Source organism: Streptomyces sp. NPDC050674 (assembly GCF_040654575.1).
In the GTDB taxonomy this organism is placed as follows: Bacteria; Actinomycetota; Actinomycetes; order Streptomycetales; family Streptomycetaceae; genus Streptomyces.
In genome coordinates, this window is record NZ_JBFAIG010000015.1 from 1 (window position 1) to 55,265 (window position 55,265).

The window sequence follows — 55,265 nt, forward strand, 5'->3', positions numbered from 1 at the left end:
GTCGGTTGTCAACTCCCCCACGCTCGGCTGCGCTCGCGCGGGAGGGACCCCCATCGCGTTGACGCCCTCCTCCGCCTTGCAGCTGCACGCACCACACCCCGCTCGGCTCGGCCGAGAGGCGCAGTCACTCCCGGCCGACCTGATCCAACCGACAGGCCCTAGGCCGAAAGACCGAGTGGCGGCTCATGCTGTGGACCGCGGACCGGGCGGACGGGTCGCGGTTACGGTGACGCCATGTCCGACTCGACGCACTTCGACCTCGAGGCGTACCTCCGGCGGATCGGATGGGAGGGAGAGCGCCGGGCCGTCCCGGCGACCCTGCGCGGTGTGCACCTGGCGCACATGCGGGCCATCCCGTTCGAGAACCTGGACGCGCTGCGCCGCACAGCCCCGTCCCTCGCTCTCGCCGACCTCATGGCCAAGCTGGTGCACAGCAGACGCGGCGGCTACTGCTACGAGCACAACACCCTGTTCGCCCACACCCTGGAGACACTGGGCTTCCGGGTGACGCGGCTGGCCGCCCGGGTCGTCCTCGGCGCCGACAGCATCGCGAGCCGGCCGCGCACGCACATGGCGCTGCTGGTCGAGGTCCCCGGCGAACCCCGGCCGTATCTCGCGGATGTCGGCTTCGGGGCGGTCGGGGCGCTGCTTCAGCCGGTGCCGCTGGTGGCGGACACCGAGTTCGAGGGGGCCGGGCGGCGGCACCGGCTGGTGCACGCGCCACACCACGGCCCGCTGGAGATGTGGGTGCTGGAGGCCCACGACCAGGGCAAGGACGCCTGGATCGCGCAGTACGCCTTCACCCTTGAGCCCTTCGAGGCACCCGACTACGACGTCATCAACTGGCACGTGGGCACCAACCCCCGCTCGCCGTTCACCCGGCGCCTCTACGTCCAGCACGTCAGCGCCGACCGCCATCTGCTGCTCGACGGGCCGCTCCTGACCAAGACGCGAGCCGACGGAACCGTCACCGAGCGGGAGCTGACCGGTGAGGGGGAGGTACGGCGGCTGCTGGAGGAGGAGTTCGGGATCAGCGCACCCGACGGGATGACACTGCTGCCCGGCGACCCGCCCCGCTGACGACGGCCCTCACCACGCCCGAGGGCGGCACTCCACGGGGGAGTGCCGCCCTCGGCCTGTACGGGGCCCGGTCTCAGAGCCGCTCGGGCGTCCGGATGCCCAGCAGGGCCATGCCCCGCTGGAGGGTGCGGGCCGTGACGTCGCAGAGGAACAGGCGGTTCTCGATCTGCTGCGGCGTCTCGGCCTTCAGCACCGGGCACTTGTCGTAGAACGTCGTGTAGAGCGACGCCAGCTGGTACAGGTACGCCGCCAGCTTGTGCGGGGCGTGCTCCGCCGCCGCCTCCGCCACCGTCGCCGCGAACGAGTCCGCGTGCAGGCCCAGCGCGCGCTCCGCCTCGTGCAGCTCCAGCTCCGGGTGCGCGACGGGGCGCGAGGCGCCGGCCTTGCGCAGGATCGACTGGATACGGGCGTAGGCGTACTGGAGGTAGACGGAGGTGTCGCCGTTGAGCGAGACCATCTGGTCCAGGTCGAACTTGTAGTCGCGGTTGGCCGACGTCGACAGGTCCGCGTACTTCACCGCGCCGACGCCCACCTGGGCGCCCCGCTCGGCGATCTCCTCCTCGGACAGGTCCTGGGCCTTCTCGCGGACGACCGCCGAGGCACGGTCGATCGCCTCGTCGAGCAGGTCGACCAGGCGGACCGTCTCGCCCTCACGGGTCTTGAAGGGCTTGCCGTCCTTGCCGAGGACCGTGCCGAAGGCGAGCTGGACCGCCTCGACGTCGTCGTTCAGCCAGCCGGCGCGGCGGGCCGTCTCGAAGACCATCTTGAAGTGGAGCGACTGGCGGGCGTCCACCACGTACAGGAGCGTGTTCGCCTTGAGGTGGAAGACGCGGTCGCGGATCGCCGAGAGGTCGGTGGCCGCGTAGCCGTAACCGCCGTCCGACTTCTGCACGATCAGCGGGACCGGCTTGCCGTCCGGGCCCTTGATGTCGTCGAAGAAGACGCACAGCGCGCCCTCGGAGCGGACCGCGACGCCCGACTCCTCCAGCAGGCGGCAGGTCTCCGCGAGCATGTCGTTGTAACCGGACTCGCCGACGATGTCGGCGTCCCGGATCTCCATGTCCAGCTTCTCGAAGACGGAGAAGAAGTAGATCTTCGACTCGTCGACGAACTTCTGCCACATGGCGAGGGTGCGCGGGTCGCCCGCCTGGAGGTCCACCACCCGGCGCCGGGCGCGCGTCTTGAACTCCTCGTCGGAGTCGAACAGCGCCCGCGAGGCCTTGTAGAGACGGTCGAGGTTCGACATCGCCTCCTCGCCGGAGACCTCCTCGGCCTCGTGGTCCAGCTCGTGCGGGTGCTCCTCCAGGTACTGGATGAGCATGCCGAACTGGGTGCCCCAGTCGCCGATGTGGTGACGCCTGACCACGTTCTCGCCGGTGAACTCCAGCAGCTGCACCACCGAGTCGCCGATCACCGCGGAGCGCAGGTGGCCGACGTGCATCTCCTTCGCCACGTTCGGCTGGGCGTAGTCGATGACCGTGGTGCCCGGCCGCTCCGCGCGCGGCACGCCGAGGCGGCCGGTGTCGTCGGCGTAGCGCGCGGCGAGGTTCCCGGTGATGGCGCGGTCGGTGACGGTGATGTTCAGGAAGCCGGGGCCGGAGACCTCGACGTCCTTGATCAGCTCACCCGACTCGACCCGCGAGACGACCTGGGTGGCCAGCTCGCGCGGGTTGGCCTTCTCCTTCTTCGCGAGGGCCAGGATCCCGTTGGCCTGGAAGTCGGCCCGGTCGCTTCGTCGCAGCAGCGGGTCCGCGGAGCCGGCCTGCGGCACGGCCGCCGACAGGGCCGCCGCGAGGCGCTGGTGGACGGAGTCGCTGAGGGACGTGACCGAGGCCATAGGTAGGGGTGCCGTTCTCCTCGAGGGAATCGATAGACAGGGCCAGTATCCCATGCGAGGTAAAGCCGTTTTCCGGGCGCGGAGGGGTCTGGGACAATGATGCGGTCAGCCGTGCGACCGTACCGGCTGCCCGATGCAGAAAGAAGGACGTGCCGATCGTGGCTCAGAGCACCGAGACCACCGACTGGGTCTCCCGTTTCGCGGATGAGGTCATCGAGGAGTCGGAGCGCCGGGCCCCGGGCAAACCCGTCGTCGTCGCGTCCGGCCTGTCGCCGTCCGGCCCCATCCACCTGGGGAACCTGCGCGAGGTCATGACCCCGCACCTCGTCGCCGACGAGATCCGCCGCAGGGGCCACCAGGTGCGCCACCTGATCTCCTGGGACGACTACGACCGGTACCGCAAGGTGCCCGAGGGCATCCCCGGTGTCGACAAGGCGGAGTGGACCGAGCACATCGGCAAGCCGCTGACGTCGGTGCCCGCGCCCAAGGGCTCCTCGTACGCGAACTGGGCCGAGCACTTCAAGGCCGCGATGATCGAGTCGCTGGCCGAGCTGGGCGTGGAGTTCGACGGGATCAGCCAGACCGAGCAGTACACCTCCGGCGTGTACCGCGAGCAGATCCTGCACGCCATGCGGCACCGCGGCGACATCGACGCCGTCCTCGACCAGTACCGCACGAAGAAGGCCCCGGCCAAGAAGCAGCAGGGGCAGAAGCCGGTCGACGAGGCCGAGCTGGAGGCCGCCGAGGGCTCCGGCGCCGCCGCCGAGGACGACGGCAGCTCCGGCTCGGCCGGCTACTTCCCGTACAAGCCGTACTGCGGCAACTGCGAGAAGGACCTCACCACCGTCACCTCCTACGACGACGACTCCACCGAGCTGACCTACGCCTGCACGGAGTGCGGCTTCTCGGAGACGGTCCGGCTGAGCGAGTTCAACCGCGGCAAGCTGGTCTGGAAGGTCGACTGGCCGATGCGGTGGGCGTACGAGGGCGTCGTCTTCGAGCCCTCCGGCGTCGACCACTCCTCGCCCGGATCGTCGTTCCAGGTCGGCGGGCAGATCGTGGGGATCTTCGGCGGCAAGCAGCCGATCGGCCCCATGTACGCCTTCGTCGGCATCTCCGGCATGGCGAAGATGTCGTCCTCCAAGGGCGGTGTGCCCACCCCGGCCGACGCGCTGAAGATCATGGAGCCGCAGCTGCTGCGCTGGCTGTACGCCCGCCGCAGGCCCAACCAGTCCTTCAAGGTCGCCTTCGACCAGGAGATCCAGCGGCTCTACGACGAGTGGGACCGCCTGGACGCCAAGGTCGCCGACGGCAGTGCCCTGCCGGCCGACGTCGCCGCGCACGCGCGCGCGGTGGGTACGGCCGCCGGTGAGCTGCCGCGTACGCCCCGGCCGCTGCCGTACCGGACGCTGGCGTCCGTCGCGGACATCACCGCCGGGCACGAGGACCAGGCGCTGCGCATCCTCAGCGAGCTGGACCCGGAGCAGCCGCTTACCTCGCTGGAGGAGGCCCGCCCGCGCTTCGACAAGGCGGAGGCCTGGATCAACACGCACGTCCCGGCCGACCAGCGCACCATCGTGCGTGACGAGCCGGACGCCGAGCTGCTGAAGTCGCTCGACGAGCAGGGCCGCGAGTCGCTGCGGCTGCTGCTCGACGGGCTGGCCGGGCACTGGTCGCTCGACGGGCTGACGCACCTGGTCTACGGCGTGCCGAAGGTGCAGGCCGGCTTCTCCGCCGACGCCACGCCGAAGGAGCTGCCGCCGGAGATCAAGACCGCCCAGCGGTCGTTCTTCGCGCTGCTGTACCACCTGCTGGTGGGCCGGGACACCGGGCCGCGGCTGCCCACGCTGCTGCTGGCGGTGGGGCAGGAGCGGGTGCGGGCCCTGCTCGGGCAGTAGTCACCGCTGTGCGGAAGGGGCCCTGTGCGCGGGGCCCCTTCCTCATGCGATGTGGTCTTCCTCCAGCTCCGCCGAGTGGCGCTTCTGGAAGCGCTCCACGAGAGACTTCAGCTCACCGGGGCTCAGCGTCGTGCCGTACGTGGCCTGGATGTTGTCGCCCAGGGCGCGAGGGGTGGGGTAGCTGCCGTCGATCGACTGGCGGAACACCTGGTAGAACGCCTCCTCGTCCGGCTCCGAGGCCGGAGGCGTGCCGCCGCCCTCGCCGAGTTCGCGGGTGCGGTTGGGGCCCACCGGTATCGGGAAGCCGCCGGTGTCCTCCGGGGAGGGGGGCTCACGGTCGTACTCGGGCTGGTACTGCTCCGCCTCCTGCTGCTCCGCGATCCACTGCGCGTAATGCTCGGCCGGGTCGTAGTTCGGGTCGTAACCCCCCTGGTACGCGACCTCGCGCGGAGTGTTGAACCACGGGCTCTGGTCGGGCTCGGGCCCGGGTTCGGGTTCGTGGCCCGCGTACTCCGCTTCAGGGCTGCCGTCGAGTTCCAGGCGCTGCTCGCCGGAAGGTGCCGCGCGCCGCGGCTCGGGCGCCGCCCCCTCGGCACGACGGCCTGCCGCCACCTCCGCCCGCGGCGGGGGCGGGGGGATCAGCGCCGGCTCGATTCCCGCCGCCGCCAGCCCCGCCGGGGCCGTCTCCGCCAGCGGCACCCCGTAGCGCGCCAGCCGCAGCGGCATCAGGGACTCCACCGGCGCCTTCCTGCGCCACGCCCGGCCGAACCGGGACCGCAGCCGCGCCTGGTAGACCAGACGCTCCTGCTCCAGCTTGATCACCTGCTCGTAGGAGCGCAGCTCCCAGAGCTTCATCCGGCGCCAGAGGAGGAACGTCGGGACGGGGGAGAGGAGCCAGCGGGTGAGGCGGACGCCCTCCATGTGCTTGTCGGCCGTGATGTCGGCGATACGGCCGATCGCGTGCCGGGCCGCCTCGACCGAGACCACGAACAGCACCGGGATCACCGCGTGCATGCCCACACCGAGCGGATCCGGCCACGCGGCGGCGCCGTTGAAGGCGATCGTCGCCGCCGTCAGCAGCCAGGCCGTCTGACGCAGCAGGGGGAACGGGATCCGGATCCAGGTGAGGAGCAGGTCCAGGGCCAGCAGGACGCAGATGCCCGCGTCGATGCCGATCGGGAAGACGTAGGCGAAGTTCCCGAAGCCCTTCTTCAGGGCCAACTCGCGGACGGCCGCGTACGAACCGGCGAAGCCGATCCCGGCGATGATCACGGCACCGGCCACGACCACGCCGATGAGAACGCGGTGCATCCGAGTCAGCTGCAGTGGCGCGGCCACCCGTACTCCCCTCCCCTTGCGTGTTGTTGCGCGCAACAGGGTGGCACACATGTGCGGGGGACGGGTGGCCGGTTCCCGTCGGGGCTTGTCAGCTCTTCGCCACGGGCTTCTTCGACGGCGAGGCCGAGGCGCCCTTCGAAGGCTCGTCCGACGCCTGCTTGGAGGGCGACTTCGAAGGCGACTTGGAGGCCGACTTGGAAGGCGACTTCGACGGGGTTCCGTCCGCCGTGCCGCCGCCCTTGCCGTTCGCGGCCGACACCGCCTCCACCGCCTCCTTGGCGGCCTTCTTCGCGTCCTTCAGCAGGTCGTCACCGTTCGGCGTCTTGTCACCGGCCAGGCCCGCGCCGTTGTAGTCGAGCGTGACGACGACGTTCTCGACACGCGCCACGACCGTCTGCTGCTTGAAGGTGCCTTCCTTCTTCTTCAGGTCGTAGTGCACGGCCGTCGCCTGGTCGCCCGTGCCGGTCACCGGCTCCGTCTTGACGCTCTTCGCGTCCTGGACGGCCTGGGCCTCCTGGACCTGCTTCTCGAAGTACTCCTGTGCCTGCTTGTCGGCCGGGCCCCGGTTGACGTCCGACTCGAAGCGCAGCATCGACACGTTCATCCAGCGGAACTGCGAACCCTTGACGCCGTTGTTGTCGAGGCTGTTCCAGGAGCAGCTGACCCGCGTGGAGATGTCGTCCGACTTGCCCTCCTTGCCGGACTTGCTCTCCGGCACGAGGTCCTTCAGCGTCTTCTTCGACAACACCTTGCACGGCTCCGGAAGCTTGCCGTACGCCGCCGCCTGCACGGTCGGCGACGGGCTGGCGGACGCCGACGGCACGGTCTTGCCGGCCTTGTCCGTGCTGTCGCCGGAGCCGGAGTCCGAGGAGCAGCCGGCGGCGACCAGCATCACGGGGACGGCGGCCGCGCAGACAAGGGCGCGGTGGAGGCGCTTCGCTCGCTGGTCTCGCTCTACTCGTCGCTGCATGGTTCCTTCACTCATGACGCTCGTGGTTCCCTGCGGTCGGAACGGGTCCGAGTGGTCACGGTACGCGGTGAGGCCACGGTGTGTTCTTCCTTCGCGTGCTTCGCGGCTGCCCGTGAAGGGGCCGTGAAAGGGCCTCAGTCGCTCAGCGAGTCCGCCAGTCGGGAGGCCAGTTTCTGCGCCCTGTCCTGCATTTCCTTGCTGTCCGGGACGACACCGACGGTCGCCGGCTGCTCCGCGTACTCGATGGTCACGATGACGTTGGACGTGCGGAACGCCACAGTCACCGTGCGCTGCTCGGCCGTCGAACCCGAACTGCTCAGGGCGTCGTCGAGGAAGGCCTCGTCGCCGAGGTCCTCCAGCACCCGGGGCTGGAGCTCGGTCGGGGCGACGGAGGGGGACGCCGACGGCGAGGACGAACCGGAGGGGGAGGCCGAGCCGTTCGGGGACGCGGCCGAACCGCCCGACGGGGTGCCGGGGGTGGGCGCCGTCCCGGTGGCGGTCGGCTCGGGCAGGTGCGCCGAGGCCTCCTGCTCCGCGAAGAGCCGCTCGGCCTGGCTGTCGTCACTGACGGAGTTGTCGTAGGAGACGACCCGTTCGAAGTCGATCAGCAGATGGTCGGTGGCCTGCGGGGAGTCCACCTTCCAGCGGCAGCCGACCTTGCGGTCGGTGTCGAACGTGCTCGTGGGCTCGCCCTCGTAGGCCCTCTCGCGCTGCTCCTCGTCGCGGATCGTCCGGATGCCGGGGAGGAGTTCGTCGAGGGTGCTCTCGCCGACCGCGGAGCAGGGCTCGGGAAGCGTGCGGTAGCGGCCGGGTTCGGCGGCGGGGGACGCCGTGCCGGTGTCGCCCGGGTTGGCGTCGTCCGTCGAGCCGTCGTCGGCCGAGCCGCCGGTGCAGCCGGCCAGTACCGCCGCGAGGAGCACGGCGATACCGGGTGCGTACGCCTTCCGTTGCACGTGGTGGCCCCTCTCGACACGGATATTGGCTTGCCGCCCCAGGGCGGGCGATGAACACAATGTCTATCGCACGCGCTGCCGTGGACGCCGGTCCGATTTCCCTTTCGTCGACCTTGGCTCCGGTATTTGCTGTTGAAGGCTTCTGTTCGTTTACGGGGGATCGAGGACGTTATGTCATATGTAGAAGTGCCGGGTGCGAAGGTGCCGATCCGGATGTGGACCGACCCGGCCTCGGTCGAGGAGTCGGCGCTCCAGCAGCTCCGCAACGTCGCCACCCTGCCGTGGATCAAGGGTTTGGCCGTCATGCCCGACGTCCACTACGGCAAGGGCGCCACGGTCGGCTCGGTCATCGCGATGAAGGACGCGGTGTGCCCGGCGGCGGTGGGCGTCGACATCGGCTGCGGGATGTCGGCGGTGAAGACGTCCCTGACGGCGAACGACCTGCCCGGCGATCTGTCCCGGCTGCGGTCGAAGATCGAGCAGGCGATCCCGGTGGGGCGGGGGATGCATGACGACCCGGTCGACCCGGGGCGTTTCCACGGGCTGGCCACCGCCGGGTGGGACGACTTCTGGAAGCGGTTCGGCGGGGTGGCGGAGGCGGTCAAATTCCGCCAGGAACGTGCCACCAAGCAGATGGGAACGCTCGGCGGGGGCAACCATTTTGTCGAGGTCTGCACGGATACGACCGGCTCTGTCTGGCTGATGCTGCACTCCGGTTCCCGCAACATCGGCAAGGAACTGGCCGAGCACCACATCGGCGTGGCTCGCGGACTCCCGCACAACCAGGGCCTGGTCGACCGCGACCTCGCCGTCTTCGTCGCGGACACCCCGCAGATGGCGGCCTACCGCAACGACCTGTTCTGGGCGCAGGAGTACGCGAAGCACAACCGCTCGATCATGATGGCGCTCCTGAAGGACGTGATCCGCAAGGAGTTCAAGAAGGCGAAGCCCGTCTTCGAGCCGGAGATCAGCGCGCACCACAACTACGTGGCCGAGGAGCGCTACGACGGGATGGACCTGCTCGTGACCCGCAAGGGCGCGATCCGGGCCGGCTCCGGCGAGTACGGGATCATCCCCGGCTCCATGGGCACGGGTTCGTACATCGTGAAGGGCCTCGGCAACGCCAAGTCCTTCAACTCGGCCTCGCACGGCGCGGGCCGGCGCATGAGCCGCACCGCGGCCAAGCGCCGGTTCACCACGAAGGACCTGGAGCGGCAGACCCAGGGGGTGGAGTGCCGCAAGGACTCCGGTGTCGTCGACGAGATCCCCGGCGCCTACAAGCCGATCGAGCAGGTCATCGACCAGCAGCGCGACCTCGTGGAGGTCGTGGCGCAGATCAAGCAGGTCGTCTGCGTGAAGGGCTGACCCCGCGGCCCTACGCCTCCCGGTGCACCTTGGTGTTGGACGCCTGGGCGCGGGGGCGCAGGACCAGGAGGTCGACGTTGACGTGGGCGGGCCGGGTGACCGCCCACGTGATCGTCTCGGCGACGTCGTCGGCGGTGAGGGGCTCGGCGACGCCCTGGTAGACCTTCTCCGCCTTCTCCCTGTCGCCGCCGAAGCGGGTCAGGGCGAACTCGTCCGTCTTGACCATGCCGGGCGCGATCTCGATGACGCGGACCGGCTGTCCGACGATCTCCAGGCGCAGGGTCTCGGCCAGGACATGGGCGCCGTGCTTGGCGGCGACATAGCCCCCGCCGCCCTCGTAGGTGCCGTGGCCGGCGGTGGAGGAGACGACCACGACCGTGCCGTCGCCGCTCGCGATCAGCTTCGGCAGCAGGGCCTGGGTGAGGTTGAGGGTGCCCAGGACGTTCGTCTCGTACATCCGGCGCCAGTCGTCCGGGTCGCCGGTGGCGACCGGGTCGGCGCCCAGCGCGCCGCCCGCGTTGTTTACCAGCACGCCGATCGTCTTGAAGGCGGTGGCGAACTCGTCGACCGCGGCGCGGTCCGTGACGTCCAGGGGGTACGCCGTGGCCTGGTGCCCGGCCTTGGTGATCTCCTCGGCCAGGGCCTCGATGCGGTCCTTGCGGCGCGCGGTCAGGACGACGCGGTAACCCGCCGCGGCGAGCTGCCGGGCCGTGGCGGCGCCGATGCCGCTGCTCGCACCCGTGACGACGGCGATACGGGAGGCTGCGGGCGGGGCGGCGGGGGCCATGGGAGCTCCTCGGGCGTGGGTACGGGTGATCGGCGCGCAGGCGCTCCGGCCAGGATAGGCGGGCGCCGCGGTGGGAGAATGGGGCTGGGTGATCCCCTGTCTCCCGGAGGTGGATCATGGGCGAGGCACGTGAGGTCATGGACCGGCTCACGGACGCGGTCACCACACACCCGGATCTGAAGGTCGTGGGTGAGCTCTACGCCGAGGACGCGGTGGCCTTCACCCCCGACGAGGGGGAGCTGCGCGGGCGGGAGGCGATCGTCGCGTACTGGCGGACGATGACCGAGGCGGTTCCGGAGGCGACGTTCGAGGTGCTGCACTCCTACGAGGCCGGTGACACGGCCATCGACGAGGGGATCTTCAGCGGGCGGAACACCGGGCCGCTGGAGCTGCCCAACGGGGAGACGCTGCCGCCGACGCAGAAGCAGGTCCGGATCCGCGGGGTGGACATCGCCACGGTGAAGGACGGGCGGATCGTCGACTACCGGCTGTACTTCGACGAGATGGACTTCCTCGGGCAGCTGGGGCTGATGCCGGACGAGCCGTTCTGAGCCGGCCCGGGGGGCCGGGTCAGTGTCCTCGCGGGGCGTACATGATGACCGCCATGCCCGCGAGGCAGACCAGCGCGCCCGTGAGGTCCCAGCGGTCCGGACGGTAGCCGTCCGCGACGACGCCCCACAGGATCGAACCGGCGACGAAGATCCCGCCGTAGGCGGCCAGGACGCGGCCGAAGTGGGCGTCGGGCTGAAACGTCGCGACGAAGCCGTAGGCGCCGAGCGCGAGGACGCCGCCGGCCGCCCAGAGCCAGCCCTTGTGCTCGCGCACGCCCTGCCAGACGAGCCAGGCGCCGCCGATCTCCAAAAGGGCGGCGAGTACGAAGAGGGCTGCGGAGCGGAGGACGGACATGGCGGCCAGCTTCGCACGGCCTCGCCGCACCCCCGGGAACAGCCCCGCGGGGGCCGCTGTTCTCCGGGTATAGTTGAAGCGTAAACAACCTGGAGGGTGAGCGATCATGCAGTTCGGGATCTTCAGCGTCGGCGACGTCACGCCCGACCCCACCACCGGCCGGACCCCGACCGAGCGCGAGCGGATCAAGGCCATGGTCGCCATCGCGCTCAAGGCCGAGGAGGTGGGGCTCGACGTCTTCGCGACCGGCGAGCACCACAACCCGCCCTTCGTGCCCTCGTCGCCGACCACCATGCTCGGCTACGTCGCGGCCCGCACCGAGCGGCTGATCCTCTCCACGGCCACGACCCTGATCACCACCAACGACCCGGTGAAGATCGCCGAGGACTTCGCGATGCTCCAGCACCTGGCCGACGGCCGGGTGGACCTGATGCTGGGACGCGGGAACACCGGCCCGGTCTACCCCTGGTTCGGGCAGGACATCCGGCAGGGCATCAACCTCGCCGTCGAGAACTACGCCCTGCTGCACCGGCTGTGGCGCGAGGACGTCGTCGACTGGGAGGGCAAGTTCCGCACCCCTCTCCAGGGCTTCACCGCCACGCCCCGCCCGCTGGACGGCGTACCGCCCTTCGTGTGGCACGGCTCGATCCGCTCCCCGGAGATCGCCGAGCAGGCCGCCTTCTACGGCGACGGCTTCTTCCACAACAACATCTTCTGGCCGGCCGACCACACCAAGCGCATGGTCGAGCTGTACCGGACGCGCTACGCCCACTACGGGCACGGCACACCCGAGCAGGCGATCGTCGGCCTCGGCGGGCACGTGTTCATGCGGAAGAACGCGCAGGACGCGGTGCGCGAGTTCCGCCCCTACTTCGACGTCGCGCCGGTGTACGGGCACGGGCCGTCGCTGGAGGACTTCATGGACCAGACGCCGCTGACGGTCGGCTCGCCGCAGCAGGTCATCGAGAAGACGCTGGCCTTCCGCGAGTACGCCGGTGACTACCAGCGCCAGCTGTTCCTGATCGACCACGCCGGGCTGCCGCTGAAGACCGTGCTGGAGCAGATCGACCTGCTGGGCGAGGAGGTCGTGCCGGTGCTGCGCAAGGAGTTCGCCGTGGGCCGCCCGGCCGACGTACCGGACGCCCCGACGCACACGGCCCGGCTCGCCTCCGCCCGGGGGTGAGAGGACGGTAGGCCCCGGCTCCCGGTTGCCCGAGCCCGGTGAGAGGGCAGTAAGAAGGACGCTCCGACGCAGCGCACAGGGCACCCGGGACCCTGCGGCTTGGCACACTGGACGCGTGCCCCACACCGTGCTGCTCGCCGAAGACGACCGCGCCATCCGCCATGCCCTGGAGCGTGCCCTGACCCTGGAGGGCTACCAGGTCATGGCGGTCGCCGACGGAGTCGAGGCGCTGGCGCAGGCCCACCGCAACCGCCCGGACGTGCTCGTCCTGGACGTGATGATGCCCGGCATCGACGGCCTCCAGGTGTGCCGGGTGCTGCGCGCCGAGGGCGACCGGACGCCCGTGCTGATGCTGACCGCCCTGGTCGAGACCGCCGACCGGATCGCCGGCCTGGACGCGGGCGCCGACGACTACGTGGTGAAGCCCTTCGACGTGGAGGAGGTCTTCGCCCGGCTGCGCGCCCTGCTGCGCCGCACCGGCCCGGCCGGTGCCGGGAGCGCACCGGCGGCCGAGGCGCCCAAGCCGCCCCCGGAGCGGTTCATCGAGGCGGCCGGCATCCGCATGGACCCGCAGGCCCGCCGGGCCTGGCGCGGCGCCCGCGAGCTGGAGCTGACCCGCACCGAGTTCGAGCTGCTGGAACTCCTGGTGCGCAACGCGGGCATCGTCCTCGACCATTCCACCATCTACGACCGCATCTGGGGCTACGACTTCGGGCCCGGCTCGAAGAACCTCGCCGTCTACGTCGGCTATCTGCGCCGCAAGCTCGACGAGCCGGGCGCGCCGCAGCTGATCCAGACGGTGCGCGGCGTGGGTTACGTGCTGCGGGAGGACTGAGTGGGCCGCCTGCGCCGGCTGCTGACCGGCCGGCGGCCGAAGCTGGTCTCCCTGCGCACCACGTTCGCGGTGTCGTTCGCGGCGGTGACTGCGGCCGTGACGATCCTGGTCGGCATCCTGTCCTACAGCGCCGCCGCCCGGCTGGTGCGGGTGGACCAGCAGACGGTGTTCGACGAGGTCGTGCAGGACCTGCGCGACGAGGTGCGGCAGAACCACATGACGCCCGGTGACTTCTCGTCCGCCGCGCCCGGCCACGACCTGGTCCGCCCGGCCCGCACCGACGTGCAGGTGCTCGGCCCGGACGGGCACGTCCTCGACGCCGGCAGTCCGGGCCTGCCGGTCACCGGCACCGACGCGCGGATCGCCGCGGCGGCCGTCTCCGGGCGGGTGGCCGAGCACAAGGACGTCGACGTGGGCAACGACGTCTACCGCGTCGCGACCGTCTCCCTCGGCGGCGGCCGGGGCGCGGTCCAGGTCGCGCAGGAGTTCAGCGACGTCGAGGACCTGCTGCGGGCGCTCCAGCAGCGGACCCTGCTGCTGATGGCCGCCGTGGTGATCGGCGCCGGGCTGTTCGGCTGGTGGCTGGCCCGGCGGATCACACGCCGCCTGGTGGTGCTGACCGACGCCGCCGAGGACGTCGCCCGCACCCGCCGGCTGGGCATCCAGGTGCCGGTGGCCGGTCACGACGAGGTGGGCCGCCTCGGCCGGGCCTTCGACCGCATGCTGGGCCGGCTCGCGCAGTCCGAGGAGGACCAGCGCCGCCTGGTCCAGGACGCGGGCCACGAGCTGCGCACCCCCCTCACCTCGCTGCGCACCAACATCTCCCTGCTGCGCCGGATCGACGAACTGCCGCCCGGGGCGCGCGAGGAACTCGTCGCCGACCTCGGCCAGGAGGCCCGGGAGCTGACCGACCTGGTCAACGAACTGGTGGATCTCGCGGCCGGGCAGTCCGACACCGAGCCGCCGCGCCGGCTGGACGTCGCCGACATCGCCGAGGAGGTGGCGGGGCTGGCCCGGCGCCGCAGCGGCCGGGAGATCCTGCTGCGCGCGAGCGGCGACACCACGACCGACGGTCGGGCCGGGATGCTGACCCGGGCGCTGTCCAACCTCGTGGAGAACGCGGTGAAGTTCGACCAGGGCGGCCGGGCCCCCATCGAGATCGTGATCTCCGGCCCGGCCCGGCCCGGCAGGATCCGGGTCGAGGTCCTCGACCGCGGTCCGGGCATCGCCGACAGCGACCTCACCCGGGTCTTCGACCGCTTCTACCGCGCGGCCGACGCCCGCTCCCTGCCCGGGTCCGGCCTGGGCCTGTCCATCGTCCGCGAGGTGGCCCTCGCCCACGGGGGAGCGCCCTTCGCGTTCCGGCGGGAGGGCGGCGGAACGGCCATCGGGTTCACGGTGGGCGGCGGGCTCGACTGACCGCGGGGGGTCCGGGGTGGGTGCGGTCGGTCTGTGGTCAGGTCGTGTGTCGGGGTGGGCCGGTCAGTCCCCGAGGGAGTAGAACCGCATCGGGGAGTTGGGCCGGAACCCGATCCGCGGGTACACGGGCGCTCCTGCGGCGGTCGCGTGCAACGTCGCCCGGGTCAGCCCGGTGGCCCGGGCCCCCTCGTGGAGCGCCTTGCGGGTCACGGCCTCGCCGTAGCCCCGCCGCTCCCACGCCGGGTCGGTGGCGACCAGGGCGACGAAGAGCCGCCCGTCGGTCTCCATCGTGGCGGCGCAGGTCACGGGCACCCCGTCCCGCAGGCCCAGATAGGCGAACACCCGGCTCTTCCACAGGGCGGACCCCTCGAGCCCGTCCCGCCCGTCCTCCAGCGGGAATCCGTAGGCACGCGCGTTGATGTCCGCGTAGGCCCGCAGCAGTTCGTCGTCGGTCACGCGGACGAAGGTCAGCTCGGGATGGACGGGCTCGGGGATCGGCAGCAGGTCTCCCGCCATGCCGGTGCCGGGGAAGGCGTAGCGCAGACCCGCCCGTTCGGCGGCCTCACCGAGTCCGGCGCGTGCGTGGGGGTCGAGCAGGTCCTCGAAGACCCACACGAACCCGGGGTGGGTCTTGGACCGCATGATCTCGGCGGTCTCGTCCAGCCGCTGCTTCAGCAGCCCGGCGTCCGCGCCGACGTCGGTCAGGGTCAGGCAGTTCCAGAAGGCGAACCGGCAGTCGGCCCACCGCACGGCGATGCCCGGCAGGTCCCGGACATCGGCGCGCGGATCCCGGTCGAGCACCAGGGCCCGCCAGGCCGTGGCGAGCTGTTCCATCGATTCGATCGAGTCCGCGAGATCACGCACAAGGGCCCCCTCAGGTCACGGCCGGACGGCCGCCGTACTCGTCCTGGCCGTCCCGGGGGCCCCTGGCGCGACCCCAAGACTCGTACCGATCCTGCCCGTCGGAGGAGGGGCACTGCGCGTCACATTCCGGCCATCACACCTCAGGCGGCGGTCGACGGCTGGGGCGTTCCACCGGTGTGGCGCTGTTCGGAGTTGAGGCGCCGGGCTTCTTCGAGCTGGTCTTCGAGCCTGATGATCCGGCAGGCGGCCTCGATCGGCGTGCCCTGGTCGACGAGTTCACGCGCGCGGGCGGCGATGCGGAGCTGGTGGCGGGAGTAGCGGCGGTGGCCGCCCCGGGAGCGCAGGGGGGTGATCAGCCGGGCCTCGCCGATGGCGCGGAGGAAGCCGGGGGTGGTGCCGAGCAGTTCGGCGGCCCGGCCCGTGGTGTAGGCGGGGTAGTAGTCGTCGTCGAGACGGCCCAGTGACTCGTCTGCTGTCATCTCACCTCTCTGATGGAACACGTCGAGGGGCCCTGGCACCGTACGGCACCAGGGCCCCGAAGGAACTGCAACACCATCTGCCGGCCCTAATACCTCGCCGGCCTTCTGTTTCCGCCCTGCCGTCCGGTCCTGCGACGGGGGTGCGGGGATCGCGTATGCGTGACCGGAGACCACCTGCCTATCGATGTCCTGCGGTACCCGGACCCATGTCGTGCGTCCGGGCGATCCTGATGGCGCTCGAGTCCTCCGTTCTTCCCTCTGAATCGATCACTTGCCAAACGGGAACTGCGTACTGCGGATGGCGGCCCCTCATCCTGCGGGCCACCCGGTCCGGCCGTCAGTCTCGTCGCCGTCGTACAACCACCTGGCTTCGAAACTCCACCACCGGACCGTCATGCGGGCACTGCTGCCCGGCAGTTCGTGTCTGCCGGGCTTCACTGGATCTCGGCTACGAGAGAAACGATAAAGAGTGCGTCGGAGAATGTCTACTCCGGCGAGCATAGATTTTGCTCCGCTCGGAGGTGAGGGTGTCCCGGCGGCCGGTCTCAGCGCGCCGAGGACCGCCCGCAGCGCCCGGGGCTCCCGGTGCCCGCGGAGGCATGACCAGGGGCGCCCGTTCCGTCTCGGAAGTGCCACCGGCCGAGGCGTCCGGACGGGCCGGTGCATAGAATCCGGTCCCATGCGGAAGCCTGACGAGCTGATCGTTGACATCGCTGCCCTTGTGGAGTCCGGGCAGAGCAACCAGATGTCGTTGACCGTGGTCGCCGGTGGTGCTGTCATCACCGGTCGGCTGGCTCCAGAAGCCGTGTGGCGGCAGAGGGTGTCGGAGGTGCTGACCGGCTCCGCCCGGCTCGGCGAGTTCTCCACCGTCTTCGACACCCCCACGAAGAAGGACGGACCGCCCACGCATCTTCACTTCCATGTGGCCCGGATCCTCCAGGGCACGGTGGGGATCCCGGAGACGGGCGGGATGTACCGGGTCGCCATCGAGGATGTGAGCGCCTGGACCGTGGGGGACTTCAGCTACTCCGACCACTGACCCGCCGCCGCGCCGGCAACGGCACAGCGCGCGGTGACAGCCCTGCCCGGACATCCCGGCAGGGCTGTCACCCGTGTCCGGGCCCGTGCCGGGACCGTCGCGGGGCGGACGCAGGGGCGCCGGGCGTCACCGAAGGACGCCGGACAGGACGAAGGCGGGACACGAATCCCGCCCGCACGCGTGAGAATGCGGCCGGGGGCGCCGCTGCTGACTCCGGGTCGCGCCGTCCCGACCGCCTGAGCCACTCACCCGGGAACAGCCAGGCGCCCCAGCGCCAACCGTGCCACGCGCGGCCAGTCGGCCGTCCCGCCGCCGGCACGCGGTGCGTGGGGGCGATGGCGCGGCACGCGCACCCGGAGCGCCCCGGGCGCGCTGCGGCACACGACGGGTGAGGGAAGAACGACGTGCTCCCCGTCGATGCCGACGGGGAGGGTGTCCGTGCCGGCTTCGACGACGACTTCCCTGGCGCTCAGCCGGAGAAGTCCTCCGGAGCGCGGGCCGCGCACCAGCCGGGCCGCCTGAGCGGTGTTGCCGACCCGCACGCACACCACGCCGAGCAGGCCCGAGTCCAGCCGTTCCCTGCGCCCCGGATGGGCCGCGTCGACGGCACGTCCGTAGGGATTGTTGCTGACGAGGAGTGCCTGAAGTCCGTCGACGTACGTCGAGTCGGCCCGCGACCGCAGTCCGGGCGCGTCCTCGCCCGTGAGGAGGCCGGGGAGGGTGCGCAGGGTCGTGCGGGCCTTGGCGTCCCGGTAGGCGGGGTCGGTGACGACGGACGCGTACGTTCCGAACGAGGCGTTGTTGACGAAGACCCGGTCCGCGGCGTACCCGAGGTCGACGCGGAGTTCCACGCCGTCGGTCAGGGCTTCCAGGGCCGCCGCCGGATCGTCGCGGTCGAGGCCGAGGTCCAGGGCGAAGTGGTTGCGGGTCCCGGCGGGAATCACCACGAAGGGCACGTCGTGGCGTGCCGCGACTTCGGCCACCAGCGCCTGGGTGCCGTCGCCGCCCGCCACCGCCAGCAGATCGGCCCCCTCGGCGACGGCCTGCCGGGCCAGTTCGGCGACATCCTGGCCGCCTTCGAGCAGGACCACCCGGCAACCGGCCGCCCGGGCCTTGTCGACCAGGTGGAAACGGCCCACCTTGCCACCGCCGGAGCGCGGATTCATGAGGATCCAGGGGCTACGGGGTGCCTTGGCGTTCGCCTGCCCGGACTGCTCGGAGGTGGTGTGCCCGGGGCTCAGGGCCGTACGCGCCGCCGTGACGGCCACCACCCACAGAGCCAGGGACAGCAAGGCCGGCCCCAGCATGCCGAAGGTGGCGTAGAGGGCCAGGACAGCGACCGGCGCCACCACCGACAGGACCGCGCCGAGAGCACGGAGCGCTCCGGTGTGCGCCAGGGTCCACCACACCCCCACGGCGGCCAGTGCCAGTCCGGCGACCGCCCGCCAGCGCCCACAGCACGCTCCGCAGACCGGCGGCGACGAGCGCCACCAGGATGCCGGCCAGCAGGGCGAGCAGCGCGAGGCGGGCCCGCCCCGCGGGGCCCATGGATACGGCTGGGCTCATTCCTCCCGGTCCCCTCGTGTTCCGATCGCGTCCCATGAGGTCGGTGGCCGCTTCTCGTGTCCCGGGCCTCGTTCCATGTGATCCGGATGGTCAGCGACCAGAGGTACGGGAGGTGGATCCCGAGCGCTCCGCCGGACCGTGGCCGGTCAGGACCAGGTCCTTCGCCTTGCGGAACTCCTCGTCCGTGATGTCGCCGCGGGAGCGGATCTCGGACAGCCTGGCGAGTTCGTCGACGCTGCTCGTCGGGCCGCCGGCCGCGGTCTGCCTGATGTAGGCGTTGAAGTCCTCCTGCTGTGCGCGCGCCTGCGCGATCTCACGGCGGCCCATGTTCTTGCCGCGGGCGATCACATAGACGAAGACGCCCAGGAAGGGCAGCAGGACGGTGAACGCCAGCCAGCCGGCCTTACCCCAGCCGCTCAGGTCGTCGTCACGGAAGATGTCGACGACGACGCGGAAGAGCAGAACGAACCACATGATCCACAGGAAGAACAGGAGCATGCTCCAGAAGACGCTCAGCAGGGGATAGTCGTACGCCAGGTACGTCTGCGCGCTCATGTCTCTCCTTAGTCCGGGCGCCCGCACGGCCGCCGTTGCGTGCTGCCTTCAGCGTGGGCACGGCAAGGGCCGGGCCGCCTCACCCGATGCGGGTGAGCGTGCGCCGGCCGGCAGCCCGGGGTGACACGCACCATGTCTCATGGGGGGTCTCACGGGGCCGACCCTTCCGTCGCCTGGTCGGCCGCGGTCATGACGTGGTGCCGGGTGACGTCCGCGCCGGAGTCCGGCGGATCCGGGGGTGCGGCGGGATTCATGGGGGCTCCTTCCCGCGTGCGCCGCGCCGGTGGCGACGGGTGCCGGCCGGTAGGCCGAAACGGAGCGCTCGCGTGGTGTCAGGCCGTCGCGGCGGAGGCGTCCGGCCCCGGGGGGTGCGTCTTCCGGAGCGCGGCCCGCCATGCGAGGGCGACCACCGCCTCGGCCAGGCCGAGCAGGATGAGCCACAGGCCGAGCAGCCTGGTCAGGGCACGGACCGACTCGGCAGGCAGGGCGAGCACCACGATCCCCGCCACGATGCCGAGTACGGCGGCGACCATGACGACACCGCGGTGCGGCAGGTCCTCGACGGAGATCGCCGTGTAGAGAGTGAGGATGCCGGACACGAGCCAGACGACCCCGGTGATCAGTGAGAGCGCGGCGATCGTCTGCAGCGGGTTCCTCAGGCACAGCACCCCGGCCAGGACGTACAGCACGGCCAGGAGCAGCCCCGGCAGCCGCTCGTGGCCCTCCCGCGCGAAGACGGCCACGAACCGGAATGCCCCGGTCACCAGCAGGTACAGGCCGATGAGGACGGCAAGGACGTGCAGGGTCGCCTCCGGCCACACCAGCACCAGGACGCCCGGCACCAGCGTCATGACGGCCGACCCCAGGAGCCAGGTCCAGGAACGACCGAGCCGCGCGAGCACGTCTGCGGAGTCTCCCGTCGGACCTGCGCCCACCCCGCCGGACGCGGGGGCCTTTCCGGTACGCGATGCCGGACCACGCGGCATGGTCATGGCTCCTCCTCGCGTGATCAGCCGTCGCCCCCAGGAAGCCGACGGAAAGCCGACGGGTGGGGTGAGGGGGCAGTGGGCGAGCACCTGACCGCTCCAGGGTCACGCCTGCCGCCCGATGATCGGCTCACCCCCCACGGGTGATCCATCGGCTCCGTCGTGGCGGTGAGCCGGAAGTCCCTCGGTGTCCGGCCCACCCGCCCGGGCCGGTCGTAGTCCTGGACACCGGTGACTCTCCCCGAACTCAGCGCGTCGATCCCGTTGTTCCGGCCGGGGCCTCGGCGTCCGGCTGCCCGCGACGGCCTTCCCGGGCGGTCGGCAGGTGCGGTGTGACCAGGAAACCGGCGAGGGCGATGCCGCCGGTGGCCAGGATCGCCGCCTTCAGGCCGTTCAGCTGCGCGGAGACGTAGGAGTCCGCGACGGCGTCGATCTCGGACGGCGGCAGCCCGGCACGCTCGGCCGCCGAGGGCACTGAAAAGGGCGAGGCCCGAAGACCCCGCCCGCATCAAACGAAACCCCAGCTCAGGGCCACACCAGGCAATACGGCTGATGCCCCGCCTCATGAAGCCGATGCGAGAAGTCCTGCCACTCGTGCAGCAGTTGGTAGACGTTGAACGCGTCGCGGGGGCCGCCGCGGTCCGGGACCGTCGACCAGATGAAGGCCGCCGCGCCCACCGCCTCCTCGCCGATGCCGCGCAGGGGGTCGACCACCGTCATGGGGAGCTTGACCACCGCGTAGTCGGGGTGCAGCACGACCAGTTCCAGCGGCGGGACCTTGTGCAGCGGGACGCCCTCGATGCCCGTGAGGACCATCGCCGCCATGGTCTCCGGCTTGATCTTCGTGAACATGCCGTTCATGCCGAGCTCGTCGCCGCCGAGCTCCTCGGGGCGCATCGAGATCGGGACGCGGGCGGCGGTGGCGCCGTCGGGCGCGCCGAAGTACTTGTACGTCACCCCCACCCGACCACCATTCCCGCTGCTCCCGGTCCGAAGATCGTCCAATCGACGTTCAGTACGTCCGGTGACCCGCTCCGGTTCACTCGGTGAACCCGGTGTCTGACGCGGCTCCTGAGCGTCCTCCGCCTCGCGCCGGTGCCTTCCCCGCCGGGCACGTCGAGGACCCAGGTCATCGGTCCCCTCGCCCAGTCCGCCACCGCGATGCATATCTCCACCCGACTGCTTTTCCAGAACGCGTCGCCCCCGCCGCGCAACCCGATCATCGTGTCAGTGACCTCCCCCACGGCCGCCCGCCGAAACGTGCGCTGAAACATCTGACCGCAGGATCCTCGCAGGCTCCGGCCACCCCGGGCCGTACGAGCTGTGTGTATCAGGTACCAGTCTCGCAGACGACGGCGAGCGGGGGGCCGGTTGTCCCACGCCCCGTCCGCACGGCCCCCTGGCCTACCCTGAACAGGTCACTGACACCCGGAGCCCGACAACGTCGGAGAAGGTCGGAGAAGTCGCAGGTCATGAGTGAACTGGCATATCCGTATGAAGCACCGGCCTCGCAGGCTCTTTTCGACCGCGCGGAGGCCGTCACGCCCGGCGGCGTGAACTCGCCGGTGCGGGCCTTCCGAGCCGTCGGCGGCACCCCGCGGTTCATGGTGTCCGGCACCGGGCCGTATCTGACCGACGCGGACGGGCGGGAGTACGTCGACCTCGTCTGCTCCTGGGGGCCCATGATCCTCGGGCACTCCCACCCCGAGGTGATCGCCGCCGTCCAGGACGCCGTCTCGCGCGGCACGTCCTTCGGCACGCCCGGCGAGGGCGAGGTCGCGCTCGCCGAGGAGATGGTCGCCCGGGTCGCGCCGCTGGAGCAGGTGCGGCTGGTGTCCAGCGGGACCGAGGCGACCATGTCGGCGATCCGGCTCGCGCGCGGCTTCACGCGGCGCAGCAAGGTGGTCAAGTTCGCCGGGTGCTACCACGGGCACGTCGACTCGCTGCTCGCGGCGGCCGGCAGCGGTGTCGCGACCTTCGCGCTGCCCGATACCCCGGGCGTCACCGGTGCCCAGGCCGGCGACACCATCGTGCTGCCGTACAACGACCTCGACGCCGTCCGCGAGGCCTTCCGGGCGCACCCGGGCGAGATCGCCTGTGTGATCACCGAGGCCTCCCCGGGCAACATGGGCGTCGTCCCGCCCGCCGACGGGTTCAACCAGGGCCTGAAGGACCTCTGTGCCGAGAACGGCGCCCTGTACATCTCCGACGAGGTCATGACCGGCTTCCGGACCAGCCGCGCCGGGTGGTTCGGGGTCGACGGCGTCGTGCCGGACCTGATGACCTTCGGCAAGGTCATGGGCGGCGGCTTCCCCGCCGCGGCCTTCGGCGGGCGGGCGGACGTGATGGCCCACCTCGCCCCGGCCGGGCCGGTCTACCAGGCCGGCACCCTCTCCGGTAACCCGGTCGCCACGGCGGCCGGACTCGCCCAGCTGCGGCTCCTCGACGACGCGGCGTACGCGAAGGTCGACGCCGTGTCGAAGGAGATCCAGGGGCTGGTCACCGAGGCGCTCACCAAGGAGGGCGTCGCGCACCGGCTCCAGACCGCCTCCAACATGTTCTCGGTGTTCTTCACCGACCGGCCCGTGCGCAACTACGAGGACGCCAAGGCGCAGGAGTCGTTCCGCTTCACCGCGTTCTTCCACTCGCTGCTCGCCGACGGCGTCTACCTGCCGCCCTCCTCCTTCGAGTCCTGGTTCGTGTCCACCGCGCACGACGAACGGGCCGTGGAGCGGATCGCCGACGCCCTCCCGGCGGCGGCCCGTGCGGCGGCGGAGGCGACGGCATGAGCGAGCGGAAGAACGACAGCGGCGAGGACATCACCGTCGTTCACCTCATGCGGCACGGCGAGGTCGCGAACCCGGACGGCGTCCTCTACGGCCGTCTGCCCGGCTACCACCTCTCCGACCTGGGCCGCCGCATGGCCGACCGGGTCGCCGAGCACCTGTCCGGCCGCGATGTGACGTATGTCGTCGCCTCGCCGCTGGAGCGGGCGCAGGAGACGGCCGAGCCGATCGCCAAGGCGCACGGGCTGGACCTCGCCACCGACGAGCGGCTGATCGAGGCCGAGAACATCTTCCAGGGCAAGACGTTCGGGGTCGGGGACGGGGCGCTGCGCAAGCCCGGCAACTGGAAGCACCTGGTCAACCCGTTCCGGCCGTCCTGGGGTGAGCCGTACGTCGACCAGGTCGTCCGCATGATGAGCGCGCTGGGCGCGGCGAAGGACCGGGCCCGCGGGCACGAGGCGGTCGTGGTCAGCCACCAGCTGCCCATCTGGATCGTCCGGTCGTACGTCGAGCGCCGCCGCCTGTGGCACGACCCGCGCAAGCGCCAGTGCACGCTGGCCTCGCTGACGACCTTCACGTACCAGGGCGACCGCATCGTCTCCGTCGGTTACAGCGAACCGGCGCGCGATCTGGTCCCGGCCCACCTCCTCGCCGGCGCGAAGCCGGTGAAGGGCCAGAACAAGGCCTTCGGCGCGTAGCGCGTGGCCCGCGGGCCGGCTGCCGGAGCGGCCGGCCCGCGGGCCCTGCCGTGCGGTGACGATCAGGCCAGCAGGATCTCGCCGAAGATCGTCCCGGCCAGTGCGACATACACCGTGCACGCGACGTAGTTCAGCACGGTCGTTGCTTTGGCCGAGTCGACAAGACGCGCGTGGAAGAATCCCGCCAGAACTCCGATGCATCCGTACAGGATCACTTCCATCAGAACGTTGATCGCGCCAAGCATCGCCATCTGCGATGACGGGTTGTCCGCGCTTCCGATGAACTGCGGGAGCACCGCGAGGAAAAAGAGAATGATCTTCGGATTCGTGATGCTGACGAAGACGCCTCGCAGATACCAGCGCCCGGCCGTGACCTCACTGTTCTCGCTGATCGCGCGACGTGCGTGACGCATCGTCACGTATGCCAGCCACAGGAGATACGCGGCACCCAGAATCCTGAGCGTGTCCAGTGCCAAGGGGTACGATCGCGCGACTTCTCCCAAGCCGGCGACCACGGCGGCGGCGTAGACGCTCATGCCGGTTCCGATGCCGAGGATGGCTTTCACCGCAGCCCGGCGACCGCCTTCGAGGCCCACTGCGAGCATGTAGGCCATATCGGGCCCGGGGGGACCGAGGAAGAGCAGGATCACTGCCACGTAGCCCGGCAGCACCGTCAGATCCACCATGGTCAGCGACCTCCAGACCTGGCGTCGCGTGCGCGCACTCCGCCGTGCCGATCGCGATCACTGCACGCTGGGCTGCCGTCGGCGGGGCGCGAGCACCCGGTGCCGGCCTTGGAGAGTGTCATGAGACCTCCCGGTCGGGATGGAACCACCTGAGGTGGTTCCAGGTACCCGGCAGTGCGGCGGCGAGACCGGCGAATCGGATGGCACGGTCAGCCGGAAAGGCTTGACCGGTTGCGCTTGTTGGCGAGGAAGCGTGCCTTTTTCTCGCGATTGCCGCACGTGTTCATGTCGCACCATCTGCGGGTGTGGCCGCGGCTGGTGTCGAAGAAGGCGGCTCGGCACGTCGGCGACGCGCACAACGAGATTCTTCCTTCTCGTTCTCCCGCCAGGAGGCTGATCGCATCGGCGGCGACCACGCTGAGCGCGTCTTCCACGGAAGCGGAAGCCAGCCTCCATTCCCGCTTGCCCTCGGGCGTCAAGATCGCCGAGGTGCGTCCCTGAACACTGAAGTCATTGATGACTCGGACAGCCGAAGAGGGAAGCGCGTCCTGGTTCGCGACGGCGGTGGCGGCTGCGTGAATCGATTCCCGTAGCTCCCGGGCCTGGTCGAGCTGGGAGTGGTCGCAGGAGTCGACGGCGAGTCCATGGATGTCCAGCCAGTCCGCGAGCCGGGACGGCACAGGAATGCGCTCCAGCGCCTCGCCGTAACGCTCCGACAGGGTTCCCGTGAAGCTGGTCGCGAGCACCTTGCCCAGACGGAACTCGGGGAATTGTGCGACCGCCATGGAACCTCCTCAGCCGGTTGTCGCCTGCGGCGCCAGCATAAGTCGGATTCAATGGGGACCGGCCGGCCCGGGGAGCGGCGGGAAGCGCGTAAGCTCGCGGGCTCGTCGCCGGAGTGGTCGGCGGGGGCGGATGTGCCCCGCGCGGGGCGTTCGGCAGGAGCGAAGGCGTCCAGGCGCCTATGGTTCGGCCCCTTCTGATCGCTTACGACTGCTTCGTTACGGAATCTGCGCATTTCAGCGGAACCTCTTCGTTCGTCACGTCCTCTCACTGGGTGACCAGCACGACGTACGAATCGGGGATGCCATGCGCGCTCTCTCCCGCAGGGGAATGCTCGGAATCGGCGCGGGAGCCGCCGCCGTCTCGCTCGCCGGCTGCGGCGGTCTCACGGGGTCGGACGACTCCGGCCGCGCCGACGGTTCCGGCGGTGACTCCGTGCGGGGCGGATCGAAGCCGAAGTCCAAGCCCGCCGCCCGCCCCATCGGCGACGGCTCCACCGCCCACACCGGCAAGCAGCCCCACCAGCCCGCCATGCCTGAGCCGCTGGAGCCGGGTCAGACGCCCCCGCAGTTCGTCGTGTTCTCCTGGGACGGCGCCGGCGAGGTCGGCAACGGCCTCTTCCCGCGCTTCCTGGACCTGGCCAAGGAGCACGGCGCGAGCATGACCTTCTTCCTGTCCGGGCTGTATCTGCTGCCCGAGTCGAAGAAGCGCCTGTACGACCCGCCGAACAACCCGCGCGGCGCCTCCGACATCGGCTACCTCACCGACGCGCACATCAAGGACACGCTGAAGAACGTCCGCCGCGCCTGGCTGGAGGGCCACGAGATCGGCACCCACTTCAACGGGCACTTCTGCGGCGAGTCCCACGGCTCGGTCAAGAACTGGACCCCGCAGCAGTGGCGCAGCGAGATCGACCAGGCGAAGTCCTTCGTCAAGGAGTGGCGCACCAACACCGGCTGGACCGACCTGCCGCCGCTGCCGTTCGACTACGACAAGGAGCTCGTCGGCGGCCGTACGCCCTGTCTGCTCGGCCAGGACAACCTGCTGCCCACCGCCCGTGAGCTCGGCTGGCGCTACGACGCCTCCTCGCCCGGCGGCCTTCAGGTCTGGCCCCGCAAGCGTCAGGGCATATGGGACCTGCCCTTGCAGCAGATACCTTTCCCCGGCCGTGGCTTCGAGGTCCTGTCGATGGACTACAACATGCTGGCCAACCAGTCCCTCGCCACCACGAAGGCCCCCGCCCACAACTACCCGGGCTGGCGGAAGCAGTCGGCGCAGGCGTACATCCAGGGATTCAAGCGGGCATACGAGACGAATCGGGCGCCCTTCTTCATCGGCAACCACTTCGAGCAGTGGAACGGCGGCATCTACATGGACGCCGTCGAGGAGGCCTTCAAGTACATCGCGCGCGAGAAGGAGAAGGGCGCGGATGTGCGTCTCGTCTCCTTCCGGCAGTTCACCGACTGGCTGGACGCGCAGAAGCCCGAGGTGCTGGACAGGCTCCGCACGCTGGGCGTCGGACAGCAGCCCGCCGGTGGCTGGCGGGAGTTCACCCGGCAGGCCCCCGAGCCGGGCGGGAAGGCCTCCGGAAACGCTGCCTGAAATGCGGTTTTCCGCCCGCAAGGGGGGTGGGCGAGACCCCCAGAACGGGCATGCGAAACTTTTCACATGAGTGCTGCCAGCGCCCCCCCGCGTTCGAACCGCACGGCCCGTGCCACCGGGCGCACCCGACGTGTCCGCCGTCACGCCGCCCTGACCGCCGGCCTCGCCGCGACCGCGCTGCTCGTCTCCGCGTGCGGCTCCGGCGGCACCTCCGGCGGGGGCGGGAACACCAACTTCGTCACCGGCACCGACGGCGTCGCCACCGTCGCGCAGGGCAAGCGCACCCCGGCACCCGACCTGTCCGGCAAGACCATCGCGGGCAAGACCCTCGACGTCGCCGACTACAAGGGCAAGGTCGTCGTCCTCAACGTCTGGGGCTCCTGGTGCAACCCCTGCCGTGCCGAGGCCAAGTACTTCGCGAAGGTCTCCAAGGAGTACGCCGGCAAGGGTGTGCAGTTCGTCGGCATCAACACCCGGGACACCTCCACCGGCGCGGCCCTCGCCTTCGAGAAGGACTGGGACATCACCTACCCCAGCCTCTACGACCCCACCGGCAAGCTGCTGCTGCGCTTCAAGAAGGGCACGCTCAACCCGCAGGCGATCCCCTCCACGCTCATCCTCGACCGGGACGGCAGGATCGCGGCCCGCTCGCTGTCGGCGCTCAGCGAGGAACGGCTGCTGAAGATGCTCAAGCCGGTCGTCGCCGAGAAGTGAGCGGAGCCGGGACGTGAGCGCAGTCACCACCCTCGCCGCGGTGGCGGACCCCAACGGCACGGTGCTCAAGGGCGCCCTGCTGGCGGCTCTGCCGATCGCGCTGCTCGGCGGACTCGTCTCCTTCTTCTCGCCCTGCGTGCTGCCGCTGGTGCCCGGCTACCTGTCCTATGTGACGGGGGTCGCCGGCACCGACCTCGCCGAGGCGCGGCGCGGCCGCATGGTCGCGGGCGCCTCGCTGTTCGTGCTCGGCTTCACCGCCGTGTTCGTCTCCTCCGGGGCGCTGTTCGGCTACTTCGGCGCCACCCTCCAGGAGCACAAGGACGTCCTGTCCAAGGTGCTCGGCGTGCTCATGATCCTCATGGGCGTCTTCTTCATGGGCCTGATGCCCTGGTTCACCCAGCGCGAGTTCCGCCTCCACCGCAAGCCGGTGGCCGGGCTGGCCGGCGCGCCCCTGCTCGGCGCGCTCTTCGGCATCGGCTGGACGCCCTGCATCGGCCCCACCCTCGCCTCCGTGCTCGCCCTCTCCTCCGATCAGGGCAGCGCCGGACGCGGTGCCGTCCTGACCGTCGCGTACTGTCTGGGCCTGGGCGTGCCCTTCGTGCTCGCCGCGGTCGCCTTCCGCAAGGCCCTCGGAGCCTTCGGCTGGATCAAGCGCCACTACGTCTGGGTGATGCGGGTCGGCGGCACCATGATGATCGTGACCGGTCTGCTCCTGCTGACCGGCGCCTGGGACCGCATCGTGCAGGAGATGCAGGTCTGGTCCGACGGCTTCACTGTGGGGATCTGATCGATGAGCAAGACCACCGCCTCCGACCCGGCCCCGTCCGCCGCCGAGGACCAGGAGCTGGGCGACGCCGGCTCCCAGCTGTCCACCGCCCCCAAGGAGGACGCGCCCCACCTCCCCGCCCTGGGCGTCGTCGGCTGGGTGCGCTGGTTCTGGCGGCAGCTGACCTCCATGCGGGTCGCCCTGCTGCTGCTCCTGCTGCTCTCCCTGGGCGCGATCCCCGGCTCGCTCATCCCGCAGTCCGGTCAGGACGAGACGAAGGTCGCCGACTTCCGCAAGGCCCACCCGGCCCTCGCGGACGTCTACGACAAGATCGGCATGTTCCACGTCTACAGCTCGGTGTGGTTCTCCGCGATCTACATCCTGCTGTTCGTCTCCCTCATCGGCTGCATCGTGCCCCGCACCTGGCAGTTCGTCGGCCAGCTGCGCGGCCTGCCGCCCGGTGCGCCCCGGCGGCTGAACCGGCTGCCCGCCCACACCACCTGGCGCACCACGGCCGAACCCGAGCAGGTCCGCGAGGCCGCCCTGGCCCTGCTGAGGAAGCGCCGCTTCCGCGCCCACCTCACCGGGGACGCCGTCGCCGCCGAGAAGGGCTACCTGCGCGAGGTGGGCAACCTCGTCTTCCACATCGCCCTGATCGTGATGCTGGTCGCCTTCGCCTGGGGCCAGCTGTACAAGTCCGAGGGCAACAAGCTGGTCGTCGAGGGGGACGGCTTCTCCAACACCCTCACCCAGTACGACGACTTCAAGTCCGGCAACCTCTTCACCTCCGACGACCTGGTGCCCTTCAGCTTCAACCTGAAGAAGTTCACCGGCACCTACGAGCGCACCGGCCCCAACAAGGGCACCCCGCGCGTCTACCAGGCCGACATCACCTACAGCACGGGCGCCTACGGCAAGGACGAGCACGACACCGTCGAGGTCAACCACCCGCTGGAGATCGGCGACTCCAAGGTCTACCTCGTCAGCCACGGCTACGCCCCGGTGATCACCGTCCGGGACGGCAAGGGCAAGGTCGTCTTCGACGACGCCGTACCGCTGCTGCCGCTGGACGCCAACGTCACCTCCTCCGGTGTCGTCAAGGTCCTCGACGGTTACCGCAACGCCCAGGGCAAGAAGGAACAGCTCGGCTTCAACGCGTTCTTCGTGCCGACGTTCGGCGGCTCCGCCAGCGGCACGATGCTGTCGCAGTTCCCCGCGCTGGACAATCCGCTGCTCGCGCTGTCCGCCTACCACGGCGACCTGGGGGCCGACTCCGGCATCCCGCAGAGCGTGTACCAAATGGACCGCAGCAACATGAAGGAGTTCAAGGACTCCCAGGGCAAGCTGTTCAAGAAGCTGCTGAAGCCCGGTGAGACCATGAAGCTCCCGAACGGCGCCGGTTCGGTCACCTTCGGCAAGGACATCAAGGAGTGGGCCGGCTTCCAGGTCGTCCAGCAGCCCGGCAGCGGCTGGGCCCTCGCCGGTGCCCTCGCCGCGATCGGCGGCCTCGCCGGATCCCTGTTCATCCAGCGCCGCCGCGTCTGGGTGCGCGCGGTCAAGGGCTCCGACGGCGTCACCGTCGTCGAGATGGCCGGCCTCGGCCGCAGTGAGTCCGCCAAGGTCCCCGAGGAACTGGGCGACCTCGCCGGGGCCCTGTACGAGCAGGCCCCGGGTGCGCCCGGCCCGGACGACCCCACCGATTCCCCCGACACCGACCCGGAGCCGGGTACCGCAACCCCCGTACCTGCCGAAGGGGCTGAGAAGCAGTGACGCTCGCCGCCGCCACGAACGAAAACCTCGCGAACATCAGCAATGTGCTGATCTACTCCGCGATGGCCGTCTACACCCTGGCCTTCTTCGCGTACATCGCCGAATGGCTCTTCGGCAGCCGCAGCAAGGTCGCCCGGACCGCCGCCGCGCTCACCAGCAAGGCGGACGCCAAGAAGGCGGCGCCGGCCGTCACCGTGAACCAGGCCGGCGGCACCGCCGTGCTGGAGCGGCCGAAGGTCACCGTGCGGGCCGCGTCCGGTCAGCGCGACGTGCCCGACGGGCCCGGGGCGCACGGCGGGGACGAACAGGGCGACCTGTACGGCCGGATCGCCATCTCCCTCACGGTGCTCGCCTTCCTGATCGAGTTCGGCGGTGTCCTGACCCGCGCCCTGTCGGTGGAGCGCGCGCCGTGGGGCAACATGTACGAGTTCAACATCACGTTCTCCACGGTCGCGGTCGGCGTGTATCTCGGTCTGCTGGCCCTGAAGAAGAACGTGCGCTGGCTCGGCCTGTTCCTGATCACCTCGGTCCTGCTCGACCTGGGCCTGGCGGTCACGGTCCTGTACACCGCCAGCGACCAGCTGGTCCCGGCGCTGCACTCGTACTGGCTGTACATCCACGTCTCGACGGCGATCTTCTGCGGCGCGGTCTTCTACGTGGGCGCGGTCGGCACGATCCTGTACCTGTTCAAGGACTCCTACGAGAGCAAGCTCGCGAGCGGCGGCACGCCCGGCACCTTCGCGACCTCCGTCCTGGAGCGGCTGCCGTCCTCCGCCTCCCTCGACAAGTTCTCCTACCGCGTCAACGCGGCCGTCTTCCCGCTGTGGACGTTCACGATCATCGCGGGCGCCATCTGGGCCGGTGACGCCTGGGGCCGCTACTGGGGCTGGGACCCGAAGGAGACCTGGTCCTTCATCACCTGGGTCGCCTACGCCTGCTACCTGCACGCCCGCGCGACGGCCGGCTGGAAGGGCCGCAAGGCCGCCTACCTGGCCCTGATCGCCTTCGGCTGCTGGCTGTTCAACTACTACGGCGTGAACATCTTCGTCTCCGGCAAGCACTCCTACGCGGGCGTCTGAGCCCTCCCGACAGGTGTGCGACGACAAGCCCTGCCGGTCAGTAAGTTCAGCCATCCGGGGTATGTAACTGTCGGCGAGCGGTTGAATACGCGATGCTGTGTAGGTCACGCAGCACGCCACAACCGTCTGGGGGGTAGACGATGAGTGTGACGATTGACGAGCGGGCGATTTCGGACCACGAGGACGACATCGTGATCGTCGTGTCCGACGCCGACTACCGGGCTGCCGCGCAGCGAGCCCTGGACGAGCTCGGACTCACCTACGCCGAGCTCGAAGAGCAGGCGAAGGAGGGGAACTTCACCTCGTCGCAGGCGCATGCTCTGTGGGTGTCCATCGGCGGCACGGTTGATCTCTGACCTGTCGAAACAGGCCTACAAGTTCGCCAGGGAGTTACAGGAGACCCTCAACGGGACCGTGTGCCAGCATGTGCGGATCACCGCCGTGCTGCGCCCGCGTTCCGCGGTCGGTCCTGTCTTCACTCTCGGACACGGCCTGTCCGCTGCCAATCCCACCCAACCGACAGCCTTCCCGCTCCGCATCGACCAGAAGAAGCCGCGGTCCTGGATGAACCTCTCGTTCCAGGTTCGCCTCGATGACGAGGGCGACTTCTTGACGGTCCATTCGTCCTACTGCGGCATCTTCACCGATGAGGCTCTGGAAACCTGTCTGATCCACTGGGACTACGAACGGGAGAAGGACAAGTACGCCAGCGCGCACGTCCAGGTGTACGGCACGTCGCCCGCGCTGGAGGCGCTCAACAGGAACAACGATCACAAGCGGTCCCTGGACAAGCTTCACATCCCGGTAGGGGGAAGGCGCTTCAGGCCCTGTATCGAGGACGTCATCGAGTTCCTGATCGACGAACGGCTGGCCGACGGCCGTGAGGGCTGGGAGAAGCGCGTCGAGGAGGGGCGCAATCGCTATCGGCGCGGTCAGTTGCTGGCGGCGATGAGGCGCAATCCCGATGTGGTCGAGGAGTACCTCAAGGGTCGCGGCGAGTAGCCGCTCCCCGCGCTGCGACGCCCTGCTCGGTGTGTCCGGGCAGGGCATCATCGTGTTCCGCCCGGCTAGGGGCGGCGGACCGTGCCGGTCACGATGTCCCGCAGGCGTTCGGTGTACAGCCGCAGGTTCTTGTGCGCGACGTCGGTGTCGGGGTAGCGGGCCGCGAACCACAGGCCCTCGTGGAGGCGGGTGATCCAGGTGCAGACCTGGTCGCCGTAGGAGACCCTGATCAGGCCGTAGGCGTTGCGCTCGGTCCAGAGGGCGGAGTCGGGGGTGTCGCGGGCGTCGGCGAAGGACACGATGGAGTACATGTCGGGGGACGTGGGCCGGAAGTCCGCGCCGAGCAGGCGCAGTACGCGGGCCAGGGGCATGCGCGCGAGCGGCCGGTTGGCGTGCAGGGCGGCCCGTACGGTCTTCAGCACGTCGGGGAAGTCGGGGGTCCCGGCGACGGGCACCTCGATGGGGGCGCCCCCGACGTACCAGCCCACGGAGTCGGAGTACGCGGACTTCGCCCGGGTGTGGAAGGGCACCACCGTGCGGTAGACGGGTTCGCCGCCGATCTCGTGGACGATCAGGGCCGTCGCCGCGAGGAGGCCGACGAGGGAGCCTCCGTAGGGGCGGCAGTACGCCTCGAACGCGGCGGCGGTCTCCGCGTCCACGAGCATCTCGCGCATGAGCTTCTGGGCCGGCAGCCCGCCCCCGGCATCCAGCCCGAGGTCGACCGGGAAGCTCGGCAGCCGCCCGTCGCAGCGGCGGATGAACTCCCGCCAGCGGGCGACGATCTCGTGGTCGGCGTCGATGCGGTCCGCGTTCGCCCGCTCGGCCTCGCAGAAGTCGACATAGCTGCTGACGGGGGGCTGCTGCGAGGTGCGTCCCGCGAGGTGCCCGGCGTACAGCTCATGGATCTCGGCGGGGATGCGGTAGATGGAGAAGGCGTCGACGTTGCTGTGGTCGAAGGCCATGTAGACGCTGGTGGAGTCGTCCCGGACGACGGCCGTGTAGATGAGGTTGGGCCAGCGCAGCGCGTCCGCCGTGGTGTCGAAGCGGTCCTGGAGGTGCTGGGCGAGCTCGGCCGGGTCGGTGAACTCCCCGCCGTCCTCGCGGTGCAGGGCCACGGCGTCGGCGTCGAGGGTGAAGCGGCGCAGCGAATCGCCGGGGCCGCCCGCCCAGCGGAAGCCGCTGCGCAGCGTCTCGTGCCGCAGCGTCCAGTCGCGCAGCGCCTCACCGAGCGCGTCCAGGTCGGCCCGGCCCGGGAGGTCGAAGGCCGCGCCGATCCAGGTCGGCACGAACAGGCCGTCCTCGCGCACGGTCCGCGCCGTGCGCAGGTGCGACTCCTGGATGTAGGCGGGCGGCCTGGAGTCCTCCGGCAGGGCCTTGGCCGTCGCGACGGTCGCCGGACTGAGCGTCCATTCGACGAGTCGTCCGGGCCGGACGTCGCAACGCTGGATGTCAGTCATTCGCACGAGGCGTCTCCGTTCGCAGATGGGACAGACCCGACCAAGGGAATGACGACGGAGCCACCGCCCACACCGGGTGTCGCCACTTTTCCGTGGAACGGATGGCTCCTCGAACGGTGATACGGGCCCCGAGCGGGGTGCGGCGTTGACGTGTGGGCCGATTCCTCAGATCAGAGGCCCGGTGTCACCGCGTGGCTTGGCGATCGCAACCGTCCGCTTCGAGGGACTCCAGATGCGCGTGCAGGGCGCCCGCGCCCTCGATCATGGCCCTGGTGCGGGCCGTCAGCGCCTCGCCGCGGGCCGTCACCGCCGCGTGCAGCGCCGTGCTGCCGCCCTCCCGCCGCAGCCCCTCCAGCACCGGCCTGATCTGGTCGAACAGATAGTGGCTGCGGCGCAGGGTGTGCACGAGCCGGGCGTCGCGCACATCGGCCGGTGCGTAGGTCCGGTAGCCCGTCCCGCGTTCGCGCCCCGGCGTGAGCAGCCCGGCTCCCTCCCACACCCGCAGCGCGGACGTGCGGACGCCCAGCAGCGCCGCCACCTCGCCGATGCGCAGTCCGCCCGAACGCGGCAGCGGGGCGGGCGGCCCGGCCGCCAGCAGCTCCAGGGCCTCGCTCGCCGCCCGCAGTGACACCCGCTCCTCGTGCAGGGCGGCGTGGGCGGCGTCGAGGAGGGCGAGCGCGCCGGGGACGTCCCCCTCGTGCAGGGTCCGCATGATCGCGGTGGCCGTCACCGGCCCGTACCCCCGCATCAGTGCCCGGTACGCCAGCAGCGCGCCGCGGTGCACCTCCCCGAAGACGCGGTAGCCGGACGCGGTCCGCGCCGCCGGTGGCAGCACACCGGCGTCCTCGTAGTTGCGGATCTGCTGCGTCGAGACACCGGCCAGCCGGGCCAGGTCGACGGAACGGAGGCGACGGTCGTTCGTCATCGGTGTGAAGGTTACGAAACTCGAAGGGATGGACGACCGCTTCGCCCGGGAGCTGAACCGATCCGTAGCCCCCCACGTCTTCGTCGCGTATCAACCCCGCCGGAGCGCACGCTCCCCAAGGAGGCTCACCGATGAAGGCGTCACTCCCACGCGTCGACCAAGGCCCCGCACGGGCGCTGCTCGCGGCGACCCTGCTCTCACTCCCGGTGGGCTGCACGGTGACGTCCGCGGACGGCGGCGGGCGCGCCGAGGCGTCCTGCGCGTACGTCGTCGAGTACGACAGCCGCAGGTACCTGGGCCGCGAGGAGACGGACATCCCGGTGGGGGAGTCGCTCGGCAGCGCCACCCGCCCGGCGTGCGACGACACCCCCGGTGACGGCGACGACGGAGAGGGCCCGGCCCTGATGACGGCGTTCGCCGTGCGGGGGGTGGATCCGGCCGTCGCCGTCGCGGTGGCCGAGGACCCCGGCGCGTACCGTCTCGTCGTCGCCGAGTCCGTCCGAGAACTCCCGCCGGAGCTGCGGAAGATGACCGACCGTTCCTGACGGGCACCGGGCGGGGCGTCAGCCCTGCCGCTCCAGCACCGCGTAGTCGGCGAAACTGCGGCGGTAGCGCAGGTGCCTCGTCTCCTGGGTGTGCCTGCGCTGCCACTCCTCGACCTCGCCGGGCGCCAGGCACGGGCCCGAGCCCGCCCCGCAGTCCTCCTCCTCACCGGAGACGCAGAACGCCTCGTACTCGGGTTGGGCCGACGCGTCCTGCACGATCGAGTACGGCACGTACCGGAAGACCCTGCGGCCGGCCGACTCCCCACCGTGCTCCGCCCGTTGGTGCTGGCGCAGCAGCACGTTCGCGTCCGTCACGGCACTGCCGTCGAACGCCGCGCGCGCCCGGTCCCGCCGCAGGGCGAGTTCTGCGCACGCCGCGCACCCCCGTACCGGCAGCGGAGGCCGTGCCGGGTCGGCCGACAGCCCGTCCCTGGACCGGTCGTTGACCGCCCGCACTCCCGCGCTCAGCCGCTCGTCCGGCGTCGCCGGCCTGATCTTCTCCGGATCCGCCTGCCACTCCCGGCCGCCGCCGACCGGGCGCAGCATCACATACGGGCCGGTCCTGTCCTGGTACTCGCCGACCTTGTTCGTCAGCAGGTCGTAGACGAGCGTTCCCGGTTCCATTCCGCGCACCTCCGTCACTCTGGGTGTAGTGAGCGTTGCGCAGGGGAACGGTCCGGATCAATGCTTTGCGTGTGACACCGGTGCACTGTCACGGAGGGGGAAGCCGTGAGCCGACGCAATGGCGGGGCGGAGTCGGGGGCGAGCACGGCGGCCGTGTTCGGGGAGGTGCTGCGGCATTTCCGCGAGGCCGCGCTGCTCACGCAGGAGGCGTTGGCGCGGCAGATCCCCTGCGACCGTTCGCACGTGGCGCGGGTGGAGGCGGGCACGAGGGTGCCGCAGGACACGTTCGCCAAGACCTGTGACGAACTGCTGGGAACGGGCGGGGTGTTGCTCCGGTTGTGGGGCCGCATCGACTGGTACCCGCAGGTGGAGCATCCCGACTGGTTCCGCCGCCGCGCCGAGATGGACGAGGAGGCGGTGACCCTTCGGGAGTATCAGGAGCGTGTCATGCCGGGTTTGTTGCAGACCGCGGACTACGCCCGGGCGCTGTTCTCACGGCTTGTGAGCGGCGAGGAGCTGGAGGACAGGGTGCGAGCCCGATTGAGCCGCCAGCAGCGCTTCCTTGCCGGGGGAGGCCCGCTGTACCTCGTCGTCCTCGATGAGAGCTGCCTGCGCAATGTGATCGGCGGCCCGGGCGTGATGAGAGACCAGTGCGCGCACCTGCTCGACGTCGGGCGGCGACCCAACATTCGCATTCAGGTGGCTCCCGCTGACCGGCTCGGGCTGTTCCGCCCCAGTGGCTCGATGTCGTTGATCGAGCTGCCGGATGGCCACCGGTGGGTCTACTCGGAGTCCCTGGACCGTGGGCACTTCAACGACGATCCAGCCCTCTACGCCCGCCACAGCCACTCCTATGATGTGCTCAGGGCGGACGCTCCGTCAGCCCCCGAGTCCGCCGCTCTGATCAGCGACGCGATGGAGAGGTACGAGCATCATGAAGAAGCCCGAACTCAGCGCGGCGAAGTGGGTCAGGAGCAGTTACAGCGACGCCAACGGCGGCAACTGCATCGAAATAGCCCCCGGTTTCCCCGAAACCGTCCCCGTGCGCGACAGCAAGAACCCTGACGGACCGGTCCTGGTCGTCGGCCGGTCCGCCTGGTCGGCGTTCATCGGTTCCGTGCGCTGACCTACTGCCCGCTCAGCATCTGAAGGACCCGGTTCGCGGCCTCCGCCACCGGCTGCCCCACCGCCCCGACGGCCGCGGCGATCGCGGCGACGGCCATCAGCGCGCGGTGCCGCTCGGCCGGCGGCGCCGCGTCCGCGGCCAGCACCGGCAGCGACTCGTCGATGAGCTGCACGCTGGGCTGCGGCAGCTGCTCGCGCAACTCGCGCACCCCCTGGAGGAGTTCGGCGAGGGCCAGTCGCAGGGCGGGGTCGGGGTCGCCGCCCGTGCCGTTCCTCACGATGCCCGTGTTGCCGCTGCCGCCGTGCATGGTGACGTTGTCGCCGTAGTAGTAGTTGTTGCCGCTCACGCCGCGATCCCCACGTTCCCGTTGCCGCCGTACATGTTGACGTTGTCGCCGAAGTAGTAGTTCGTGGGCGAGCTGATCGTGAGCCGCTCCACGGTCACCCGGAACTCGGTGTCGGGGTTCTCCAGCGCGCCGGCGACGTAGCCCACGAGCTGGTCCAGGTGCTGGGGGTTGTGGCTGGTGACCATCGCCGTGGACGGGCCGGCCGTCTCGACGGCGAGGACGTAGTGCGACGGGGCCGTGAGCACGGACAGCATGTCGACGAAGAAGTAGATGAGCGCGGCGCCCGCGATGAGCCACACGAAGACGAGGAGCCCGCCGGCCGTGGACTCGTCGGCGAGGACGGTCAGGCCGGCGATGATCGACAGACCGACCGCCACGGCCAGGATGATCCCGGTGCGGGCGAGGAAGCGGATGACCGCCTCCTTGCGCCGGGGGTGGAGGGTGAACGTGTACACCCGGGCGATGTTGCGCAGCGGGTAGGCCGCGCCGCCCACCCATAACAGCCCCTTGGCGACCCGCAGTTCGACGTCGGTGACGGAACGGGGCGGCGTGGCGGGCGGGGGCGGCACGTCGTACTGGCCCGGTGGCTGCTGTGTCTCCATGTGATCCCCCTGAGCGCCGGCGGGTGCGATGTGGCAGCCGTGACTGCGTGAACACCATTGACGACGATGCGTGTCCCCAGGGCAAGTGATTTCACGAACCGGGCGGGGGACCGGACGGGTCAGGACTCGTCGGGGCGCCTGGGGTCGTCGTCCTTCTTCTTGTCCTCGTCGAGGGACTTCAGGAAGTCGGGGTTGTCGTCGGGGGCGACCCACTGGCGGGAGCGGCCGCCCCGGGCCCCGGACCAGCCGTCGGCGGCGGGGCTGCGCTTCTTGCCGGCGATCAGCCAGGAGATCGACCCGACGAGCGGGAACAGCAGCACGAGGATCGCCCACAGCGGCTTGGGCATGTGGCGGATGTCGTCGTCCTTGGTGCTGATGCAGTCGATGAACGCGTACACGCTCAGCGCCAGCGGCACGAGGAACATCAGTACCCGGAGCATGCGCGGCCTCTCAGCAAAGCGGTGGGCGGTTCCAGGCCAGGGTAGCCGCTCGGGGATACTGGACCCCATGGCTTACGACGATCTTCGCTCCCTGCTCAGGGCGCTGGAGCGCGAGGGCGACCTCAAGCGCATCAAGGCCGAGGTGGATCCGTACCTGGAGGTCGGGGAGATCGTCGACCGGGTGCAGAAGTCCGGCGGCCCCGCCCTGCTCTTCGAGAACGTGCGCGGGTCGAGCATGCCGCTCGCGATGAACGTGTTCGGCACGGACCGGCGGCTGCTGAAGGCCCTGGGCCTGAAGTCGTACGCGGAGATCACCGAGCGGATCGGCGGGTTGCTGAAGCCCGAGCTGCCGCACGGCTTCGTCGGTGTGCGCGAGGCCTTCGGCAAGCTCGGCGCGATGACCCACGTGCCGCCGAAGAAGGTGAAGGACGGCCCGGTGCAGGAGGTCGTCCTGACCGGGGACGATGTCGACCTGGATCAGCTTCCGGCGCTGTTCACGTGGCCGAAGGACGGCGGGTCGTTCTTCAACCTGGGGCTGACCCACACCAAGGACCCGGAGAGCGGTGTCCGCAATCTCGGGCTGTACCGGCTCCAGCGCCACGACAAGCGCACCATCGGCATGCACTGGCAGATCCACAAGGACAGCCGCAACCACTACCAGGTGGCGGCCAGGCGTGGGGAGCGGCTGCCCGTCGCCATCGCCTTCGGGTGCCCGCCCGCCGTCACCTACGCCTCGACCGCGCCGCTGCCCGGGGACATCGACGAGTACCTGTTCGCCGGGTTCCTCGCCGGCAAGCGGATCGAGATGGTCGACTGCAAGACCGTCCCGCTCCAGGTGCCCGCGCAGGCCGAGGTCGTGATCGAGGGCTGGCTGGAGCCGGGCGAGATGCTGCCCGAGGGGCCGTTCGGCGACCACACCGGCTTCTACACGCCGCAGGAACCCTTCCCGGCGCTGAAGATCGACTGCGTCACGATGCGCAAGCGGCCGCTGCTCCAGTCGATCGTCGTGGGCAGGCCCCCGACGGAGGACGGACCGCTGGGCCGCGCGACGGAACGCTTCTTCCTGCCGCTGCTGAAGATCATCGTGCCGGACATCGTGGACTACCACCTGCCGGAGGCGGGCGGCTTCCACAACTGCGCGATCGTCTCGATCGACAAGAAGTACCCGAAGCACGCGCAGAAGGTCATGCACGCCATCTGGGGCGCCCACATGATGTCGCTGACCAAGCTGATCGTGGTCGTCGACTCCGACTGCGACGTGCACGATCTGCACGAGGTGGCCTGGCGGGCGCTGGGCAACACGGACTACGCCCGGGACCTGAGCATCGTCGAAGGCCCCGTCGACCACCTGGACCACGCCTCCTACCAGCAGTTCTGGGGCGGCAAGGCCGGAATCGACGCGACGAAGAAGTGGCCCGAGGAGGGCTACACGCGCGACGGCGGCTGGCCCGACATGGTGGAGTCCGACCCGGAGACGGCGGCGAAGGTGGACCGCCGCTGGAAGGAGTACGGCCTGTGACCTCCGCTTCCGCCGCGATCCCGCAGCCGGGACGCACCAAGGCCTTCCTCCGGCTGGTGATGATCGAGCACTCGGTCTTCGCGCTGCCCTTCGCCTACATCGCCGCGCTCACCGCGATGTTCCAGTGGGACAGGAACATCCACTGGGGCCGGCTGCTGCTGGTCACCGTCTGCATGGTGGGCCTGCGCACCTTCGCGATGGCGGTCAACCGGATCATCGACCGGGAGATCGACGCCCGGAACCCGCGCACGGCGCAGCGCGAGCTGGTGACGGGCGCGATGTCGGTGAAGCACGCCTGGACGGGCGCGCTGATCGCGCTGGCCGTCTTCCTCGGCGCCGCCGCCCTGCTGAACCCGCTGTGCCTGGCGCTGGCCCCCATCGCGGTGATCCCGATGGTGGTCTACCCGTACGGCAAGCGGTTCACGAACTTCCCGCAGGCCATCCTCGGTGTCGCCCAGGCGATGGGCCCGATCGGCGGCTGGCTGGCGATCACGGGGGAGTGGTCCTGGGACGCGGTGATACTGGGTCTCGCCGTGGGCATCTGGATCGGCGGCTTCGACCTGATCTACGCCTGCCAGGACGTGGAGACCGACCGCGAGATCGGCGTCATGTCCGTCCCCGCGCGCTTCGGCATCCCGTCGGCGATCTGGGGCGCCCGGGTCTGCCACGCGCTGACGACGGCCCTGTTCGTCTGGTACGCCCTGGCGACCGGCGCCGGAGCCTTCTTCTGGCTGGGCCTGCTGATCGTCGCCGCCGCGTTCCTCTACGAACACTCCATCGTCCGCCCCCACGACCTGTCCCGCGTCAACCGCGCGTTCTTCAGCGTCAACGGCTTCATCGGCATCGCCCTGTTCGTGTGCGCGCTGCTGGACCTGCTGGTGCGCGGCCTCACCGTGTGAGAGCGGGCGGCGCGGGGCGGCGGCCCAGCACGAACGCCGCCGCCACGCCCGCCAGCAGACCCAGCAGATGGCCCTGCCAGCTGACGCCCGTCTGCGTCGGGGCCAGGCCCGCGAGGATCGACCCGCCCCAGACCGAGGCGATCAGGACGCCGACGGCGATCCCCAGCGGGCGGCGCTCCACGAAGCCGCTGACCAGCAGGAAGCCGAACAGGCCGAAGATCAGGCCGGAGGCGCCCGCGGTGTTGGTGCCGTCCGGGGATATCAGCCACACGCCCAGGCCGTCGGCGACGACGACCAGTGCGCACACCAGCAGGAAGCGGCGGATCCCCGCGAGCGCGGCCAGGAAGCCCAGCACGAGCAGCGGCAGGGTGTTCGCCGCGAGATGCGCGAAGCCGAAGTGGATGAACGCCGACGGGACGACGTCGACCAGCTCCGACGGCTCGCGCGGGGTGACGCCGAAGCGGTCCAGGGCGTGCCCCGTCACCGCGTCCACCGCTTCCAGCAGCCACAACAGCGCGATCCAGGCCGCCATCAGCTTCCCCGCGGCCAGCGCGCGGTCGCCTCTGGTCCACCCGGCTCCGGCATCCGACATGGCAACCCCCAGTGCTCGCTCGTCCCCTCCGGGCAACGGCCCGTACCCCTGGGCCGGTTCCCACCCTGTGACGCCGGATAGGCTCGGTGTTGTGAACCCAGTCAAGCCAGGCGAGATGCCGCGTACGCCTTGGATCGTAGGGGTGTCCGGGGCCTCCGGCACCCCGTATGCCGCTGCTGTGCTGCGTGCCCTCCTCGCCGCCGGCGAGAGCGTCGACCTCGTGGTGTCCCGGGCGTCCCGGCTCACCCTCCTGGACGAGACCGGGATCGCCTTCCGGGACGCTCACTGGCAGGACGACCTGCGGGAATGGCTGTCCCGGGGTGCCGACGGCAAGCCGCACTCCTTCTCCGTCGACATCGGTGCCGTACGGCACTGGAGCGCCGGGGACCTGGCCGCCGGGCCCTCCTCGGGGTCGTACCCCACCAAGGGCATGCTGATCGTGCCCGCCTCGACGGCGAGCGTGGCGGGGGTCGCGCTCGGGCTGTCGAAGGACCTGTTGCAGCGGGCGGCGAGCGTGACCCTCAAGGAGGGACGCAAGCTGATCGTGGCCGTACGCGAGACCCCGCTGAGCGGCCAGACGCTGCGGCACCTGGTCACCCTGGACGACGCGGGCGCGACGGTCCTGCCCGCCTCACCCGCCTTCTACGCGGGCGCGACACACATCCAGGACCTGGTGGACTTCGTCGCCGGACGCGTACTCGACGCGGCGGGCGTGCCGCACGGGCTCTACCGCCGTTGGCAAGGTGAGCTCGGCGGCGGCGCGCACCGCGACGGCTGAGCAGCACCCCAACCTCATCCGACCACAGACAACTTCAGCGGAAGGCTTCGATCGCAATGGACGCGGTGGACAGGCAGCTCATCCAGGCCCTGAGGGAGAACGGCCGGGCCTCCTACGCGGAGCTGGGACGCCTCGTCGGACTGTCGGGACCCAGCGTCACCGACCGCATCAACCGGCTGGAGGCGGCCGGGGTCATCACCGGCTACCGGGCCACCGTCGACGCCGCCTCGCTCGGCCTCGGCGTCACCGCCCTCATCGGCATCTCGCTCTCCGACGCCACCGACCACGAGGACGTGGCGCAGCGTCTCAAGGACCTCTCGGAGATCGAGGACTGCTGGTTCATCGCGGGTGAGGACTCGTACATGCTCAAGGTGCGGGCGGCCGACGTGGACGGCCTGGAGAAGATGATCCGGCGGCTCAGCGGCATCGAGGGCGTCTCCCGCACGCGTACGACGATCGTGCTCTCCACGAAGTGGGAGAACCGGGTCGGGGAACTTCCCGAAGAGGAGTAGTCGTACGGTAAGGGACGTCGTCGTAGAAAGGTGTGGGCATGGATCTCGGGCTCAAGCGCGAGCTGGAGGAGAAGGTCAGGGCGGGTGTCCGTCTGAGCCGTGAGGACGGCATCGCGCTGTACGAGTCGGACGACCTGGCCTGGCTCGGCGGCCTGGCGCACGAGGTGCGCACCCGCAAGAACGGCGACGTCGTGCACTTCAACGTCAACCGGCACCTCAACATGACCAACGTGTGCACGGCCTCCTGCGCGTACTGCTCCTTCCAGCGCAAGCCGGGGGAGAAGGACGCGTACACGATGCGCATCGAGGAGGCCGTCAAGCTCGCCAAGGCCATGGAGGGCGAGAACCTCACCGAGCTGCACATCGTCAACGGGCTGCACCCCAACCTGCCGTGGCGGTACTACCCGCGCTCGCTGCGGGAGCTGAAGGCCGCCCTGCCGAACGTGTCGCTGAAGGCCTTCACGGCCACGGAGATCCACCACTTCGAGACCATCTCGGGGATGAGCGCGTCGGAGATCCTCGACGAGCTGATCGACGCCGGTCTGGAGTCGCTGACCGGCGGCGGCGCCGAGATCTTCGACTGGGAGGTCCGGCAGCACATCGTGGACCACCGCACCCACTGGGAGGACTGGTCCCGCATCCACCGGCTCGCGCACGAGAAGGGTCTGAAGACCCCGTGCACGATGCTGTACGGGCACATCGAGGAGCCCCGGCACCGGGTGGACCACGTGCTGCGGCTGCGCGAGCTCCAGGACGAGACCGGCGGCTTCCAGGTCTTCATCCCGCTGCGGTACCAGCACGACTTCGTCGACATGCAGGACGGCAAGGTGCGCAACCGCCTTCAGGCGCGGACGCAGATGGCGACGGGCGCGGAGGCGCTGAAGACCTTCGCCGTGTCGCGGCTGCTGTTCGACAACGTGCCGCACGTGAAGGTGTTCTGGGTCATGCACGGGGTGCAGACGGCACAGCTCGCGCTTCAGCACGGTGCGGACGACATGGACGGGTCGGTCGTCGAGTACAAGATCACGCACGACGCGGACAACTACGGGACGCCGAACAAGCTGACGCGTGAGGATCTTCTCGATCTGATCCGGGATGCCGGGTTCCGGCCGGTGGAGCGGAACACTCGGTACGAGATCATTCGGGAGTATGAGGGGCCCGACCCCTTGCTTCGCGAGGCGCCGCAGGCCATGCGGGTGTGATGGCGGCTTTCGGTGTGTGGGGGCTGGTCGCGCAGTTCCCCGCGCCCCTGGGTGGGGTACCCGGCGGGCATGGGCAGGACCGAGGCACCTGAGGATGCCTACACCGCTGAACCCTTTGTTCCCGGTCGCGGTGGGCTTGCCGCTCTGCGGCGGGCCGCTGCCGAGTGCCGGGGGTGCCCCTTGCACCGGGACGCCACGCAGACGGTTTTCGGGGACGGGAGCACGGACGCCCGGGTCATGCTCGTGGGGGAGCAGCCCGGGGATCAGGAGGACCGGCAGGGGAAGCCGTTCGTGGGGCCGGCCGGGAAGCTGCTGGACCGGGCCCTGGCGGAAGCCGGCATCGATCCCTCCGAGGCCTACGTCACCAACGCCGTGAAGCACTTCAAGTTCACGCAGGCCGAGCCGCGCAAGCGGCGGATCCACAAGGCGCCGACCCTGCGGGAGACGGCCGCGTGCGGGCCCTGGCTCGCCGCGGAGCTCGCGGTCGTGGAGCCGGAGCTGATCGTCGTGCTCGGAGCCACCGCCGGAAAGGCGCTGCTCGGGTCCTCCTTCCGGGTCACGCAGGTGCGCGGCACGGTGCTGGAGGAGGAGATCCACGGGCGGCCGGAGCGGCTGGTGCCGACCGTGCATCCCTCTTCGGTGCTGCGCTCCGACGACCGGGAGGCGGCCTACCGGGGGCTGGTGTCGGACCTGAAGGTCGCGGCGGACGCCTTGGCGTAATAGCTACAATCGCGACATGCCCCTTACCTTCACGCTGGAGCCCGCCGTCACCCCCGCGTTGCGTGACGGCCTGCTCGATCTGTGGACCGATGTCTCCAACGCCGGGGGCGCCGTCGGATACGTGCCGCCGGTGACCCGGGAGGAGATCCGCCCCGCGCTGGTGCAGCACTTCGCGGCGATGGCGGAGGGGCGCGTCAAACTCCTCGCCGGGCACGACGAGGAGGGGCGGGTCGCGGCGACCGCGTTCCTGACGTTCAACACGCACCACCTGATGACCCACTGGCTGTGGCTGTACACGGTGATGGTGCATCCGCGCCACCAGGGCAAGGGCTGCGGTCGCGAGCTGCTGGCCACCGCCGCCGACGCGGCCCGGCGCATGGACGGGATCGAGGCGATCCGGCTGACCTGCCGGGGCGGTCTCGGCCTCGAGCGGTTCTACGCGTCCTGCGGCTACAAGGAGGTCGGGCGGGTCCCCGGAGCCATCCGGGTGGCACCCGGGGAGGACCGGGACGACGTCATCATGCTGCTGCCCCTGGCCTGACCCCCGTGCGGGACCGGCCGCCCGGCGTGCTTCACTGGACGGTGCCCCTTTGGGTGCGTTCCGACCGTTCGAACCGGAAGAGTGGATTGAGATGCTCCGCTACACGCTGATGCGCCTCGGGATCTTCGTGGCATGCCTCGTGGTCGTCTGGGGCGCGGTCTACTCCGGCATCGCCCCGCGCGGGCTCGGCAACAGCAACGGCCTGTGGGTCGTGATGCTCGCCCTGCTGATCTCCGCGCCCATCAGCTTCGTCGTGTTGCGCGGGGAGCGGGACCGGGCGTCCATCCAGGTCGCGCAGCGGGTCGACCGGATGAAGGCCAACCTGGACGCCAACCGCAGCCAGGAAGACGTGGCCGACGACTCCGCCCGCGCCCAGGGGCAGGCCTCGTAAGGTCCCTCACACGCCCTTCCGGCGCCCCGTTTCCGTACATGCTCGGAAACGGGGCGCTTTGCGTTGTAAGGGTGTGTGTGCGTAGTCACCTATCAAAGCCAGGCTTTGGGGTACTCAAAGTTCAGGTGTTAAGGTCGTTGTCATGAAGTCAGCAGTCGCGCCCCCTGCGTCCCCGAGCGTTGTGCTCGTGGCGCGGCTGCACGTGGATCTCTGCCGGTGCGCGTCCGCTTTCTGTCGTCCCTGACGTCACGCAACCCCCGTCGTCTCCCACGTCAGTCCCCCACGCGTCCCCCCAACCGGAGTCAGTCCGTGTCCTCACACACGAAGTCCTTCAAGGTGCCCTTCTGGGCTCAGATACTCGCCGGCCTCCTCCTGGGTGTGTTCCTGGGCTGGATCGCCCGCGACCAGGACCTGTCCTGGCTGACCACGACCCTGGAGAAGGTCGGCGACACCTTCATCGGCCTGCTGAAGCTGGCCGTCGCCCCGCTCGTCTTCTTCGCGATCCTGGTGTCGATCACCAACCTGCGGAAGGTCAACAACGCGGCCCGCCTGGCCTCGCGCACCCTCCTCTGGTTCATGATCACCTCGCTGATCGCGGTCAGCATCGGCCTGGTCATCGGCCTGCTGACCAACCCCGGCGCCGGTACCGGCCTCACGCCCAAGGACGGCGGGAAGCCCGAGCACACCGGCTCCTGGATCGACTTCCTGACCGGCATCATCCCGACCGACGTCATCACGCCGTTCACGCAGCTGAACGTGCTCCAGATCGTCTTCATGGCCGCCGTCGCCGGCATCGCCGCCCTCCAGCTCGGCGAGAAGGCCCAGCCGATCCTCACCCTGAGCGAGTCGGTCCTCAGCCTGCTCCAGAAGGCGCTGTGGTGGGTCATCCGCCTCGCCCCGATCGGCACGATCGGCCTCATCGGCCATGCCATCGCCACCTACGGCTGGGACCTGATCGGCAAGTACGCCACCTTCACCGCCGACATCTACATCGGCTGCCTCATCGTGCTGTTCGGCGTCTACCCGACGCTGCTCGCGACCGTCGCCAAGGTCAACCCGATCCAGTTCTTCAAGGGCGCCTGGCCCGCGATCCAGCTGGCCTTCGTCTCCCGCTCGTCCGTCGGCACCATGCCGCTGACGCAGAAGGTCACCGAGCGGCTCGGCGTGCCGAAGGAGTACGCCTCCTTCGCCGTGCCGTTCGGCGCGACGACCAAGATGGACGGCTGCGCCGCGATCTACCCGGCCATCGCCGCGATCTTCGTCGCCCAGATCTTCGACATCCAGCTGGGCATCGGCGACTACCTGCTCATCGCGTTCGTCTCGGTGGTCGGTTCCGCCGCCACGGCCGGTCTCACCGGCGCGACGGTCATGCTGACCCTCACCCTGTCCACCCTCGGCCTGCCGATGGAGGGCGTGGGCCTGCTCCTCGCGATCGACCCGATCCTCGACATGATGCGCACCGCGACCAACGTCGCCGGGCAGGCCCTGATCCCGGTCCTGGTCTCGGCCCGCGAGAATCTGCTCGACCGTGACGCCTACGCCACGGCCGACGGCTCCTCGCTGGACGAGCCGCTCGACGAGCCGGCCGACGAGGAGCCGCGCGACAGGACCGGAGCGGTCCACGCGACCGCCTGACGGACCACCGGGGGCATCGCCTGCCACTGCGGCAACTCGCCGAAGAGCAAGCGGTGCCCCCTCGCTGTGTCCATGTGCTCGCGCACCCGGTGGGTCAGCCCGCGCAACCCCAGGTCACGGCACGCCTGCGCGCTGGCGAGATTCCGGCCACAGCGGGCGGTGGTCCGCTCGGCCCGTACGCTAAGCGGTATGGGTGCCGTGAAGACCAAGCGGATGCCGCGCGCGGTCCGTGAACAGCAGATGCTGGACGCCGCCGTGCGCATCTTCGGCCAACGGGGCTACATGGCCGCGTCGATGGACGAGATCGCCGAACTCGCCGGGGTGTCCAAGCCGTTGGTCTACCTGTACCTCAACTCCAAGGAAGACCTCTTCACCGCCTGCATCCGCCGGGAGGCGCGGGCGCTCGTGCAGGCGGTACGCGCCGGGGTCCGCCGCGACCTGCCCGCCGACCGGCAACTGTGGGAGGGCCTCGGCGCCTTCTTCACGCACACCGGTGAGAACCCGGACGCGTGGTCCGTCCTGCACCTCCAGGCGCGTACGCACGGTGAGCCGTTCGCCGCCGAGGTCACCGCCATGCGCGAGGAGATCGTCGCGTTCGTGACGCAGCTGATCCTCGCCGCCGCCCGGGAGGCCCACCGCGACCCCGACCTGCCCGAGGGCGAGGTCGCCGGGCTCGCCGAGGCCCTGGTCGGGGCCGCCGAGTCGCTCGCCGCCTGGGCCAACGCCACCCCGGGCGTCACGGCCCGCCAGGCCGCGGCCACGCTGATGAACTTCGCCTGGGCGGGCCTCGGCGAGCTCATGGCGGGGCGGCCCTGGGCACCTCCGGAGGATCAGGAGGGTCCTCAGGCCGGGTAGACGTCCCCCGTCACATGGATCCGGTCCGCCCCGCCGCGCAGCTCGAACCGGCCGTCCCGCGCCGCGTAGGTCACCGTCCCGGGCAGCAGGACCGGCGCCCGGAACTCGGCGCGCAGATGGCAGCGCTCCGTGACGCCGTGCGCGGCCAGACAGCGGGCCACGGTCCACATGCCGTGGGCGATGGCCCGCGGGAAGCCGAACAGCCGGGCCGTGAGCGGGGACAGGTGGATGGGGTTGCGGTCCCCGGAGGCGGCCCCGTAACGGCGCCCGACGTCCCCGCCGAGCCGCCACTGGGCGACCTCGGGCAGCGGCTCGCGCACCCGCGTCCCGTGCGGGGCCGCGGCCGGCCCGTGGGTGCGGTGCCGGGCCAGGTACGTGCTCCGCGACTCCCACACGAGGTCTCCGCGCTCGCGCATCTCGGTGACGACCGTGGCCTCGGTGCCGCGCCGGTGGGGGGCCAACCCCTCGACGTGCACGGCGAGTTCGTAGGCGTCACTGGCCGGCATCCGGGCGTGCCGGGTGACGGTGATCGACGTGTGGACGAGGCCGAGCAGCGGCAGCGGGAAGTCCCGGCCGCTCATCAGCCGCATGGCCAGCGGGAACCCCAGCACGTGCGGATAGGTCACCGGCAGCGCGTCCTCCCCGGTCGGGAACCCGCACACCCGCTCGTACGCCGCGAGCCGCGCGAGGTCGGCCCGCGCACCGGGCAGGACGAGCCGGGTGCGGGGGAACCGCGCCCCGGGGCCCGGGCGTTTGAAGGGGGACAGCAGGGCGCCGCGGGCGAGGAGCGGGGCGAGGGAGGGGGACTCCCCGAGCACGAGGGCGGTGGCGCCGTCCATCACGCCCCCAGCAGGCTCTGGCCGCAGACGCGGACGACCTGGCCGTTGACCGCGCCCGAGGCCGGGTGGGCCAGCCAGGCGGTGGTCTCGGCGACATCGGCCGGAAGTCCGCCCTGGGCCAGGGAGTTCATCCGGCGGCCCGCCTCGCGGATGAACAGCGGGACGGCGGCGGTCATCTTCGTCTCGATGAAGCCGGGCGCGACCGCGTTGACCGTCACGCCGTGCTCCTCGAGCGCGCGCGGGGCGAGGGAGCGGACCATGCCGACGACGCCCGCCTTGCTCGCGCCGTAGTTGGTCTGCCCGGCGTTGCCGGCGATCCCCGCGATCGAGGCGGTGGCGACGATCCGGCCGCCGCGCTTCAGTGTGCCGTCCTTCAGCAGGGCGTCCGTGGTGCGCAGCACGCTCGCCAGGTTCACCTCGAGGACGGAGATCCAGCGCTCGGCCGGCATGTTCACCAGCCGCCGGTCACGGGTGGTGCCCGCGTTGTGGATCAGCAGGTCCAGGCCGTCGGGCAGGGCCTCGGCGATGCGCGCGCCCGCGTCGGCGGCCGTGATGTCGAGCGCCAGCGCGGTGCCGCCGAGCCGCTCGGCGACCCGCCGGGCGTCCTGCTCGGCCTGCGGCACGTCGAGGACGACGACCCGGGCCCCGTCGCGTGCCAGGGTCTGGGCGACCGCCTCGCCGATGCCCCGGGCGGCGCCGGTGACCAGGGCGGTGCGCCCGGCCAGAGGCCGGTCCCCGTCCGGGGCGGCGGTCTCCCGGGGCGCTCCCACCTCGATCACCTGCCCGCTCACGTACGCCGATCTGGGCGACAGCAGGAAGCGCAGCGTGGACTCCGCGGCGGCCGCGTCGGTGAGCCGGACCAGGTTCACCGTCCTGCCCCGGCCGATCTCCTTGCCGAGGGAGCGCGTGAAGCCCTCCAGGGCCTGCTGGGCCGCGGCCTGGTGATGGTCGGCGGGGTCCAGCGGCGCGCCGAGCACGACCACGCGTCCGCTCGTGGCGACCGACCGCAGCACCGGATGCAGGGCGGCGTGCACCTCGGCCAGGCCCTCGACGTCCCGCACTCCGGTCGCGTCCAGGACGACGGCGGCCGTGCGCCCGGAACCGGCGGGGCCGAGTCCGCTACGGGCCAGGACCGGCGCCAGGCCGAGGCCGGACCGGCCGGCGGTCAGGTGCAGCAGACCGCCGTCCAGGGCGGGCCGCTCGGGGGAGAAGCGGGTCAGCGCCGCCGGCTGCGGCAGTCCGAGCCGGCGGGTGAGGAAACGGCCGGGCGCGGTACCGGTGAAGCGCAGATAGCGGTCGGCCATGTCCAACTCCCAGTTCCGAGGAGGGCTCACTGAAGCCCGCAGGGTCCTTACTCTGGAGTAAGGTTACCGGAGGTAAGGCTATGTCACAGACGAGGAGCAGGTCGAGATGAGCCCCCAGCAGCTGTCGCCGTCCATCCGGCACGTGGCGATCATCGGCGGAGCGCGCATCCCCTTCGCCCGCTCCGACGGCCCCTACGCCACCGCCTCCAACCAGCAGATGCTCACCGCCGCCCTCGACGGCCTCGTCGAGCGGTACGCACTCCAGGAGCCCGGCGCGGTCGGCGAGTTCGTCGCCGGGGCCGTGCTCAAGCACAGCCGCGACTTCAACCTCGCCCGCGAGACCGTCCTCGGCTCGAAACTCCACCCCAGCACCCCCGCCTACGACATCCAGCAGGCCTGCGGCACCGGTCTCCAGGCCGTCATCGCCGCCGCCAACAAGATCGCCCTCGGGCAGACCGAGTCGGCCGTCGCGGGCGGCGCCGACACGGCCAGCGACGCACCCCTCGGCGTCAACGACTCCCTGCGCCGCATCCTGCTGGAGGTCCGCCGGGCGAAGTCGCCGGGCGCCCGCCTGAAGGCCCTGGCGAAGGTGCGCCCGGGCCACCTCGTCCCCGACATCCCGCGCAACGCCGAGCCGCGCACCGGCCTGTCCATGGGCGAACACGCCGCCGTCACCGCCCGAGCCTGGGGCATCGCCCGCACGGCACAGGACGAACTCGCCGCCACCAGCCACCAGCGGCTGGCGGCGGCGTACGAACGCGGCTTCTTCGAGGATCTGGTGGTCCCCTTCCGCGGCCTGGCCCGCGACCAGAACCTGCGCCCCGGCTCGACGGTGGAGAAACTCGCCACCCTGAAACCGGTGTTCGGCCTCGACCACCCCGACCCGACCATGACGGCCGGGAACTCCACCCCGCTGACCGACGGCGCCGCCACGGTCCTGCTGGCGAGCGAGGAGTGGGCCCGCGAGCGCGGCCTGGAGCCCCTGGCGTACCTCACCGCCTACGAGACGGCGGCCGTCGACTTCGTGGGCGGCGATGTGGCCGGCGGTGAGGACGGGCTGCTCATGGCACCCGCCCACGCCGTCCCGCGCATGCTGGAGCGGGCCGGCCTCGGCCTGGACGACTTCGACCTCGTCGAGATCCACGAGGCGTTCGCCTCCCAGGTGCTGGCGACCCTCGCCGCCTGGGAGAAGCGCGGCCTCGGCACGGTGGACCGCGCCCGGCTGAACGTGGCCGGCTCCTCCCTCGCCACCGGCCACCCCTTCGCCGCCACCGGCGCCCGGATCGTGGCCACCCTGGCCAAACTCCTCACCGAACGCGACGCCCCCGCCCGCGGGCTGATCTCCGTCTGCGCGGCGGGCGGCCAGGGGGTGACGGCGATCCTGGAACGGGCCTGAGGGACTTCGCCGACACGCGCTGGGGCGCACCGAACCTGAAGAACCCTCACGTAACCCCCGAGCATGCACAGGCCTGGCTCCGGACCATCCCCGAACCCGCACGAACCCGCCACGTGAACGCCGTACGATCCCGTTCCTACCGGCAGTAACCCATTTCGGGGGTTCCGCCGGTTGAGCGCCTCGGCGTGCGAGGCACGTACGTCATGCAGCAAGCAGTTCCCCGCTGCACGCCCCAGGAGCCGCCCCGTGTCCACTGCGCATCCCCCCTCCGCCTACGACGACGCGTACGGCGGGCCGATGCTGGTCGAGCCCGAGGTGCGGCGGCTGGACGGAGCCGTGCGGGAGGCCTCCGTACCGCCGCTGGCCCCGCCGTGGACCCACGGATCGCTCGCCGACCTGCCCTTCGACAACGCGAGCGCGAACCCGGCGGCCGTGGCGCTCAGCCGCAAGGACGCCGACGGGCGCTGGAGCGACATCACGGCGGCGCGGTTCGCCGAACAGGTGCGCGCCGTGGCGAAGGGGCTGATCGCCGAGGGCCTCATGCCGGGCGACCGGGTCGCCGTGATGGCCCGCACCGTCTACGAGTGGACGATCCTGGACTTCGCCGCCTGGGCGGCCGGACTCGTCACCGTCCCCGTCTACCCCACCTCCTCCGTCTTCCAGGCCCGCTGGATCCTCCAGGACTCCGGCGCGGTCGCCCTGGTCACCGAGACCGCCGCACAGGCCGCCGCCCTCGGCCCCGAACGGGAACGCCTGCCCGACCTCAAGCACTTGTGGGTCATCGAGAAGGGCCATGTGGAGCGGCTCGCGGAAGCCGGGGCCCATCTGCCCGACCAGGAGGTCGAGGTGCGGCGCGGCATGCTCGGCCCCGACACCCTCGCCACCCTCGTCTACACCTCCGGCACCACGGGCCGCCCCAAGGGCTGCGCCCTCACCCACGGCAACTTCTTCGCCGAGGTCGACAACGCCATCGAGCTGCTCTACCCCGTCTTCCGGGTGAAGACCAGCGAAGAGGCCTCGGTCCTGCTGTTCCTGCCGATGTCCCACGTCTTCGGACGCATGGTGGCCATCGCCTGCGTCCGGGCCCGCGTACGGCTCGGCCACGCGCCCAGCATCAAGGCCGAGCACCTGCTGCCCGACCTCGCCGGCTTCCGGCCGACCTGTCTGCTGGCCATCCCGTACATGCTGGAGAAGGTCTTCAACTCCGCCCGGGCCAAGGCCGAGGCGGGCGGCCGGGTCGCCTCGTTCGACCGTGCCGTGGCGGTCGCCCAGCGCTACGGCGAGGCCCTGGAGGCCCAGCAGACGGGCACCGGCCCCGGCCCCGGCCGCGCCCTCAAGACCGCCCGGGCCTTCTACGACCCGCTGGTCTACCGTCGCATCCGCAACGCCATGGGCGGCCGGGTCCGCTACGCCATCTGCGGCGGCTCCCCGCTCGGCCGCCGCCTGGCCGCGTTCTACGCCGGTGCCGGCATCGAGATCTTCGAGGGCTACGGCCTGACGGAGACCACCGGCGCGAGCACCGTCACCCCGCCCCTCAAACCGCGCCTGGGCACCGTCGGCTGGCCCCTGCCCGGCACCCGTGTCCGCATCGCCGCCGACGGGGAGATCCTCGTCGCCGGCGACCACGTGCTGCGCGGCTACTGGGACCCGCAGGCCGGCGGCGTCGTCCCCGCCGCCCCCGACGGCTGGCTCGCCACCGGCGACATCGGCGAACTCGACGACGAGGGCTATCTGACGATCACCGGCCGCAAGAAGGAACTGCTGATCACCGCGGGCGGCAAGTCCGTCGCCCCGGCCCCGCTGGAGAACTGGCTGCGCGCGCACCCGCTGATCTCCCAGTGCCTCGTCCTCGGCGACGGCCGCCCCTTCGTCACGGCGCTGATCACCCTCGACCCGGCCGGCATCACCCACTGGCGCCAGATGAACGGCAAACACCCCGTGCCGCCCGGACTCCTCGTCGACGACGAGGAACTGCGCGCCGTGCTCCAACGGGCCGTCGACGAGGCCAACAAGATGGTCTCCCGCCCGGAGTCCATCCGCCGCTTCGCCGTCCTCCCCGAGGACTTCACGGAGGAGGCGGGCCTGCTGACGCCCTCGATGAAGCTGCGCCGGGAGGCCGTGCTGCGCGCGTACGCCGCCGAAGTGGAAGGCCTGTACGAGCGGTGAGGCACCTTTGCGATCTCTTCACACGTGGTTCTTGACGACGCACGGCGTCTGCCCGTTGGCTTTCGACCACCTCGTCACGATGCTCCCCCCTCGGAAGGCACCAGCAGTGATAGCGCGCAACCCCCGTCAGGCCGCCGTGCGGCGCATCGCCATCGCCCTGACGGTCTCCGTATCGGCCCTGTCCCTCGCCGCGTGCGGCGACGGCGGGAGTGACGACGCCGCCGCGAAGAAGGGCGACGACATCACGGTGGGCCTCCTGCTGCCCGACCGGGACACGGCACGCTTCGAGAAGTTCGACTACCCGCTGATCAAGCAGGAGGTCGCCTCCCTCACGAACAACCAGGGCACGGTCCGGTACGCCAACGCCGAGGCGAGCACGTCCAGACAGAGCGAGCAGTTCCGCAAGATGATCGCGGACAAGGTCGACGTCATCCTGGTCGACGCGCTGAACTCCAAGACCATCGCCACGGACGTCCAGAAGGCCAAGAACGCGGGCATCCCGGTCATCGCCTACGACCGGCTCGCCGAAGGGCCCATCGACGCGTACGTCTCCCACGACAACGAACTCGTCGGCCAGGTGCAGGGCCGCGCGATCATCGGGGAACTCGGCGACAAGGCCGAGAAGAGCAAGGTCGTCATGATGAACGGCGACCCCGCCGACCCCAACACCGCACGCTTCAAGGACGGCGCGCTCAGCGAACTGCAGGGCCAGGTCGACATCGTCGAGCAGTACGACACCAAGGAGTGGAAGCCCTCGATCGCCAAGGCGAACATGGCGAAGGCGATCCGGGAGGTCGGGCTGAACAACATCGCCGCCGTCTACTCGGCCAACGACGGCATGGCGGGCGCCGTCATCGAGGCGCTCAAGGAGGCCGGCGCCACCAAGATGCCCCCGGTCACCGGCCAGGACGCCAACCTCGACGCGGTGCAGCGGGTCGTCTCCGGCGAGCAGTACATGACCGTCTACAAGTCCTTCCTGCTCGAGGCGACCAACGCCGCGAAGATCGCGGTGGCCAAGGTGCAGGGCCGCGCGATCGAGTTCGCCGCGCTGACCCGGGAGACCGTGGACAGCCCGACGCAGAAGAACATCCCGGCGATGCTGGTCCCGGTGGTCGCCCTCACCAAGGACAACATCCAGGACACGGTGATCACGGACGGCGTGTACACCGTGGACGACATCTGCACGCCGAAGTACAAGGCGGACTGCGCGGCGATCGGCCTGAAGTAGCGCGAGCACGGTGGTACCGCACGGGTCTTGACTTCCTCAGGTGCCCGCGCGACATTCCCCACCCCTTTCGCGTTCTCGTCGGGCTGGAGCGGCCATGACCACACGCACGGACACCGCGGGCACCGCCGGCGCCCCCTCCCGGAGACGACTGCTGGCCGGGGCCGCCGGCGCGGGTCTCGCGACCGCCACGGGCGTGCAACCGGGGGCCAGGTCAGCCGGCTTACCTCCGCTCGGCACCTACGACGTCGTCGTCATCGGCTCCGGCGCCGCCGGCATGACCGCCGCGCTGACGGCCGCACGCCACGGCCTGAGCTGTGTCGTCGTGGAGAAGGCGCCGACCTTCGGCGGCTCGGCCGCCCGCTCCGGAGCGGGCATCTGGATCCCGAACAACCCGGTGCTCCTCGCGGCCGGGGTCCCGGACACCCCGGCGAAGGCCGCCGCCTACCTCGCCGCGGTCGTCGGCCCGGACGTCCCCGCCGACCGGCAGCGGGCCTTCCTCACCCACGGCCCGGCGGCGATCTCCCTCGTCATGGCCAACAGCCCGCTCCGCTTCCGCTGGATGGAGGGCTACAGCGACTACTACCCCGAGCTGCCCGGCGGCCTGCCGAACGGCCGTTCCATCGAACCGGACCAGCTCGACGGCAACCTCCTGGGCGCCGACCTGGCGCACCTGAACC

57 protein-coding genes and 2 pseudogenes (1 of these 59 running past the window's edge) are annotated in these 55,265 nt (G+C 70.7%); 35 read left to right on the forward strand and 24 right to left on the reverse strand.

Going from position 1 to position 55,265, the window contains the following annotated elements; all coding sequences use genetic code 11:
- The first annotated feature begins 234 nt into the window (after positions 1-234).
- Entirely contained in the window at positions 235-1,080 is an 846-nt protein-coding gene (locus AB0I06_RS23875; protein ID WP_363120879.1) for an arylamine N-acetyltransferase, read from the forward strand.
- A 73-nt stretch (positions 1,081-1,153) separates the two neighbouring features.
- Here AB0I06_RS23875 and argS read toward each other — a convergent pair whose 3' ends face one another.
- Entirely contained in the window at positions 1,154-2,917 is a 1,764-nt protein-coding gene (gene argS / locus AB0I06_RS23880; RefSeq protein WP_363120880.1) for an arginine--tRNA ligase, read from the reverse strand.
- Between the two features lie 149 nt (positions 2,918-3,066).
- Here argS and lysS point away from each other — a divergent pair, with 149 nt between their 5' ends.
- A complete protein-coding gene (lysS, locus tag AB0I06_RS23885) occupies positions 3,067-4,815 on the forward strand; it encodes a lysine--tRNA ligase (protein ID WP_363120881.1) in 1,749 nt (582 codons plus the stop codon).
- A 42-nt stretch (positions 4,816-4,857) separates the two neighbouring features.
- On the opposite strand, the gene AB0I06_RS23890 is transcribed toward lysS, so the two are convergent.
- The 3 genes from AB0I06_RS23890 to AB0I06_RS23900 form a co-directional block, all read right to left on the reverse strand.
- Entirely contained in the window at positions 4,858-6,153 is a 1,296-nt protein-coding gene (locus tag AB0I06_RS23890) for a DUF2637 domain-containing protein (protein WP_363120882.1), read from the reverse strand.
- An 88-nt stretch (positions 6,154-6,241) separates the two neighbouring features.
- The gene (locus tag AB0I06_RS23895) at positions 6,242-7,123 is read right to left on the reverse strand and encodes a DUF3558 family protein (RefSeq protein WP_363120883.1); all 882 of its coding nucleotides are present in this window, start codon (positions 7,121-7,123) and stop codon (positions 6,242-6,244) included.
- A gap of 134 nt (positions 7,124-7,257) precedes the next feature.
- A complete protein-coding gene (locus AB0I06_RS23900) occupies positions 7,258-8,076 on the reverse strand; it encodes a DUF3558 domain-containing protein (RefSeq protein ID WP_363120884.1) in 819 nt (272 codons plus the stop codon).
- 171 nt (positions 8,077-8,247) lie between these two features.
- Between AB0I06_RS23900 and AB0I06_RS23905 the strand changes: the two genes are divergently transcribed.
- The gene (locus AB0I06_RS23905) at positions 8,248-9,441 is read left to right on the forward strand and encodes an RtcB family protein (RefSeq protein ID WP_363120885.1); all 1,194 of its coding nucleotides are present in this window, start codon (positions 8,248-8,250) and stop codon (positions 9,439-9,441) included.
- A 10-nt stretch (positions 9,442-9,451) separates the two neighbouring features.
- Here the strand turns inward: AB0I06_RS23905 and AB0I06_RS23910 are convergent, their stop codons facing one another.
- Complete coding sequence (locus AB0I06_RS23910) at positions 9,452-10,228, reverse strand: SDR family NAD(P)-dependent oxidoreductase (protein ID WP_363120886.1); 777 nt, start codon at positions 10,226-10,228, stop codon at positions 9,452-9,454.
- A 116-nt stretch (positions 10,229-10,344) separates the two neighbouring features.
- Here AB0I06_RS23910 and AB0I06_RS23915 point away from each other — a divergent pair, with 116 nt between their 5' ends.
- Positions 10,345-10,779, forward strand: a complete 435-nt coding sequence (locus AB0I06_RS23915; protein WP_363120887.1) for a nuclear transport factor 2 family protein — start codon at positions 10,345-10,347, stop codon at positions 10,777-10,779.
- A 19-nt stretch (positions 10,780-10,798) separates the two neighbouring features.
- On the opposite strand, the gene AB0I06_RS23920 is transcribed toward AB0I06_RS23915, so the two are convergent.
- A complete protein-coding gene (locus AB0I06_RS23920) occupies positions 10,799-11,134 on the reverse strand; it encodes a YnfA family protein (protein ID WP_363120888.1) in 336 nt (111 codons plus the stop codon).
- A 106-nt stretch (positions 11,135-11,240) separates the two neighbouring features.
- Between AB0I06_RS23920 and AB0I06_RS23925 the strand changes: the two genes are divergently transcribed.
- From AB0I06_RS23925 to AB0I06_RS23935, 3 genes are all read left to right on the forward strand, one after another.
- Positions 11,241-12,317, forward strand: coding sequence for an LLM class flavin-dependent oxidoreductase (locus AB0I06_RS23925; protein ID WP_363120889.1), 1,077 nt, complete (start codon positions 11,241-11,243; stop codon positions 12,315-12,317).
- 115 nt (positions 12,318-12,432) lie between these two features.
- Positions 12,433-13,152: a response regulator transcription factor gene (locus tag AB0I06_RS23930; protein ID WP_363120890.1), complete on the forward strand. Its 720-nt coding sequence runs from the start codon at positions 12,433-12,435 to the stop codon at positions 13,150-13,152.
- Entirely contained in the window at positions 13,153-14,571 is a 1,419-nt protein-coding gene (locus AB0I06_RS23935) for a HAMP domain-containing sensor histidine kinase (protein ID WP_363120891.1), read from the forward strand.
- Between the two features lie 63 nt (positions 14,572-14,634).
- Here AB0I06_RS23935 and AB0I06_RS23940 read toward each other — a convergent pair whose 3' ends face one another.
- Both AB0I06_RS23940 and AB0I06_RS23945 read right to left on the reverse strand, forming a co-directional pair.
- Positions 14,635-15,435, reverse strand: coding sequence for a GNAT family N-acetyltransferase (locus AB0I06_RS23940; RefSeq protein WP_363120892.1), 801 nt, complete (start codon positions 15,433-15,435; stop codon positions 14,635-14,637).
- 140 nt (positions 15,436-15,575) lie between these two features.
- Positions 15,576-15,914 (reverse strand): MerR family transcriptional regulator, encoded by a 339-nt coding sequence (locus AB0I06_RS23945; RefSeq protein ID WP_363120893.1) that lies wholly within the window; start codon positions 15,912-15,914, stop codon positions 15,576-15,578.
- A 679-nt stretch (positions 15,915-16,593) separates the two neighbouring features.
- Between AB0I06_RS23945 and AB0I06_RS23950 the strand changes: the two genes are divergently transcribed.
- On the forward strand, positions 16,594-16,953 hold the full coding sequence (locus AB0I06_RS23950; RefSeq protein ID WP_363120894.1) for a hypothetical protein: 360 nt from the start codon (positions 16,594-16,596) through the stop codon (positions 16,951-16,953).
- 245 nt (positions 16,954-17,198) lie between these two features.
- Here the strand turns inward: AB0I06_RS23950 and AB0I06_RS23955 are convergent, their stop codons facing one another.
- The 5 genes and pseudogenes from AB0I06_RS23955 to AB0I06_RS23975 form a co-directional block, all read right to left on the reverse strand.
- Entirely contained in the window at positions 17,199-18,368 is a 1,170-nt protein-coding gene (locus AB0I06_RS23955; protein WP_363120895.1) for a diacylglycerol kinase family protein, read from the reverse strand.
- Between the two features lie 241 nt (positions 18,369-18,609).
- Positions 18,610-19,074 (reverse strand): SHOCT domain-containing protein, encoded by a 465-nt coding sequence (locus tag AB0I06_RS23960; RefSeq protein WP_363120896.1) that lies wholly within the window; start codon positions 19,072-19,074, stop codon positions 18,610-18,612.
- A 332-nt stretch (positions 19,075-19,406) separates the two neighbouring features.
- Positions 19,407-20,066: a DUF308 domain-containing protein gene (locus AB0I06_RS23965; protein ID WP_363120897.1), complete on the reverse strand. Its 660-nt coding sequence runs from the start codon at positions 20,064-20,066 to the stop codon at positions 19,407-19,409.
- Positions 20,067-20,358: 292 nt separating this feature from the next.
- Positions 20,359-20,529, reverse strand: a pseudogene (locus AB0I06_RS23970) (MFS transporter); the annotation flags it as partial.
- A gap of 56 nt (positions 20,530-20,585) precedes the next feature.
- Positions 20,586-21,023, reverse strand: a complete 438-nt coding sequence (locus AB0I06_RS23975) for a hypothetical protein (protein WP_003974483.1) — start codon at positions 21,021-21,023, stop codon at positions 20,586-20,588.
- Positions 21,024-21,532: 509 nt separating this feature from the next.
- On the opposite strand from AB0I06_RS23975, the gene hemL reads away from it, so the two are divergent.
- Both hemL and AB0I06_RS23985 read left to right on the forward strand, forming a co-directional pair.
- On the forward strand, positions 21,533-22,849 hold the full coding sequence (hemL, locus tag AB0I06_RS23980; RefSeq protein WP_363120898.1) for a glutamate-1-semialdehyde 2,1-aminomutase: 1,317 nt from the start codon (positions 21,533-21,535) through the stop codon (positions 22,847-22,849).
- Positions 22,846-23,544, forward strand: a complete 699-nt coding sequence (locus AB0I06_RS23985; protein ID WP_363120899.1) for a histidine phosphatase family protein — start codon at positions 22,846-22,848, stop codon at positions 23,542-23,544. Before hemL ends, AB0I06_RS23985 begins: the two co-directional genes overlap by 4 nt.
- A 62-nt stretch (positions 23,545-23,606) precedes the next feature.
- On the opposite strand, the gene AB0I06_RS23990 is transcribed toward AB0I06_RS23985, so the two are convergent.
- Positions 23,607-24,230, reverse strand: a complete 624-nt coding sequence (locus AB0I06_RS23990) for a LysE family translocator (RefSeq protein ID WP_363120900.1) — start codon at positions 24,228-24,230, stop codon at positions 23,607-23,609.
- A gap of 209 nt (positions 24,231-24,439) precedes the next feature.
- Positions 24,440-25,015, reverse strand: coding sequence for a CGNR zinc finger domain-containing protein (locus AB0I06_RS23995; RefSeq protein WP_363120901.1), 576 nt, complete (start codon positions 25,013-25,015; stop codon positions 24,440-24,442).
- Positions 25,016-25,319: 304 nt separating this feature from the next.
- On the opposite strand from AB0I06_RS23995, the gene AB0I06_RS24000 reads away from it, so the two are divergent.
- The 7 genes from AB0I06_RS24000 (at position 25,320) to AB0I06_RS24030 (ending at position 31,946) form a co-directional block, all read left to right on the forward strand.
- Positions 25,320-26,615, forward strand: coding sequence for a polysaccharide deacetylase family protein (locus AB0I06_RS24000; protein WP_363120902.1), 1,296 nt, complete (start codon positions 25,320-25,322; stop codon positions 26,613-26,615).
- A gap of 66 nt (positions 26,616-26,681) precedes the next feature.
- Positions 26,682-27,329 carry a TlpA disulfide reductase family protein gene (locus AB0I06_RS24005; RefSeq protein WP_363120903.1) on the forward strand — a complete coding sequence of 216 codons (648 nt, stop codon included), beginning with the start codon at positions 26,682-26,684 and terminating at the stop codon, positions 27,327-27,329.
- A 13-nt stretch (positions 27,330-27,342) separates the two neighbouring features.
- The gene (locus tag AB0I06_RS24010; protein ID WP_363120904.1) at positions 27,343-28,116 is read left to right on the forward strand and encodes a cytochrome c biogenesis protein CcdA; all 774 of its coding nucleotides are present in this window, start codon (positions 27,343-27,345) and stop codon (positions 28,114-28,116) included.
- A 3-nt stretch (positions 28,117-28,119) separates the two neighbouring features.
- Positions 28,120-29,865, forward strand: a complete 1,746-nt coding sequence (locus AB0I06_RS24015; protein ID WP_363120905.1) for a cytochrome c biogenesis protein ResB — start codon at positions 28,120-28,122, stop codon at positions 29,863-29,865.
- Positions 29,862-30,944, forward strand: coding sequence for a c-type cytochrome biogenesis protein CcsB (gene ccsB, locus AB0I06_RS24020; protein WP_363120906.1), 1,083 nt, complete (start codon positions 29,862-29,864; stop codon positions 30,942-30,944). Before AB0I06_RS24015 ends, ccsB begins: the two co-directional genes overlap by 4 nt.
- A gap of 140 nt (positions 30,945-31,084) precedes the next feature.
- Positions 31,085-31,300 carry a hypothetical protein gene (locus AB0I06_RS24025; protein WP_363120907.1) on the forward strand — a complete coding sequence of 72 codons (216 nt, stop codon included), beginning with the start codon at positions 31,085-31,087 and terminating at the stop codon, positions 31,298-31,300.
- A complete protein-coding gene (locus tag AB0I06_RS24030) occupies positions 31,290-31,946 on the forward strand; it encodes a hypothetical protein (protein WP_363120908.1) in 657 nt (218 codons plus the stop codon). The genes AB0I06_RS24025 and AB0I06_RS24030 overlap by 11 nt, the downstream gene beginning before the upstream one ends.
- Before the next feature lie 65 nt (positions 31,947-32,011).
- Here AB0I06_RS24030 and AB0I06_RS24035 read toward each other — a convergent pair whose 3' ends face one another.
- Together AB0I06_RS24035 and AB0I06_RS24040 are read right to left on the reverse strand one after the other, a co-directional pair.
- Positions 32,012-33,409: a condensation domain-containing protein gene (locus tag AB0I06_RS24035; protein WP_363120909.1), complete on the reverse strand. Its 1,398-nt coding sequence runs from the start codon at positions 33,407-33,409 to the stop codon at positions 32,012-32,014.
- A gap of 178 nt (positions 33,410-33,587) precedes the next feature.
- A complete protein-coding gene (locus AB0I06_RS24040) occupies positions 33,588-34,328 on the reverse strand; it encodes a MerR family transcriptional regulator (RefSeq protein ID WP_363120910.1) in 741 nt (246 codons plus the stop codon).
- A gap of 131 nt (positions 34,329-34,459) precedes the next feature.
- Here AB0I06_RS24040 and AB0I06_RS24045 point away from each other — a divergent pair, with 131 nt between their 5' ends.
- Positions 34,460-34,873 (forward strand): DUF6281 family protein, encoded by a 414-nt coding sequence (locus tag AB0I06_RS24045; RefSeq protein WP_363120911.1) that lies wholly within the window; start codon positions 34,460-34,462, stop codon positions 34,871-34,873.
- Between the two features lie 261 nt (positions 34,874-35,134).
- On the opposite strand, the pseudogene AB0I06_RS24050 reads toward AB0I06_RS24045, so the two are convergent.
- Positions 35,135-35,497: pseudogene (locus tag AB0I06_RS24050) on the reverse strand (hypothetical protein); the annotation flags it as partial.
- A gap of 105 nt (positions 35,498-35,602) precedes the next feature.
- On the opposite strand from AB0I06_RS24050, the gene AB0I06_RS24055 reads away from it, so the two are divergent.
- Positions 35,603-36,562 carry a helix-turn-helix transcriptional regulator gene (locus AB0I06_RS24055; RefSeq protein ID WP_363120912.1) on the forward strand — a complete coding sequence of 320 codons (960 nt, stop codon included), beginning with the start codon at positions 35,603-35,605 and terminating at the stop codon, positions 36,560-36,562.
- Positions 36,510-36,623 (forward strand): DUF397 domain-containing protein, encoded by a 114-nt coding sequence (locus AB0I06_RS24060; RefSeq protein ID WP_363121047.1) that lies wholly within the window; start codon positions 36,510-36,512, stop codon positions 36,621-36,623. The genes AB0I06_RS24055 and AB0I06_RS24060 overlap by 53 nt, the downstream gene beginning before the upstream one ends.
- A 1-nt stretch (position 36,624) precedes the next feature.
- On the opposite strand, the gene AB0I06_RS24065 is transcribed toward AB0I06_RS24060, so the two are convergent.
- From AB0I06_RS24065 to AB0I06_RS24075, 3 genes are all read right to left on the reverse strand, one after another.
- The gene (locus tag AB0I06_RS24065) at positions 36,625-36,969 is read right to left on the reverse strand and encodes a hypothetical protein (RefSeq protein ID WP_363120913.1); all 345 of its coding nucleotides are present in this window, start codon (positions 36,967-36,969) and stop codon (positions 36,625-36,627) included.
- Entirely contained in the window at positions 36,966-37,571 is a 606-nt protein-coding gene (locus AB0I06_RS24070) for a DUF6232 family protein (RefSeq protein ID WP_363120914.1), read from the reverse strand. Before AB0I06_RS24070 ends, AB0I06_RS24065 begins: the two co-directional genes overlap by 4 nt.
- A gap of 119 nt (positions 37,572-37,690) precedes the next feature.
- The gene (locus AB0I06_RS24075; protein ID WP_363120915.1) at positions 37,691-38,011 is read right to left on the reverse strand and encodes a PLD nuclease N-terminal domain-containing protein; all 321 of its coding nucleotides are present in this window, start codon (positions 38,009-38,011) and stop codon (positions 37,691-37,693) included.
- A 67-nt stretch (positions 38,012-38,078) separates the two neighbouring features.
- On the opposite strand from AB0I06_RS24075, the gene AB0I06_RS24080 reads away from it, so the two are divergent.
- A complete protein-coding gene (locus tag AB0I06_RS24080) occupies positions 38,079-39,530 on the forward strand; it encodes a menaquinone biosynthesis decarboxylase (protein WP_352098968.1) in 1,452 nt (483 codons plus the stop codon).
- Positions 39,527-40,429, forward strand: a complete 903-nt coding sequence (mqnP, locus tag AB0I06_RS24085; RefSeq protein WP_363120916.1) for a menaquinone biosynthesis prenyltransferase MqnP — start codon at positions 39,527-39,529, stop codon at positions 40,427-40,429. Before AB0I06_RS24080 ends, mqnP begins: the two co-directional genes overlap by 4 nt.
- Here mqnP and AB0I06_RS24090 read toward each other — a convergent pair.
- Positions 40,419-41,021, reverse strand: coding sequence for a rhomboid family intramembrane serine protease (locus tag AB0I06_RS24090; RefSeq protein ID WP_363120917.1), 603 nt, complete (start codon positions 41,019-41,021; stop codon positions 40,419-40,421). The genes mqnP and AB0I06_RS24090 overlap by 11 nt on opposite strands.
- Before the next feature lie 115 nt (positions 41,022-41,136).
- Here AB0I06_RS24090 and AB0I06_RS24095 point away from each other — a divergent pair, with 115 nt between their 5' ends.
- From AB0I06_RS24095 to AB0I06_RS24135, 9 genes are all read left to right on the forward strand, one after another.
- Positions 41,137-41,799 (forward strand): UbiX family flavin prenyltransferase, encoded by a 663-nt coding sequence (locus tag AB0I06_RS24095; RefSeq protein ID WP_363120918.1) that lies wholly within the window; start codon positions 41,137-41,139, stop codon positions 41,797-41,799.
- A 56-nt stretch (positions 41,800-41,855) separates the two neighbouring features.
- Positions 41,856-42,311 (forward strand): Lrp/AsnC family transcriptional regulator, encoded by a 456-nt coding sequence (locus AB0I06_RS24100; RefSeq protein WP_031141000.1) that lies wholly within the window; start codon positions 41,856-41,858, stop codon positions 42,309-42,311.
- 38 nt (positions 42,312-42,349) lie between these two features.
- Entirely contained in the window at positions 42,350-43,513 is a 1,164-nt protein-coding gene (gene mqnE / locus AB0I06_RS24105) for an aminofutalosine synthase MqnE (protein WP_363120919.1), read from the forward strand.
- 69 nt (positions 43,514-43,582) lie between these two features.
- Positions 43,583-44,233 (forward strand): UdgX family uracil-DNA binding protein, encoded by a 651-nt coding sequence (locus AB0I06_RS24110; protein ID WP_363120920.1) that lies wholly within the window; start codon positions 43,583-43,585, stop codon positions 44,231-44,233.
- A gap of 16 nt (positions 44,234-44,249) precedes the next feature.
- A complete protein-coding gene (locus tag AB0I06_RS24115; RefSeq protein ID WP_363120921.1) occupies positions 44,250-44,774 on the forward strand; it encodes a GNAT family N-acetyltransferase in 525 nt (174 codons plus the stop codon).
- Between the two features lie 91 nt (positions 44,775-44,865).
- Positions 44,866-45,165, forward strand: a complete 300-nt coding sequence (locus AB0I06_RS24120) for a DUF4229 domain-containing protein (protein WP_363120922.1) — start codon at positions 44,866-44,868, stop codon at positions 45,163-45,165.
- A 142-nt stretch (positions 45,166-45,307) separates the two neighbouring features.
- A complete protein-coding gene (locus tag AB0I06_RS24125) occupies positions 45,308-45,409 on the forward strand; it encodes a putative leader peptide (protein ID WP_363120923.1) in 102 nt (33 codons plus the stop codon).
- 65 nt (positions 45,410-45,474) lie between these two features.
- Positions 45,475-46,800, forward strand: coding sequence for a dicarboxylate/amino acid:cation symporter (locus tag AB0I06_RS24130; protein WP_363120924.1), 1,326 nt, complete (start codon positions 45,475-45,477; stop codon positions 46,798-46,800).
- Positions 46,801-46,989: 189 nt separating this feature from the next.
- On the forward strand, positions 46,990-47,655 hold the full coding sequence (locus tag AB0I06_RS24135) for a TetR/AcrR family transcriptional regulator (RefSeq protein WP_363120925.1): 666 nt from the start codon (positions 46,990-46,992) through the stop codon (positions 47,653-47,655).
- Here the strand turns inward: AB0I06_RS24135 and AB0I06_RS24140 are convergent.
- Both AB0I06_RS24140 and AB0I06_RS24145 read right to left on the reverse strand, forming a co-directional pair.
- The gene (locus AB0I06_RS24140) at positions 47,643-48,494 is read right to left on the reverse strand and encodes a MaoC/PaaZ C-terminal domain-containing protein (RefSeq protein ID WP_363120926.1); all 852 of its coding nucleotides are present in this window, start codon (positions 48,492-48,494) and stop codon (positions 47,643-47,645) included. The genes AB0I06_RS24135 and AB0I06_RS24140 overlap by 13 nt on opposite strands.
- Positions 48,494-49,798, reverse strand: coding sequence for a 3-oxoacyl-ACP reductase (locus AB0I06_RS24145; RefSeq protein WP_363120927.1), 1,305 nt, complete (start codon positions 49,796-49,798; stop codon positions 48,494-48,496). The genes AB0I06_RS24140 and AB0I06_RS24145 overlap by 1 nt, the downstream gene beginning before the upstream one ends.
- Positions 49,799-49,904: 106 nt before the next feature.
- Here AB0I06_RS24145 and AB0I06_RS24150 point away from each other — a divergent pair, with 106 nt between their 5' ends.
- The 4 genes from AB0I06_RS24150 to kstD all read left to right on the forward strand — a co-directional run.
- Positions 49,905-51,194: an acetyl-CoA C-acetyltransferase gene (locus AB0I06_RS24150; protein ID WP_363120928.1), complete on the forward strand. Its 1,290-nt coding sequence runs from the start codon at positions 49,905-49,907 to the stop codon at positions 51,192-51,194.
- A gap of 297 nt (positions 51,195-51,491) precedes the next feature.
- Positions 51,492-53,360, forward strand: coding sequence for a long-chain fatty acid--CoA ligase (locus AB0I06_RS24155; RefSeq protein ID WP_363121048.1), 1,869 nt, complete (start codon positions 51,492-51,494; stop codon positions 53,358-53,360).
- A gap of 106 nt (positions 53,361-53,466) precedes the next feature.
- Entirely contained in the window at positions 53,467-54,588 is a 1,122-nt protein-coding gene (locus AB0I06_RS24160) for a substrate-binding domain-containing protein (protein ID WP_363120929.1), read from the forward strand.
- Positions 54,589-54,682: 94 nt separating this feature from the next.
- A protein-coding gene (gene kstD / locus AB0I06_RS24165) for a 3-oxosteroid 1-dehydrogenase (protein ID WP_363120930.1) crosses the window boundary here: on the forward strand, positions 54,683-55,265 show its beginning. The gene runs 1,199 nt beyond the window's last position; the window shows 583 of its 1,782 coding nt (coding positions 1-583); it begins with the start codon at positions 54,683-54,685; its stop codon lies beyond the right edge, outside the window.

Coding starts and splice junctions, on each gene's coding strand:
- AB0I06_RS24000 (WP_363120902.1), top strand. CDS start 25,320: ATGCGCGCTCTCTCCCGCAGGGGAATGCTCGGAATCGGCGCGGGAGCC.
- AB0I06_RS24070 (WP_363120914.1), bottom strand. CDS start 37,571: ATGGAGACACAGCAGCCACCGGGCCAGTACGACGTGCCGCCCCCGCCC.
- AB0I06_RS24005 (WP_363120903.1), top strand. CDS start 26,682: ATGAGTGCTGCCAGCGCCCCCCCGCGTTCGAACCGCACGGCCCGTGCC.
- hemL (WP_363120898.1), top strand. CDS start 21,533: ATGAGTGAACTGGCATATCCGTATGAAGCACCGGCCTCGCAGGCTCTT.
- AB0I06_RS23895 (WP_363120883.1), bottom strand. CDS start 7,123: ATGCAGCGACGAGTAGAGCGAGACCAGCGAGCGAAGCGCCTCCACCGC.
- AB0I06_RS24140 (WP_363120926.1), bottom strand. CDS start 48,494: ATGGACGGCGCCACCGCCCTCGTGCTCGGGGAGTCCCCCTCCCTCGCC.
- AB0I06_RS23920 (WP_363120888.1), bottom strand. CDS start 11,134: ATGTCCGTCCTCCGCTCCGCAGCCCTCTTCGTACTCGCCGCCCTTTTG.
- AB0I06_RS24155 (WP_363121048.1), top strand. CDS start 51,492: ATGCTGGTCGAGCCCGAGGTGCGGCGGCTGGACGGAGCCGTGCGGGAG.
- AB0I06_RS23875 (WP_363120879.1), top strand. CDS start 235: ATGTCCGACTCGACGCACTTCGACCTCGAGGCGTACCTCCGGCGGATC.
- AB0I06_RS23910 (WP_363120886.1), bottom strand. CDS start 10,228: ATGGCCCCCGCCGCCCCGCCCGCAGCCTCCCGTATCGCCGTCGTCACG.
- AB0I06_RS23950 (WP_363120894.1), top strand. CDS start 16,594: ATGCGGAAGCCTGACGAGCTGATCGTTGACATCGCTGCCCTTGTGGAG.
- AB0I06_RS24090 (WP_363120917.1), bottom strand. CDS start 41,021: ATGTCGGATGCCGGAGCCGGGTGGACCAGAGGCGACCGCGCGCTGGCC.
- AB0I06_RS23945 (WP_363120893.1), bottom strand. CDS start 15,914: ATGACAGCAGACGAGTCACTGGGCCGTCTCGACGACGACTACTACCCC.
- AB0I06_RS24115 (WP_363120921.1), top strand. CDS start 44,250: ATGCCCCTTACCTTCACGCTGGAGCCCGCCGTCACCCCCGCGTTGCGT.
- argS (WP_363120880.1), bottom strand. CDS start 2,917: ATGGCCTCGGTCACGTCCCTCAGCGACTCCGTCCACCAGCGCCTCGCG.
- AB0I06_RS24095 (WP_363120918.1), top strand. CDS start 41,137: ATGCCGCGTACGCCTTGGATCGTAGGGGTGTCCGGGGCCTCCGGCACC.
- AB0I06_RS24110 (WP_363120920.1), top strand. CDS start 43,583: ATGGGCAGGACCGAGGCACCTGAGGATGCCTACACCGCTGAACCCTTT.
- AB0I06_RS24145 (WP_363120927.1), bottom strand. CDS start 49,798: ATGGCCGACCGCTATCTGCGCTTCACCGGTACCGCGCCCGGCCGTTTC.
- AB0I06_RS24040 (WP_363120910.1), bottom strand. CDS start 34,328: ATGACGAACGACCGTCGCCTCCGTTCCGTCGACCTGGCCCGGCTGGCC.
- AB0I06_RS23925 (WP_363120889.1), top strand. CDS start 11,241: ATGCAGTTCGGGATCTTCAGCGTCGGCGACGTCACGCCCGACCCCACC.
- AB0I06_RS24080 (WP_352098968.1), top strand. CDS start 38,079: ATGGCTTACGACGATCTTCGCTCCCTGCTCAGGGCGCTGGAGCGCGAG.
- AB0I06_RS23965 (WP_363120897.1), bottom strand. CDS start 20,066: ATGACCATGCCGCGTGGTCCGGCATCGCGTACCGGAAAGGCCCCCGCG.
- AB0I06_RS24025 (WP_363120907.1), top strand. CDS start 31,085: ATGAGTGTGACGATTGACGAGCGGGCGATTTCGGACCACGAGGACGAC.
- AB0I06_RS24100 (WP_031141000.1), top strand. CDS start 41,856: ATGGACGCGGTGGACAGGCAGCTCATCCAGGCCCTGAGGGAGAACGGC.
- AB0I06_RS24045 (WP_363120911.1), top strand. CDS start 34,460: ATGAAGGCGTCACTCCCACGCGTCGACCAAGGCCCCGCACGGGCGCTG.
- AB0I06_RS24150 (WP_363120928.1), top strand. CDS start 49,905: ATGAGCCCCCAGCAGCTGTCGCCGTCCATCCGGCACGTGGCGATCATC.
- AB0I06_RS23995 (WP_363120901.1), bottom strand. CDS start 25,015: ATGGCGGTCGCACAATTCCCCGAGTTCCGTCTGGGCAAGGTGCTCGCG.
- AB0I06_RS23990 (WP_363120900.1), bottom strand. CDS start 24,230: ATGGTGGATCTGACGGTGCTGCCGGGCTACGTGGCAGTGATCCTGCTC.
- AB0I06_RS24075 (WP_363120915.1), bottom strand. CDS start 38,011: ATGCTCCGGGTACTGATGTTCCTCGTGCCGCTGGCGCTGAGCGTGTAC.
- AB0I06_RS23960 (WP_363120896.1), bottom strand. CDS start 19,074: ATGAGCGCGCAGACGTACCTGGCGTACGACTATCCCCTGCTGAGCGTC.
- AB0I06_RS23915 (WP_363120887.1), top strand. CDS start 10,345: ATGGGCGAGGCACGTGAGGTCATGGACCGGCTCACGGACGCGGTCACC.
- AB0I06_RS24120 (WP_363120922.1), top strand. CDS start 44,866: ATGCTCCGCTACACGCTGATGCGCCTCGGGATCTTCGTGGCATGCCTC.
- AB0I06_RS23905 (WP_363120885.1), top strand. CDS start 8,248: ATGTCATATGTAGAAGTGCCGGGTGCGAAGGTGCCGATCCGGATGTGG.
- AB0I06_RS23985 (WP_363120899.1), top strand. CDS start 22,846: ATGAGCGAGCGGAAGAACGACAGCGGCGAGGACATCACCGTCGTTCAC.
- mqnE (WP_363120919.1), top strand. CDS start 42,350: ATGGATCTCGGGCTCAAGCGCGAGCTGGAGGAGAAGGTCAGGGCGGGT.
- AB0I06_RS24135 (WP_363120925.1), top strand. CDS start 46,990: ATGGGTGCCGTGAAGACCAAGCGGATGCCGCGCGCGGTCCGTGAACAG.
- AB0I06_RS24125 (WP_363120923.1), top strand. CDS start 45,308: ATGAAGTCAGCAGTCGCGCCCCCTGCGTCCCCGAGCGTTGTGCTCGTG.
- AB0I06_RS24015 (WP_363120905.1), top strand. CDS start 28,120: ATGAGCAAGACCACCGCCTCCGACCCGGCCCCGTCCGCCGCCGAGGAC.